Source organism: Pseudomonas sp. NPDC087358 (genome assembly GCF_044900785.1).
Lineage (GTDB): Bacteria > Pseudomonadota > Gammaproteobacteria > Pseudomonadales > Pseudomonadaceae > Aquipseudomonas.
This window is the reverse complement of record NZ_JBJDOA010000003.1, coordinates 100,477-157,270: the sequence shown is the minus strand read 5'-3', so window position 1 is coordinate 157,270 and position 56,794 is coordinate 100,477. Positions and strand designations below refer to the sequence as shown.

The following is a 56,794-nucleotide window of genomic DNA, read 5'->3' as shown; positions in this document are numbered from 1 at the left end:
GCCGGTGCGGTCCGACAACCAGCCCACCGCGAGCCCGGCAAACATGCCGACAAAACCGATGCTCGCCCAGATGTGCGCGGTATAGGCCACGTCGAAATTCAATTCTGTGCGCAGGTACGACGACAGGTAGTTCTGAAAGGGAAAGGTCGAGAAACCCAGAAGGAAATTCATCGTCCACACCGTCAGCACCCAGGGCTGCTTGAGTGCGGCCTTGCCTGCACGCGCGGCCGGATCGGTCCTGTTGCGGGACACCGGCTCGCTGACCAGCAGCTGCGCTCGCTTGAACACCACCAGCACCCCGAGCGCCATGACCACCGTGATCGAGCCGACGATCCACCACACCGTGCGCCACTCTCCCTGCGGCGCGTACAACGGCACCAGCAGGCTGTTGATGAACACTCCATAGCTGGTACCGCTGGACACCAGCCCCATGGCCATGCCGCGATATTTGAAAGCCACCGTGCGGGAAATCACCTCGACCATCGGCACGAACACCGTGGCCGCCGTGCCCGCCAGCACTGTCAGCAACACGCCGATCAAGACAATGTTGTGGGTCAGCGGGATCAGCAGCAAAGCGCTCGCACACACCACACCCGAGCCGAAGATCACCCACCCGCCCCCGACTCGCGGGGTTATCCAGGCGGCAAACAACGCGCAAAGCAAAAATCCGAACTGGCCTGCCGCGGTGATGCTGCCGACGTAGGAAATGTCGAAGCCCAGACTGGCGCGCATGTCCGGCACCAACTGGGCGAACAGGTAGATTCCGAAACCGAAGGTGGCGGCCACCAGGCCGGTCAGCAGCAATACAATCAGTGCATGGATACGCATCGTCAGCGCCCTTTATCGAATGAGAGGGAGTGAACCGGTGTTACACAGGCTGGGCTGCGGCAATCAGTTCTGCGGCCAGCTCCTTGGCCACCAGGAATACGCTGTCATCGTTCTCCAGCGCGCCTGTCAGAAAGGCCCCTTCCAGCAGCAGGAACAACCGCCTCACCAGCCGCTGCGGCTCAGACAGCCCGGCCATCTGTGCAAGCGTGAGCAGATGCTCCTTCACCCCGGCCTTGTGGCGATCCACGGCCAGGCGCACCGGATGCGTGCGATCGGGAAACTCCGCCGCCGAGTTCACATAAGGGCAGCCGCGCAGGCCGCCGTCGGACAGCCACTGGCGATGCAGATCGAACAATGCCAGCAGCTTGTCGGCAGGTAACTCGGCCGCGGCCAGAGACTGCGCCACGGCTGCGTTCCAGCGCTCGTTGCGCTGATCGAGGTAGGCCACGATCAACTCGTCCTTGGAGGCGAAGTGCGCGTAGAGGGTCATTTTCGACACCCCGGCGAATTCCGCCACCGCCGCAATCCCCGTCGCGTTGATGCCGTCGCGAAAAAACAACGCGGAAGCGGCGTCGATCAGGCGTTGATGATTCAGGCTGGAGGCGTGGGTGGTCGACATGATTTGCATCCGGTAGATGAACTGTACTGACCGGTAAGGATAGCCGCTGAAATGGGAAAAGCCAGTACGCGAAGTTTGGCGCGACCGACGGAGGGGTGAAGGGATTTACTGGCAGGGAAAGGCGTTTTTCAGGGCGCTGACCACCAGCACAGACTCGTTGAGGTGCAGGCTCTGCGGGTGCTGCTCAAGGAACTGGACCACGATACGCATCGACTGGATCATCGCAATGCCGCCCTCCGGCACGCAGACCAGCCTGGGCGTGCCGCCAGCTTCGTGGAGAATGTCCAAGGTGTCGATCGTCGCCTGTAACACGCCCACGCAATGGCCTACGCCGACAGGGTTTTTCGCCACCGCCCCGCTCATGCTGCCGATGCCGTCCTGACATTCGAGCAGCAATGCATTGCCGTCGGCCAGGGCGGCGGCGCTCAGGCACATTCCAAGCAGTGCCCAGAGCCGCAGGCGCGGGCTGATCATCAGCGCAGCCACAGTTCCTTCACCGAATGATCCGACGCCTTGCGCACCACAAGGCTTGCTCGCTCACGGGTCGGCAGGATGTTTTCCAGCAGGTTGGGACGGTTGATGTCGCGCCAGATCTTGCGTGCCGCATCCGGGGATTTTTCCGGCGCCAGGTCGGCAAGCTCCCGAAAATAGGCGCCGCGCGCACGGAATGCAGTGCGTTGCAGCATCAGGAAGCGCTCGACATACCAGCGCTCGATATCACCCTCGTCGGCGTCCAGGTAGATCGAGAAATCGAAGAAATCCGAGACGATGCTGCCCGGTTTCTGGCCGTCGTTGCCTTCGGTCTGCAGCACGTTGAGTCCTTCGAAAATCAGGATGTCGGGCTGACTGATCTTGATGAACTTGTCCGGCACGATGTCGTAACTGATGTGCGAATAAACCGGGGCGCTGATGTCCGCGACACCGGCCTTGAGGTCGGAGAGAAACTTGACCATGCGCTTGCGATCGTAGCTTTCCGGGAAGCCCTTGCGGTGCATGATGCCGCCCGCATCGAGCCTGGCATTGGGATGCAGAAAACCGTCGGTGGTCACCAGATCGACCCGCGGATGATCCGGCCAGCGCGCCATCAGCGCCTGCAGCACCCGGGCGAAGGTGCTTTTGCCGACCGCAACGCTGCCGGCAACCGCCACCACGTAAGTCTGTTTTTTCGCCGGCCGACCGAGGAAGGTGTCCTTGATGTTGGCAAGGTTACGCGCCGCGCTGACATGCAGGTTGATCAAACGCGACAGAGGCAGATAGATGTTGACGACATCTTCCAGGGAAATATCTTCGTTCACGCCTCGCAACGCCGCCAGATCTTCTTCGGACAACGTCAGTGGCGTGCTGGCGCGCAGCCCTGCCCACTCCTTGCCGGTCATTACGAGATAGTCATCAGGCGCCATCTATAGCCTTCCAATCCAGGTGTCCATATCGACAATGGTGCGAAGACTATCTTATTGCCCTAAAAACGGGGCAGATTTCTTTGATTTGGCACGCATTATTGGCTGAATTGGCGCAGATCCTGCGCCTTGGCAACGCTCTCAATATTGGCGTGAATCACCGCATACTTCATGACCTGTTGCTTCAGAGGGCTTTGCCGGCGCAACTGTTCAAAATAAATGGAACTCCTCATAGCCATCTGGTGACAAATCGCCATCACTATTGATGCCATCAGAGGCACCTCCCCCATGCGGCTTGAATCATTGGCTATCCGACTCCTTGCAACCCTTGCCGATGGAGTCCCTTGCAGAGTTAACCCACTGGACTTCACCGCTTTGCTCTACCTCAGGGATAAGGGCTATGCCGTCGTGTCGATTCAGGATGGATGCGTGGTCGCCGAACGCACCTGGCAGGGAAAACAATTTGCCAGCGAGCGCGGACTGGGCTCGCCGCGCGTCCATTTGCCGCCTCAGGGCGCCTGCGCATTCACCACGCCAGCGGATCCCGGCAATCTGTAAACGCGCCCCGTTTACCGTGGACTTACCTGAAACAGACGGCCTTGCTGAGATGTTCAGGCCGGTTTCGCGCAGCGGGTTCGCGGGACGAGAATTCGTCGCAGCCATTGCACCACTGCTCGCAAAAGGTCCGAAGCGCAGGCTCGCCAACCTCGTCTGGCAAACGCGCATAACGGGTCGTGATAGATCTGAAAGACAAGACTGAACACACGCGCGAAGGGATTCGGCATGGCGGTGTCATGATCAAGAAAGGGGGATGAGGGAAAAGCGTACTGCGAGGGGAGTTCGTTATGGAGGCAACCCCACCAGCCACACCCCGGCACACAATGTTCCCGCTGTGGCTGCTGCCTTCCGGCTCTGACCAGGTTCACGGGTAATCGTTGCGGGGGGACCGATGGGGTCACCATAACGACGCTCGCCAGTCGGCGAGCCGCGCCATTGTACCGGTCTGACGCGAAGTTACAACCTCTGGTTTCAGAAAAAAATTTGATAGGTCTCAATCACTTGCACAGAGGATCGGCAACGCGGCAAGCTTGCTCCCATGAAAAGCACGGTGATCAGACATGAGCAGCTCTCGCCTCTGCAGCATCAACAACTGCTGGAGATCGAGTTGCTGAGCGAACAAAAGACCCTGGTCGGGGATGCCTATGGCGCGGTCCACACGCTGACCGCCCGGCCGGCCTGCGACATTCAGGGCTACGTGCTGCTGATCGAAGACGTACCGGTAGGGTTTTTCCTGCTCAAGCGCAGGTCATTGCTGCCGCGCTGGGCCGATGGTCCCACGGCGACGCTGCATGCGCTGATGATCGATCGCCGCTATCAGGGCCTGGGGCTGGGCAGGACCTGCGTCGGGATGCTGCCCGGGCTGGTACGGGGTTTCTGGCCGGACATCGAGCAGCTGATGCTGGCGGTGGATCTGGGCAATCTGCCGGCCCGGGCACTTTATCAGTCCCTGGGCTGGCAGGAGTGCGGCGATGCGGATCGCACCAGGACCGGGTTCGAGCGGCGAATGGTGTTGAGCCTGGGGTAAAAACCCAAGGCCGCGTGTCACTGGGTCAAGGCCAGCAGCTGCGTGACCTTGTTGTTGCGCTCACCGTTCATCCAGTGTTCCAGCGCACTGACAGTCATGGGCCGCGCGACCAGATAGCCCTGCACTTCGTGGCAACCCAGCTGGCAGAGAATTTCATAGACCGATTCGGTCTCCGCCCCCTCGGCGACCACGCGATAGCCCAGGCGCCGGGCGAGGTCGACAATCGCTTCGACCAGCCGGCGGTCCTTCTCATTGGTGTCCAGGTTCTGCACCAGCGACTTGTCGAGCTTGACCGTGGTCGCAGGCAACTGGCGCAGGTAAATCCAGTTGCTGTAGCCGGTACCGAAGTCGTCGATGGCGATGTCGATGTTCAGCGCCCGCAGCCGTTCGAGTTGCAGTTGAGTGACATCGGGGTTGTCACAGAGCGCGCTTTCGGTGAACTCCAGTTCAAAGCGGCCGGGGTCCAGGCCACTGATGGACAACTGCTCGAACAGTGCATCGCTGAATTGCGAATTGGCCAGGTCGATGGCCGAAACGTTCATCGCCACCTTGAATGCATAGCCCTGGCGCTGCCAGGTTCTTGCCTGCTCCACCGCATGCCGCAGCACCCACAAGCTCAGCGAACGGATCAAGGCTGTCTTTTCGGCCAGCGGGATGAATTCCGCCGGACTGATCGGCCCCAGCACCGGGTGCTGCCAGCGCAGCAGCGCTTCGACGGTGACGATGCGACCGGTGGCAACCTCCAGCCTGGGCTGGTACATCAGCGATAACTGATCCGGGCTGCGCACTGCGTCGGCCAGTGCAGCCAGGAGCAGGAAGGCGCGCTGCTGGGCAAAGTCCAGATGCGGCTCATACCAGCGCCAGCCAGTGGCTTTGCCGCGGGCTTCGTCGGCAGCGCTGACCACCAGACGAATCCAGTCTTTCTCGTCGCTGCGCCCAAGCCCCAATGGCAGCACGCCAATCCCCAGATCCATCTGGATCGGAATGTTGCGGCACACCAGCGGCCGCTGGAAATGCGCGATCAACTTGCGGAACAACTGCTCGGCCTGCTCCGGGCCGGTGTGGCGGGTAAGCAGCGCGATGCGGGTCGGGCTGACCTTGTACAGTGCGGCATCGGCGGGCAACTGCTGACGACAGCTTTCGATCATGCACCGCACCAGTTCCTGGGCGAAGTTGTAGCCCAAAGCCTTGATGATGCTGTCGAGGAACACCGGGTTGACCATGTCCAGCGCCACCAGCGCATGCTCGTCACGGTCGGTGAGGGCCATGATGTCTTCTTCCAGCCGCAGTCGATTGAACAGCCCGGTCGGGTGGTCGACATAACTGGCCCTGCGCAGGTTGTTAAGGCGCTTCATGACCAGCTGGCCATACATCTCCAGCATCGTGATGTCGCGCGAATGCAGCGCCGTACGCGGCTTGTTGTCGATGATGCATAACGTGCCGAGGGCCAGGCCATCGGCGGTCACCAACGGCACGCCGGCGTAGAAGCGAACGTGTGGCTCGTCGACCACCATCGGGTTGTCGCTGAAACGCGGGTCGAGCGATGCGTCAGGTACCTGGAAGACTTCGTGGGTGAGGATCGAATAGGCGCAGAAGGAAATCTCCCTGGGCGTTTCCCGCTCCTCAAGGCCGGTGCCGGCGCGAAACCATTGCCGGTGTTCGCTGACAATCGAGACCAGCGCGATGGGCGCTTCGAAGTAATGGGCAACCATGTCGACGATGTGATCAAGCACTTCGTCCGCCGCCGAATCCACAAGCCCCATGTGGGTAATGCGCGACAGGCGCGAGGCCTCGTTCAGGGGTATTGGAGCACTATTGGGCATACGCGAATCCCTATGCAGCTGCTTTACGCCAGTAGTATCAAAACGACATTCCTGGGCAAAAATAGCATTGGATCCAGTGCAATGCAGGGCTTCGCAGACCGGCGGTCAGGACCCGCTCGCCGCACCGAAGTTGCAGCGAGCACGTCGGCTCCCCTCAACCGAATGGGTCACTGCACCTGGAGCACTTCATCTGCCTTGCCGCCTGCATCCTGTATGACCAGATGGATGAAGTGCAGCTTGGTAATCACCGCAGGTGGCAGTACGAAGGGATAGAAATCCGGCTGACCCATGGCGCGGGAAAGTTCGTTGAGCATACCGGCCAGTTCGATCCATGCATTGACGAATGCCAGGAACGCCGGTCCGCCGGGGTGCTGCGGATCGTAGAGGGTTTCAAGCTGGAAGGGCTGATAGTCCAGGTCCATGTCACGGGCGCTCATCCCCAGGCTCAGAGCGGTGTCGACGGCATCCATCATGTGCAGATAGTGAGCCCAGGTTTCTGCCCAGTCTTCCCATGGGTGCATGGTGGCGTAGGCACTGACGTAACGCTGTTGCCAGTCTGCGGGCGCGCCGTTCTGGTAGTGATGATCGAGCGCGTCGGCGTAGCTGGCGCGGTCGTCCCCGAACAGATTGCGGAAACCGTCCTGCCAATAGGTGTCTGCGATCAGACGGTCCCAGTAGTAATGCCCTACCTCATGCCGGAAATGGCCCAGCAGCGTCCGGTAAGGTTCATGCATTTGCACGCGAACCTTCTCACGAATGGCGTCGTCAGCTTCTTCCACATTGAGGGTGATCAGGCCATTGGCGTGGCCGGTGGTGGGCAGGTTGCCTTCCAGATCCACGCCGAGAAATTCAAAGGCCAGGCCGCGCTCTTCATCGACACTTTTGGGAATGACCTTGAGCCCCAGTGTGATCAGCTGCGCCACCAGACGCCGCTTGGCGATTTCAAGCTTGCCCCAGCGCTCCGGATTCTCCGGCACCGACAGATCGGGAATGGTTTTGTTGAGGCTACAGGCTACGCAGAACTCCCCGGCATTGAGCGCCGGAAACAGCCAGTTGCAGGCAGCCGGCGTATCGAGGTTGGCGCAGCGGCGGTAGAGCCCTGCGCCAGGATCGTCGCTCAGGCGCCAGGTGTTCAGATCCGGGCCGGGCTCAAGCGCCGCGATCGTGCTCTGTTCCGGCAGATAACCCAGTGCAGCCGAACAGGCCAGGCACTGGCTGTTGCGAAAGAATACCGACTGTCCGCAGTGACACTGCCAGACCTTGCTGTTGCGTTTGCTCTCCCCGGCGAAAGGCGCCGCGATCCGTGAGCTGAGTTGTTCGAAGAACTGGAACATGGTGATCTCCTTGTGTGGCTGCAAGCACTAGATCATCGGCTGTTTCCGGGGTTCAACGGTTTTTTGCGCAGATCACCAGCTGTGTGCAAAACGGGTACAGAACTGGTTTTCCTGAAGAGATTTCAAGATCGTGCCCACGCTGCGCAGGCCCGATCATCATCGGCGTTTTCATGGACTTTTGGGGAATATCTGCAAGACAAACAAACATCTAATTGTAGGAGTGAGCTTGCTCGCGATCAGGTCCGCTTCGACACCACCGTGGTGAATCAAATCCCAATCGCGAGCAAGCTCACTCCTACCGTTGAACGATCTCATGCATCGCCATGCGCTGCATGGACACGATCAAGAACTGCTTACTGCTGTAATAGCACGGCTTGCCGGCGCAGGCGTCATTGAGACCGCCAGTGCCGGCAAGCAGTGCGCCACACCCGTAACCGAGAACAGGCTACTCGAGCGAAGTACCCTGCCCTTGCAGAAACGCCACGAACGCCTCTTCGTCCAGCACCTTCAAGCCCAGCTCATTGGCTTTGGTCAGCTTGGACCCAGCGCCTGGGCCGGCGACCACGGTGTGGGTCTTGGCCGAGACGGAGCCTGAAACCTTGGCGCCGAGGCTTTCGAGTTTTTCCTTGGCGATGTCGCGACTCATCAGCTCCAGCGAGCCGGTCAGCACCCAGGTCTGGCCCGCCAGTGGCAGGCCTTCGACGACCTTCTTCTCGCTCTGCCAGTGCATGCCGAAGTCTTTGAGTTGCTGCTCGATCGCCATGGCACGATCAGCGTTTTCCTGAATATCGAAGAATGCTCTGACAGACTGCGCCTGCTTTTCAGGCAAGGTCTGGCGCATGTCCAGCCAGTCGGCCTTGATCACCCCTTCCAGCGTTGCGAACTTGTCCGCCAGCTTCTGCGCCCCGCCCGGCCCTATGGAGGGGATGTGCAGCTTGTCGAGCATGCCGCCCAGGGTGGCGCTGGCGGCGAATTCGGCGCCCAGATCGCCGGTGTCCTGCAGTTGCATCCGGCATTCGCCGAGCAGCGCGGCGATGACGTTCTGATTGTGCTCGTCTTCGAAGAAACTGTGGATCTCGTGCGCCACCTCCAGACCGATGTCCGGCAGGTAGGTCAGCACTTCCGGCAGGGCCACCGTGACCTTTTCCAGCGAACCCAGCGAACGCGCCAGGACCTTGGCCGTTTCCTCGCCGACATCGGGAATGCCCAGGGCATAGATGAAGCGCGCCAGCGTCGGCGTCTTGCTGTCGTCGATGGCCTTGAGCAGCTTTTTGCTGGAGATGTCGGCAAAGCCTTCAAGGTCGATGATCTGCTCGTACTGGAGCTTGTACAGGTCAGCTGGCGAGCCGATGAGCTTTTCGTCGACCAGTTGCTCGATGGTCTTGTCGCCCAGGCCTTCGATGTCCATGGCGCGGCGCGACACGTAATGGATGATCGCCTGCTTGAGCTGCGCGCCGCAGGCCAGCCGCCCGACGCAGCGATACACCGCGCCTTCGCTGACGGTTTCCTTGCCCTTGCTGCGCTTGATCAACTGCGTGCGTTCGACCTGCGAGCCGCAGACCGGGCAAGTCTGTGGAATCGCGACCTTGCGCGCGTCTTCGGGACGGCGCTCCAGCACCACTTGCACCACTTGCGGAATGACGTCGCCAGCGCGGCGGATGATCACGGTGTCGCCGATCATCAGTCCCAGCCGAGCCACCTCATCCATGTTGTGCAGGGTAGCGTTGGCCACCGTGACACCAGCCACCTTGACCGGCTTGAGGCGCGCCACCGGGGTGACTGCACCGGTGCGACCGACCTGGAATTCCACGTCGAGCAGTTCGGTGAGTTCTTCCATGGCAGGGAACTTGTGAGCGATGGCCCAGCGCGGTTCGCGGGCGCGAAAACCCAGCTCACGCTGCGCGGCAATGCTGTTGACCTTGAACACCACACCGTCGATTTCATACGGCAGCGACAGGCGACGCTCGCCGATGTCGTGGTAGTACGCCAGGCAGTCATCGATGCCGTTTGCCACTTTCAATTCGCGGCTCACGGGCATGCCCCACTCCTTGAGCTGCTTGAGATTGCCGATATGGGTGTCGGCGATGTCATGGGACACCTGACCGATGCCGTAGCAGCAGAATTCCAGCGGGCGATTGGCGGTAATTTTCGAGTCCAGCTGGCGCAGGCTGCCGGCTGCCGCATTGCGCGGGTTGGCGAAGGTCTTGCCGCCGACTTCCAGCTGGCTGGCGTTCAGTCGTTCGAAGCCGGCCTTGGACATGAACACTTCGCCGCGCACTTCCAGGGTTTGCGGCCAGCCCTTGCCGTGCAGCTTGAGTGGAATGTTGCGCACCGTGCGCACGTTGACGCTGATGTCTTCACCCGTGGTGCCATCGCCACGCGTGGCGCCGCGAACCAGCGCGCCGTGCTCATAGAGCAGGCTCACGGCCAGGCCGTCGAGCTTGGGCTCGCAGCTGTATTCCACCTTCGCCGCGCTGCCAAACAGATCGCCGGCCGGCTGATCCAGACCCTCGTTGACCCGGCGATCGAACTCGCGCATGTCGGTTTCTTCAAACGCGTTGCCCAGGCTGAGCATGGGAATTTCGTGACGCACCTGGGTGAACGCCGAAAGCGCCGCGCTGCCGACCCGTTGAGTCGGTGAATCGGGGGTTACCAGATGCGGGTTTTCCGCTTCCAGCGCCTTGAGTTCGTGGAACAGGCGGTCGTACTCGACATCCGGAATGCTCGGTTCGTCGAGGACGTGATAGCGATAGTTGTGCAGGTCCAGCTCGGCTCGCAGTTCCAGGATTCGGGTTTCGGCGGCGTTCATACGATGTTCTCTCGAAAAGCAAAAGAGCAGCCGAGGCTGCTCAATCTATGTTGCGATATAAACCTGTATTGCGTTTATCAACGGCGCTGAGTCAGCGCGCGGCGTTCGAACTCGACGATGCGCTGGCGGTAATGCTCGATGGTCTGCGCGGTCATGACGCTGCGCTGATCGTCCTTGAGTTCACCGTTGAGCTCGTGAGCCAGTTTGCGTGCAGCGGCGACCATGACGTCGAAAGCCTGCTTGGGATGACGCGGGCCTGGCAAACCAAGGAAGAAGCTCACCGCGCGGGTGCTGAAATGGTCGATGTCGTCCAGATCGAACACACCCGGCTTGACCGCGTTGGCCATCGAGAACAGCACTTCACCGTTGCCTGCCATGCTTTCGTGACGATGGAAGATGTCCATCTCGCCGAAACGCAGGCCGCTCTCCAGGATATTCTGCAACAAGGCAGGCCCCTTGAAGCCGCTTTCATCACGGGAAATGACGCTGATGACCAGCACTTCCTCAACCGGGGCCAGATCCTTGTCTTCGGTGATGCGCTGCGCCGGCTTGTCGTCCGGGAAGTCGTCATCGCGGGCGCCGAACAGGCTCGGGCCATCCAGGTCAAGGTTCAGGTCGCCCTGCTGCGGCTCATCCTTGCGCTTGTTGCGTTTGGTTTCACGTTCCGGGCGCTCGCGAGCGGCGCTCATGGTGGGCAGATCGTGCTCATCGAGCTGCGGCTCATGCTGGGTTTCCAGGACACGCGCAGGGCCCAACACCTCGGCGGACGTGGTTTCTTCGTCGTCCGGCAGATTGGAGAAGCTACGGTCCAGCCTGAATTTCAGCTTGCCTTTGCCGCCGCGCATCCGGCGCCAGCCGTCAAAAAGAATACCGGCAATGACAATAATGCCGATGACGATCAGCCACTCTCGCAGACCGATTTCCATGTAATCCAGTGCCTCTAATGAAAATTCTGAAAATTAAGGGCCTAAACCCCTTTAAAACGTGGAGCCAACTCTATGTTCTGAATGGCCTTTTACCCACGCAAAATGAAAAAGTGGACATTAAGCTAGCACGACCAAAGGTAACTTTACACCGTCTGTTACATCTGGCATGTCATCGGCATCTGTACCGCCGCGACCGTTATTTGTGTATCGCACCTGCCCAGCGCCACTTTTCCCGTCAATCTGTTCGACCGCATCGCGGCGCGCTATGCATCCACCAGCGCCATTGCCTCCTCCACATCCACCGCCACGAGGCGCGAACACCCTGGCTCATGCATGGTGACACCCATCAATTGGTCGGCCATTTCCATGGCGATCTTGTTGTGGGTGATGTAGATGAACTGCACGGTTTGCGACATCTCCTTGACCAGCCGGGCATAGCGGCCCACGTTGGCGTCGTCCAGCGGTGCGTCGACTTCGTCGAGCATGCAGAACGGCGCCGGGTTGAGTTTGAAAATGGCGAAAACAAGTGCCAGTGCGGTCAAGGCTTTTTCGCCACCGGACAGCAAATGGATCGTGCTGTTCTTCTTGCCCGGAGGACGCGCCATGATTGTCACCCCTGTATCGAGTAAATCTTCGCCCGTCAGTTCCAAGTAAGCGCTACCGCCACCGAAAACTTTTGGAAAAAGTGCCTGAATTCCGCTGTTTATCTGATCAAAGGTCTCCTTGAAGCGATTGCGGGTTTCCTTGTCGATCTTGCGAATCACGTTTTCCAGGGTGTCCAGCGCCTCCACCAGATCGGCGTCCTGCGCGTCCAGATAGCGCTTGCGCTCGGACTGCTGCTGATACTCGTCGATGGCCGCCAGGTTGATCGCACCCAGGCGCTGAATGCGTGCCGCGATGCGCTCCAGCTCTTCCTCGGCCTCTTTCTCGTTGGCTTGGGGCGTCAATGTCGCCAGTACCCCATTTAGATCGTAGCCGTCTTCGTGCAATTGCTCCTGCAAGGTCTTGCGCCGAACGCTGAGCGATTGCCATTCCAGACGTTGCTGTTCGAGCTGGCCGCGCAGCAGCTGCGATTGCTGCTCGGCCTGGATGCGCCGCTTCTCGGCTTCGCGCAACTGGCGGTCGGCGTCTTCCAGCGCGTTTTTAGCGGTACGCATTTCGTCGTCGACGGCCATGCGTTTTTCCAGCAATTCTTCGAGCTTCATGCGCAGCTCTTCCAGCGGCGCAGCGCCTTCCTCCAGGCCCAGATCCAATTGCTCGCGCTTCTCGGTCAGGCGCTCGGACTGCAACTCCAGACGCTCCAGCGCCTGGCGGGTCGAGTCGTGCTGGGCACGCAGCGAGCTCAACCGCACGGCCAGCTGGTTGGCGTGATCCTTGTGCTGACGCGCCTCCTGACGCACCCGGTCCAGCCGCTCGCGCAGGCTGTCGCGCTGGGCCAGCAGCAATTCCCGCTGCTCGGTGTCCAGCGCCATGCTGTCCAAGGCATCCTGCAAGTGCAGGCGTGATTCGCCAAGGCTTTCGTGCTCGATCGCGCGCTGCTCGCCAAGCTCGATCAGCTCTTCGTCCAGGCGCGTGCGACGCAGGGTCAGTTGCTCGACCTTGGCCTTGGCCGCCGACAGCTGCGCCTTGAGTTCACTCTGCTGACGGGCTTCGTCCTGCAGACGACGGCGCAATTGCTCGCGCTGGTCTTCCTGCACACGCTGCTGCTCGCGCTGGGTGAGCAGCTGCTCATCGAGTGCGGCGAGGGTCGCTTCGCGCTCCTGGCGTTCGGCTTCCAGGCGCTGCAGTTCCTGACCACGGGCCAGCACCCCGCTTTCGGCTTCGCTGGCGCGACGCACACGCAAGAAGTCCCGCCCGACCCAATAGCCATCGCGGCTGATCAGGCTCTGCCCGGCGCCCAGTTGCGCGCGCAGCGACAAGGCATCGTCGAGGGTTTCCACCGGTTTGACCTGCCCCAGCCAACCGGCCAGGTCGACAGCGGTTTCGACCTTGTCCAGCAGACTACCGGGGATGCGCGTGACGTCGGCGCAAGGTGTCACCAGACGCAAATCGCCCTGACTGAAACCGGCCAGATCGAGCCCTGCAAGGTCGTCCACCAGCACCGCATGCAGATCGGCGCCCAGCACGGTTTCTACCGCCAGCTCCCAACCGGCTTCGACGCGCAGGCCTTCAGCCAGCCGCGGACGCTCGTTCAATTGTTGATCGCGCAGCCATTCGGCGGTGCCGGTGCCGGGATCAAGTGCCGCCTGCTGCAAGGCTTCCAGCGAGGCAAGGCGCCCGTTGAGGCGTTGCAGATCGCCCTGGGCCTGCTGCTGGGCCTGTGTGGCCTGCTGCAACGCCACGCGCAGCTGCTCCAGGCCCTCGATCAGTTGCTGTTCTTCGGCGGCCAGTTCCTCAAGGGTCATCTCGCGGGCGGCGAGGTCTTCGCTCAATTCAACAATGGCCGCGTCTTCAGGGTCAGCCGCCAGCAGCTGGCGTTCTTCGCCCAGACGCCGCTGGCGCTCGGCCAGACGCTCCAGGCCGGTCTCCAGCTGCTGGATGCGCGACTGCTGAACTTCGGCCTGACGCCGCGGCTCGGCGGAGGTGAGGTTGAAGGCGTCCCACTTTTCCTGCCAGCCATGCATCGAGGACTCGGCCTCCTCCAGCGACGCCGCAGATTCTTCGGCCGCAGCGAGGGTCATCTCCTGCTCCGGCTCGATCATTTGCAGTTCCTCGCCCAGAGTCGCCAGCAACGTGCGGTCGTGGCCCAGGTGCGATTCGGTTTCCTGCCGCGCGCGTTCGGCCTCGCGTAGATCATCCTGCAGCTGACGCAAGCGTTGCTGACCGTGCTGAATGCTCTGCTCGACCCGGGCGATGTCGCCGCCCACCGAATAGAAGCGCCCCTGGACCAGATTGAAGCGCTCGGACAGATCGTGATGCCCGTCGCGCAAACGCTCGATGGCGGCGTCGGCGCTGCGTTGCTCGGCGACCAGTGCTTCGAAGCCGACTTCCTGATTGCCGATGACCGACTCGCGCTGGCTGACCTGTTCATTCAATGCCTGCCAGCGCAAGGCCGACAGCTGCGCCTTGAGCTGACGCTCCTCGGCTTTGTATTCCTGATACTTCTCGGCGGCCTGGGCCTGACGGTGCAGACGCTCCAGCTGGCGCTCCAGCTCTTCGCGCAGGTCGGTCAGGCGAGCGAGGTTTTCATGGGTGCGGCGAATGCGGTTTTCGGTTTCCCGACGGCGCTCCTTGTACTTGGAGATGCCGGCGGCTTCCTCGATGAAATTGCGCAGATCCTCAGGCTTGGCCTCGATCAGCTTGGAGATCATGCCCTGCTCGATGATCGAATAGCTGCGCGGCCCCAGGCCAGTGCCGAGGAAGATGTCGGTGATGTCGCGACGCCGGCACTTGGTGCCGTTCAGGTAATAGGTGTTCTGGCTGTCACGGGTGACCTTGCGCCGAATGGAGATTTCCGCGTAGCTGGCGTATTCCCCGACCAGGGTCGCGTCGGAGTTGTCGAACACCAGTTCGATGCTCGCCTGGCTCACCGGTTTGCGGCTGGTAGAGCCGTTGAAGATGACGTCGGTCATCGACTCGCCACGCAGGTTCTTGGCCGAGCTTTCGCCCATGACCCAGCGCACCGCGTCGATGATGTTGGATTTTCCGCATCCATTGGGACCGACCACGGCCGCCATGTTGCTGGGGAAGTTCACCGTCGTCGGATCGACGAACGACTTGAAGCCCGCCAGCCTGATGCATTTGAGGCGCATGGATCAGCTGGACGCCAAGGCAGACAGAACCGACTGACAGCTGCGCTCGGCGTAGCGCGTGAGCACGTCGCGAATATGCGTCAGATCGCGGGCGATCACCGCCTCGAGCAACTGGCCGAACAGCGTCAGGTATTCGCTCATCTCGGCCTGGCGTTGCTCCAGGGCCAGATAGTAGAAGCGACTCATGGACGGCTGTAGGTTCTCGACGGTCTCTTCCAGATAGGGATTGTTGGCGAACGGGTAAGCCGCGCGCATCACGTTGAAGCTGTCCTCGACAAAGCTTTTCACATCCTGGCGCTCGCAACTGGCAATCAGACGCTGCTGGATCTGCAGGAATGGCGCCAGCTCCAGTTCCTGCTTCCAGCTCTTGGCCACGGCCAGCCCCAGCAGGATGTACAGCTCGCTCATCAAGGCACACAGGCTCTGGATGTTGTGCGGGGTCAGCACCGACACCTGGGCGCCACGGCGCGGCAAGATGACGATCAGGTGACGGCGCTCGAGGATCAACAGCGCCTCGCGCACCGATCCACGGCTGACGTTGAGCGCGGCCGTGACCTTCTGCTCCTGAATCCGCTCCCCTGGCTTGAGCTCGCCGCGAATGATCCGCTCGGCGAGGTGATGAGCGATTTGCTCAGCGAGGCTGTCCGGTGCCTTGAACGTCATTTCTTTCCTTTAAATCAGTAGCTGCACACAAGCGGCGAAGTGTATCGCACTGGATACCCGTGGCGCAGGGCCATATGTGTGGAACTGGCACGAAATAAGCAAATCTTTGAGCCTTGCCAGTGTGCTTCATTGCAAGGTCATGCCGCCGTTAATCGGCTGGACGGGAGAAAACGTATTTTCCTGACTTAAAGGTCAGATTTTAATTGACCCAATAGTCAGAACTGATAGATTCATCGACATGTTCGATTACAAACTTTCTATTACAAGAAAAACGAGGCACACCCGTGATCCAGTTTTTACTGAACCAAGAGCTAAAAACCGAGCACGCTCTGGACCCCAACATGACGGTGCTCAATTACCTGCGTGAGCATGTGCACAAATCCGGCACCAAGGAAGGCTGCGCCAGTGGCGACTGCGGCGCCTGCACCGTGGTGGTGGGCGAGCTGAACACCGATGCCGATGGCCAGGAGCACCTGAGCTATCGCAGTCTGAACTCATGCCTGACATTCGTAGCATCGCTGCACGGCAAGCAGTTGATCAGCGTCGAGGACCTCAAGCACCAAGGCCAGCTGCACAGCGTGCAAAAGGCCATGGTCGACTGCCATGGCTCACAGTGTGGTTTCTGCACCCCAGGCTTCGTCATGTCGCTGTTCGCGTTGCAGAAGAACAGCGATCAAGCCGCCCCGCCCCAGCAAAAGCATGCCCAGGCCCATGAGGCCCTGGCCGGCAACCTTTGCCGTTGCACCGGTTATCGGCCGATCCTGGCGGCTGCCGAGCAATGCTGCAGCCAGCCCCAGCCCGATCAGTTCGACAGTCACAAGGCCCAGACCATCGCCCGCCTGAAGGCCATCGCACCGAGCGAAACCGCCGAGCTGAACAGCGGTGACAAGCGCTGCCTGGTGCCCATGACCGTGGCCGACCTGGCCGACCTTTACGATGCCTACCCACAGGCGCGGCTGCTGGCCGGTGGCACCGATCTGGCGCTGGAGGTCACTCAGTTTCACCGTCCATTGCCGGTGATGATCTACGTCGGCAACGTCGCGGCCATGAAGAAGATCGAGTACTTCGACGACCGTATCGAAATCGGCGCCGCCACAGCGCTGACCGATTGTTATGGCGCGCTGAGCAGCGAATACCCGGATTTCGGCGAGCTGTTGCACCGTTTTGCGTCACTGCAAATCCGTAACCAGGGCACCCTGGGCGGCAATATCGGCAACGCCTCACCGATCGGCGACTCACCTCCGCTGTTGATCGCCTTGGGTGCGAAGATCGTCCTGCGCAAAGGCGAGAACACCCGCACGCTGGCGCTGGAGGATTACTTCATCGATTACCGCGTGACCGCACGTCAGGAAAGCGAATTCATCGAGAAGATCATCGTGCCCAAGGCCAATACTCGACAGGCGTTCCGCGCCTACAAGGTCTCCAAGCGTCTGGACGACGACATCTCGGCGGTCTGCGCGGCATTTCGCGTACAGGTCGAAAACGGCGCCATTGTCGACGCCCGTGCCGCGTTTGGCGGCATGGCGGCTATCCCCAAACGTGCCGCTGCCTGCGAACAGGCGCTGATCGGTCAGCCCTGGACTTCAGCCACGGTCGAGCGCGCCTGCACGGCGCTGGAGCAGGACTTCACCCCGCTGTCGGATTTCCGCGCCAGCAAGGAATACCGTTTGCTCAGTGCGCAGAACCTGTTGCGCAAATACTTCATCGAGCTGCAAACGCCACACATCCAGACCCGGGTGACCGCATATGTCTAACCATCATCCAGTGAAGTCCCAGGAAGAACTGGCGGCCCTGTTTCAACAGGACCTGACCACCGGCGTCGGCCGCAGCGTCAAGCACGACAGCGCCGACAAGCATGTGTCCGGCGAGGCGATCTACATCGATGACCGGCTGGAGTTTCCCAACCAGCTGCATGTGTATGCGCGCATGTCCGACCGCGCCCACGCCCGCATCATCAGCGTCGACACCTCGCCGTGCTACGCCTTCGAAGGCGTGCGCATCGCCATTACCCATGAAGACATTCCGGGCCTCAAGGACATCGGTCCGCTGCTGCCGGGCGATCCGTTGCTGGCCATCGACAAGGTCGAATTCGTCGGCCAGCCGGTGCTTGCCGTGGCCGCGCGCGACCTGGAGACCGCACGCAAGGCGGCGATGGCGGCGATCATCGAATACGAAGACCTGGAGCCGGTGCTGGATGTGGTCCAGGCCTATCGCAACAAACACTTCGTGCTCGACAGCCACACCCACAAGCGCGGCGATTCAGCGACCGCGCTGGAGTCGGCGCCCAACCGCATCCAGGGCACGCTGCACATTGGCGGGCAGGAACACTTTTATCTGGAGACGCAGATTTCATCGGTCATGCCGACTGAAGACGGCGGCATGATCGTCTACTGCTCCACGCAGAACCCCACCGAAGTGCAGAAGCTGGTCGCCGAAGTGCTCGATGTGTCGATGAACAAGATCGTGGTCGACATGCGCCGCATGGGCGGTGGTTTCGGCGGCAAGGAAACCCAGGCGGCAAGTCCTGCGTGCCTGTGTGCAGTCGTGGCACGGCTCACCGGTCAGCCGACCAAGATGCGCCTGGCGCGGGTCGAAGACATGATGATGACCGGCAAGCGTCACCCCTTCTACGTCGAGTATGACGCAGGCTTCGATGACAACGGCCGCCTGCAGGGCATTGAGCTGGAACTGGCGGGTAACTGCGGTTGCTCGCCAGACTTGTCGGCGTCGATCGTCGACCGCGCCATGTTTCACGCCGACAACTCGTATTACCTGGGCGATGCGACCATCAATGGCCATCGCTGCAAGACCAACACCGCGTCGAACACCGCCTATCGCGGCTTTGGCGGCCCGCAAGGCATGGTCGCCATCGAAGAGGTGATGGATGCCATCGCCCGACATCTGGGCAAGGACCCGCTGGCGGTGCGCAAGGCCAACTACTACGGCAAGACCGAGCGCAACGTCACGCACTACTATCAAGAAGTCGAGCACAACATGCTCGAAGAAATGACCGCCGAGCTGGAAGAGAGCAGCCAGTACGCCGAGCGGCGCAAAGCGATCACCGCTTACAACGCCCACAGCCCGATCCTGAAAAAAGGCCTGGCGCTGACCCCGGTCAAGTTCGGGATTTCCTTCACCGCCAGCTTCCTCAACCAGGCCGGGGCATTGATCCACATCTACACCGACGGCAGCATTCATCTCAATCACGGCGGCACCGAAATGGGCCAGGGTCTGAACATCAAGGTCGCGCAGGTGGTGGCCGAGGTGTTCCAGGTGGATATCGATCGCGTGCAGATCACCGCGACCAACACCGACAAGGTGCCGAACACTTCGCCCACCGCAGCATCCAGCGGCGCGGACCTGAACGGCAAGGCCGCGCAGAACGCGGCCGAAACCATCAAGCAACGGCTGATCGAATTTGCCGCCAGGCACTATAAGTGTGAAGAGTCGCAGGTCGAGTTTCGCAATGGCCATGTGCGCGTCGGCGAGCAGGTGATCAGCTTCGACACCCTGGCGCAGCAGGCGTGGATGGGCCAGGTGTCGCTGTCGAGCACCGGCTACTACAAGACCCCGAAAATCTTCTACGACCGCAGCCAGGCACGCGGTCGACCGTTCTATTACTTTGCCTTCGGCGCGGCGTGCAGCGAAGTGATCGTCGACACCCTGACCGGCGAATACAAGATGCTGCGCACTGACATCCTGCACGACGTTGGTGCCTCGCTGAACCCGGCCATCGACATCGGCCAGGTCGAGGGTGGCTACATTCAGGGCATGGGCTGGCTGACCACCGAGGAACTGGTGTGGAACGCCAAGGGCAAGCTGATGACCAACGGCCCGGCCGGCTACAAGATTCCGGCGGTGGCGGACATGCCGGCGGACCTGCGGGTCAAGCTGGTGGAGAACCGCAAGAACCCTGAAGACACGGTGTTTCACTCCAAGGCCGTGGGTGAACCGCCGTTCATGCTGGGTATCGCCGCCTGGTGCGCGATCAAGGATGCGGTGGCGAGTCTGGGTGATTACCGGCACCAGCCGAACATCGATGCACCGGCCACGCCTGAGCGGGTGTTGTGGGGTTGCGAGCAGATGCGCAAGTTGAAAACGGCGAGTTCAGAAGCGGTTGGTGTTGCCCATGAGCTGAGCGTCTCGCCGGTTTGAACGCCAGCGTGTGGACTGACACCATCGCGAGCAAGCTCACTCCTACAGGTGGAGTGCGGTTGCTGGTAGGAGTGAGCTTGCTCGCGATGCGACCGGTACGGACACAGAAGATTTTTGATCCGCCGCACAGGTGATCAGGAGAAACACATGAACAACTGGATCAGCGCCCTCGCCGAACTGCAAACCCAGGGTCAAGCCTGCGTGCTGGTGACCATCATCGAGGAACGTGGCTCGACGCCGCGCAATGCCGGCTCGAAGATGGTGGTCAGTGCCGAGCGAATTTTCGACACCATCGGTGGCGGTCATCTGGAATACAAGGCCATGGAAATCGCCCGCCAAATGCTTGAAAGCGGCAGCCAGCAGACCCGCCTGGAGCGCTTCAGCCTCGGCGCCAGCCTGGGTCAGTGCTGCGGCGGGGTCAACGTACTGCTGTTCGAGCCCATGGGTCAACCGCAAGCGCAGATCGCCGTGTTTGGTGCCGGCCACGTGGGTCGCGCGTTGGTGCCACTGCTTGCCAGCCTGCCCTGCCGGGTGCGCTGGATCGACTCGCGGGGAGCGGAATTCCCTGCGCACCTGCCCAAAGGCGTGACGAAAATCGTCAATGACGAAGTCGTCGATGAGGTGGATAACCTGCCCGCCGGCAGTTATTGCATCGTCATGACCCACAACCATCAGCTGGACCTGGAGCTGACCGCAGCGATCCTCAAGCGCGGCGACTTTACTTACTTCGGCCTGATCGGTTCGAAAACCAAACGCGCCAAATTCGAACATCGCTTGCGTGATCGCGGCTTCGATGCGCCGCTGGTGCAACGCATGCGCTGCCCCATGGGCCTGAGCGAAGTCAAAGGCAAGCTACCGATCGAGATCGCCGTGTCGATTGCCGGCGAAGTGATCGCGACTTATAACGCCAGTTTTGGTGAGCAAACCGCCACCTCCGAACCCGTTGCCAAGCTGCTGCCGGTGTCGCGCCGCAGCCAGGCCCAATAAATCAAATAGAACGAATCCTGCACATGACCACTGAAAAGAAAGCCTACCGCGCCGCCATCGTCCATAGCATCGCCGACCCTGCCGAGGTCGCCGTCGAGGCGTCCTACGCGTATTTCGAGGACGGTCTGATGATCGTCGAGAACGGCAAGATCACCGCCGTCGGCCACGCCACGGATCTGCTGGGCAGCCTGGCCAGCGATGTCGAAGTGGTGACCTATCAGGACGCACTGATCACCGCCGGCTTCATCGACACCCACATCCATTTGCCGCAGACGGGCATGGTCGGGGCCTATGGCGAGCAGTTGCTGGACTGGCTCAACACCTACGTGTTCCCTTGCGAGAAGCAGTTCGCCGACCCTGCGCACTCGGCCGAAGTGGCTGACATCTTCCTCAAGGAACTGCTGCGCAACGGCACCACCACCGCACTGGTGTTCGGCAGCCGGCACAAGGAATCGGTCGAAGCGCTGTTCAGCGCCGCCGAGAAACTCAATCTGCGCATGATCGCCGGCAAGGTGATGATGGACCGCAATGCCCCGGATTATCTGGTGGACACCGCCGAGTCCAGCTACGTCGACAGCAAGGCGCTGATCGAGCGCTGGCACGGCAAGGGTCGCCTGCATTACGCAGTCACTCCGCGCTTTGCGCCAACCAGCACACCGCAGCAACTGGCCTTGGCTGGCCAACTGCTGAGCGAATACCCGGACCTGTACATGCAGACCCACATCAGCGAAAACCTGAAGGAAGTCGAGTGGGTCAAGGCGCTGTTCCCGGAACGCAAGAACTACCTGGACGTCTACGACCACTTCAAGCTGCTGGGCGAGCGCTCGGTGTTCGCTCACGGCGTGCATCTGTGCGATGAGCAATGTGAGCGCCTGGCGCAAACCGGGTCGGCCATCGCCTTCTGCCCGACCTCCAACCTGTTCCTGGGCAGCGGGCTGTTCAACCTGCCGATGGCCGAGCGACACAAGGTCAATGTGGGTCTTGGCACCGACATTGGCGCTGGCACCAGCTTCTCGATTCTGCAGACGCTGAACGAGGCGTACAAGGTGATGCAACTGCAAGGCGCCAGACTCAGCCCGTTCAAGTCGCTGTACCTGGCGACTTTGGGTGGTGCACGGGCACTGCGCCTGGAAGAGAAGATCGGCAACCTGGATGAAGGCACCGAGGCGGACTTCGTGGTCCTGGACTTCAACGCCACGCCGCTGCTGTCCTACCGCATGAAACAGGCGACCGGCATCGAGGAGCAGCTGTTCGTGCTGATGACGCTGGGCGATGATCGCACGGTCAGCGAGACGTATTCGGCAGGGGTTTTGGTGCACAAGCGCTGAAGCATCCGTGCGGCGTCTCGGGTGATACGCCGCACGCTGGATGACGCCTGCCTGCTTCTGGCCGCAGGCCGTGGGAGCGTGGCTTGTCCCGCGATCTGCCGGGCACCGGCAGTGGAGTCAGCTGACACTGTGCCTCAGACACACCGCATGATGATCGTTCCCACGCTCTGCGTGGGAATGCCTCCCGGGACGCTCCGCGTCCAAAGCCGCCGCAGAGCGTCGAGAAAGGCGTGCCCATGCGGAGCGTGGGAACGATCAAACAAATGGGTTGGCTGACCGACCTGCCATCGCGAGCAAGCTCACTCCTACAGGTTGCAGGTCGTACCACAATCAAACCGAAGTACTGCGCCCCGCCTTCTTCTTGGGCAGCATCAGGTGTGAGAACACGGCGTGCAGATCATCCGAGGCGCTGTCTTCGTCGAGGTTGAGCTTGCTGTCGATGTGATCCATGTGATGCATCATCAGACTGACTGCCAGCGTCGCATCGCGTGCTTCGATGGCGTCGATCAGCTGGGTGTGCTCATCGTATGAACAGTGCGAGCGGTTGCCGCTTTCGTACTGGGCGATGATCAACGAAGTCTGCGACACCAGGCTGCGCTGGAAGCTGATCAACGGCGCATTCCTTGCCGCTTCTGCCAGTTTCAGGTGGAACTCGCCGGACAGACGGATCCCCGCCCCACGGTCACCTCTGGAAAAACTGTCGCGCTCGTCGCTGACCATCTTGCGCAGCTCGTTGAGCTGTTCGGGGCTGGCGTGCTCGACGGCCAGTTCGGTGATGGCCTTCTCGACCATGCGCCGGGCAAAAAACACCTGCCGGGCTTCTTCAACGCTGGGGCTGGCCACCACGGCGCCACGATTGGGACGCAGCAAGACCACACCCTCGTGGGCCAGACGCGACAATGCGCGACGAATGATGGTGCGGCTGACCCCGAAGATCTCACCCAGGGCCTCCTCGCTCAGCTTGGTGCCGGGCGCCAGACGTTGTTCCAGGATCGCCTCGAAAATATGCGCGTAGACGATATCGTCCTGGGTTCCGCTGCGGCCAGCCTTGGCAATGCGCGGCTGTTTCTTGAGGGGTTGCAACTGATCGTTCATGGGCACTCGTGTGAACTGGATCCGGCGCAAGGGCCGTGACCGTGACTGCTGGTGACAAAAGCAATAGCAGATATCGCTGCAAAGTCACAGTAAAAGTAATGGCGCATTGTACACAGTGTGCAAAGTCTGAACAGATTCTTGCGCCATCCGGCGTTATGCACACAATCCTGAAAATACTCATGACAAATCAGAAAACATTATTTGCATTTTTTGTATACAAAAGCATAATTCGCTCGTGCTCGTTTCTGACCTTTCAGTCAACAAATCGGATTGCGGGTCGTCTCGCCTCACGGAGCAGTTACCGGCTCTGAAAAAAACAACAAAAACGTTCCGAGGAATTTCACTGTGGAAAGTCGCAAAACCGAAGCCACGCCGCTGGATGCCACTCCCGTCGAAGCCACCTACGTCAAAAGCATGCCGCCACGCGCCGGGCTGCTCGAGCGCATCTTCAAGTTGAGCCTGCATGGCACAACCGTCAAAACCGAGCTGCTGGCGGGCCTGACGACCTTCATCACCATGGCCTACATCATTTTCGTCAACCCCAACATCATGGCCGATGCCGGCATCGATCATGGCGCCGCCTTCGTCGCCACCTGCATCGCCGCGGCATTGGGTTGCCTGCTGATGGGCCTGTACGCCAACTGGCCCGTGGGCCTGGCGCCGGGCATGGGGCTGAACGCGTTCTTCACTTACACCGTGGTCGGCACCATGGGCTACAGCTGGCAAACGGCGCTGGGGGCGGTGTTCATCTCGGGCGTGATTTTCATGTTCCTGACCCTCTCGCGCATTCGTGAATGGCTGCTCAACAGCATTCCCGTGAGCCTGCGCTACGCGATGGGCGCCGGCGTCGGCTTGTTCCTCGGGCTGATCGGTCTGAAGACCGCTGGCATCGTGGTCGACAGCCCGGCGACGCTGATCAAGCTCGGCTCGTTGCGCGAGCCGGGTCCACTGCTGGCGGCCATCTGCTTTCTGATGATTGCCGTGCTCAGCTACCACCGGGTGTTCGGCGCCATCCTGATCAGCATCATCACCGTGACGCTGGCCGGTTGGGGCCTGGGCCTGGTGCACTACGACGGTATTTTCTCCATGCCGCCGAGCCTGGCGCCGACCTGGATGGCGATGGACATCGCCGGCGTGTTCAACGTCAGCATGATCAGCGTGGTGCTGGCCTTCCTCTTCGTGCACATGTTCGATACCGCCGGCACGCTGATGGGCGTGGCGCAGCGCGCAGGCCTGGTGAATGAAGACGGTCGCATCGAAAACCTGTCCCGCGCCCTGAAGGCCGACAGCGCGTCGAGCGTGTTTGGCGCGATGGTCGGTGTACCGCCTGTGACCAGTTACGTGGAAAGCGCCTCGGGCGTGGCCGCCGGCGGGCGGACCGGATTGACCGCCGTGACGGTTGGCGTGTTGTTCGTCGCGGCGATGTTCTTCGCGCCGTTGGCCGGCATGATCCCGGCGTATGCTACCGCCGGCGCGCTGATCTACGTGGCGATGCTGATGATGGGCGGCATGGCGCACATCGAATGGGACGAAGCCACCGACAGCATCCCGGCCATCGTCACTGCGATCATGATGCCGCTGACCTTCTCGGTCGCCGACGGCATTGCCTTGGGCTTCATCACTTACGTGGTGCTCAAGGCCGGTACCGGTCGGCACAGGGAGATTTCAGTGAGCCTGTGGGCGCTGTGTGCAATCTTCATCGCCAAGTTTGTGTTTCTTTAACGTGATCGCTGCCACTACGGCAGCGAAGTAAGGCCTGTAGGGTCTGGCAAAACCATAAGGAGAGGTATTGATGTCCCTGGAAACCTGGCTGCTGTTCAGCGGCGCTGCACTGGTGGTCATCCTGATCCCAGGCCCGTTGTCGCTGCTGATGATCGGCAACAGCCTCAACTACGGCCTGCTGCGCTCGTACCCGGCATTTCTCGGCGGGGTCTGCGCGTCGATCTGTCTGCTCAGCGCTTCGGCCCTGGGCCTGGGCGCGCTGCTGATGGCGTCGGAGCAAGTGTTCAGCGCACTGAAAATCGTCGGCGGGCTGTATCTGTTTTATCTGGCGTGGCAGAGCTGGAGGCAATCGCGCCAGCCCGCCAGCGCGGCCCAGGTCCCGGCGGCGCAGAGCAATCCGCGGTTTGCCTCGCTGTTCGGGCGTGCATTCGTGCTCGGCGCCAGCAACCCGAAGGACATCCTGTTCTTCGCCGCATTCCTGCCGCAATTTCTCAAGGCCGACCAGCCTTTTGTCGGCCAGCTGATCACCATGATCATCAGCTGGACCCTGCTCGATCTGGCCTGCAAGCTGTTTTACGGCTTGAGTGCCCAGGGCGCGGCCCGTTATCTGCGCAGCGGCAAGGGCCAGAGCTGGTTCAACCGGGTCAGCGCCGGGCTGTTCGGTGCAGCCGGCACAGCGGCTTTGCTCAGCCGCTGATCAGCGCATGGCCGCTGCCGAGCGTGACCGGCAGCGGCCTCGCCGCATCAGAAATCCCCCGCGATCCGCTGCACGAACACCTGCGTCTGAGGCTGAAGGTTACCGCTGGTCTTGATCCCCCCCACCAGCTTGATCAGGCGCCCTTGATCCCGCGCTTCGACCATGACCTTGAGCGCGTTTTCATCGGGACAGGCGAGCAGCCACTCGTCGATCCAGCGATTGGACAGGGTGACCGGGTCGTCGAGATTCTTCACCCGAAACTCGGTATGCGCTCCGGAAAAGAAACGCATCTTGAGCATGTACAGCTGCTCTTGGCCGGGTCGCCGGAACAGCAGGATCGAGCGCACCTGCAACACCGCATCCTGGGCCGAGACCAGGCTATAACCCGCTCGGCTGATCAATGCCGACATGAACTGGCGAACGCTGTTTTTCCCGGCGATCCCCAGATGGCTTCCTGATAGGGCAGTGTCCAGCAGCCGGCTCAGGGCGGGGTCGCCGGTGGTGAAATCCAGACGCTGGAATGGCTGCAGCGAAGGCCCGTAACTGAGCCTGATGCGCGGCGAAAAACTGCCGATGCCTGTCACCGTCGCCCCCTCGAGCATCAACAGCGGATCGTTCAGGTTGACCAGCGGCGCCAGCTGACCGTTCTGCCAGGCATTGAGCGTGGCTCTGAGGTTGATCAGCCGTGAGGCCGTCAGCCCTTCATGCGCGTGGTCGGCGCCGTGGAAGACCTTTTCCGCGAGGATCCGGTTGCTCACCGCAGTCATGCCCGGACGCGCCTGTTCGACAAGGTCTTGAAGCCTGCGCTTGAACAGAGGGCCATGCACCGTCCATTGACCATCCGTATGCGAGGCCATGATGGGTTGATCGAACGGGTTGCGGCGGATGCTTTGGTTAAGGCCGGAGAAACTGTCTTTGGTCATGCTCGGGTTTTTCAGGAAGACGATGCTCGGGTGCTGACTGGCGCCGCGTGGCAGCACGTCGTAGCGCGAGCCGTCCATCAGGATGAACTCGCCGCCCGGCTCGTCCGCCAGGCGGAAGATCGGCGGATGCATCTCGACCTGCTGCAACGCACCGGCGTTTTCGGGCAACGGTCGTGCCCAGCGCTTCCAGCTGTCGCCGGCATTGGCCGGGTGCGGTGCGCTGGCTGGCACATTGGCGGCGCCGGTTTCGGCCTCGGCGGAGCGCGCAGCTGAAGTGTCCGTCTCAGGCGGGTGTTTACGCTTGACCCCGCTGGGGCCGGGTTGAGGCGACGTGTCTGCGGTCGCTGGCGCGCGGCGGTAGGCTTGGGCCCAGTCGGGCACCGCCCGGTGCGTCTGGTAGTGCACGGCGATGTCCAACTCCATGCGCCGCTGGCGATCGGCCGGGAATTCAAATTGATCAAGCAAGCGTCGAGCATGGCGACGGTTGAATGCAGGGTCGGGATTGGCGTTGGCGATCAGTGACTCAGCGATGCTTGAGCCCCCGCCTCCCTTCAACCCGAGGTCGCTGTGATACACCCAGCTGCCGTGCTCGAAACGCACCGGCGGCTCGTAGCCATGGACGGCTGTTTTTCTCAGCCGCAGGGTCTGCTCGCCACTGCGCCGATAGACCGCGTATGCCTGCCCCTCGTGCTCGATCCACAGCTGCCCGTCCTTGAGCAGCGTGCCGATATCGCGGCCTGATTGCGGGCGTGCGCCGATCAACGAGGTGTTCGCTTGATAACCCTCGAACGCGTTAAGCACAGGCCTGCGGGCGACCGATGCCGCTGCGCGCAACGCGCTGCTGCCGCGCCCGGCCTTGGCCAGCAGGCAAATGGTCAACGCGCCGGGCACGATCGATAACGCCACGTCCAGCACACTCATGGCCACTGCACCCGAGGCCACAAGGCCCTCATCGGGCCGGCCAGCGCCGAACGCCTGCGCTGCTTCATGCCCGCTGTTCCAGCCATCCTGCACACTGATCAGCGTGCCGATGCCGGGCAGCACGCCGAGCATTGCCCTGAAATACATCAACAGCCCGTCGTTGCGCTGCCTGTTGCGCTCATCCCTGATGTCCGACGTACTCCGGGCGCCGACCTGGCTCATCCGCTGCAGGGACCGGGCACGCGCCTGCAGCTGCTGGGCGGCGAGTTGCAGATCGAGCGCCGGCACAAAGTCGATAAAACCCTCGAAGCCACGCAGCAGCGCCTGATTGATATAGCTGACGTGACGCGCCGTGTTCGCCACATCCAGCGTGCGCTCGGCCAGGTAATCGATCAATGCAGGGGTGCTGAGCAGTTGGTGGATCAGCCGTGAACGGGCAAGCGCCGGATCGCGGGCTTCGATGACCACCAGATCGGCCGGAGCGCCCGGCAGCCAGATCAGCGTGCGGCCGGTGCGTCGGTCACAGATCAGGCACAGGCCGCTGAGCGTATGGCAGTCCTGCTCGCCGCTGAGCGATACGCCCGGCTTGAATTGCAGCCAGTTCATTTGAAGACCGGCGGCGTCGGTTTCGGCCCGGGTCCGCGCCTGCGCCGCCAACCTGAGCATCTGCACGCCCTCCTCGCTCAACCGCTGACGAACCGATTCGCAGAAGGCCTGCAGCTGGATCTCGCGTTCGTAGGGTTCAAGCAGCAAGTCGGCGGCGCGCTGTTGTTCGGCCGTTTCCATAGGCGGTGGGGCAAACACTTCATTGAGCCGGTCGCGATAGGCCTGGGTCACGTTCAGCTGAGGTATCACAGCGTGCACCCAGGTTGCGCTCAGGCCTGCGACCGGCGGCCGGCTTTGCTCGATGTGGGCAAAGTCGAACCTGCGCGCCATCTGCTCGTCGTCCGCGTCGAAGTTGCGCCGGGCAAGTTCGGTCAGGCTCAATTGCTCGCGCTCAGTGCTGGCCACCCAAGGCGCCGAGTAGCTTCTCACCCGGCCGAACTGCGGGTCGATGTCGTAGTCGCGCCAGACGCTTTCAGGCAGATCGATGACGACGCTATCGGGATCGATATCGGCGCCCAGATCCGTGCTGATTCGCGCAGCCAGGCGTTCGTGAACAAAGTCTTCGAATGTCGCAAGCACTTGGTCCAGGTGCGCTTCAAGCCGGTTGGCGGCGCCATGGTAGGCGATCAGTTGCCGGGCGTATTCATCACGAACGTCCTGGTCTGCCGCGCTCAGCCACCGCGGCATCGGCAGGGCGATTTCCTGCAGGGCCGGGTCAGCCATCTGCTGCGTCGACAGCAGGTCGAGCGGGCGCAAAACATCTGTACTCATGGGTGTTCTCCGACACGGATTGGATAACGCCGGAGTGTCCACATCTTCAGCTTGCGGCCCTACATACATATGTATCGTCGACAGCCGGCCGAATCGAGGACGAAAAAAAGCCCGCAGTGTGGGGCGGGCAAGAGGAACAGGGGCAAAGCAATGAAGCGGATGAAACCGGTGGCCTAGCTACCGCGATAGGTCGAATAGCTGTACGGCGAAATCAGCAGCGGTACGTGGTAATGGTCCTGTCCGGCATCGATGCCGAAACGCAGCACCACCTCGTCGAGAAACGCCTGATCGCCCAGTTTCACGCCCTTGGTGCGGAAATAATCGCCAGCGTGAAACTGCAGTTGATAGACGCCCGAACGGTAATCGTCGCCTTGCAGCAGTGGCGCGTCACAGCGTCCGTCGCTGTTGGTCAGCGCCTCGGCGATTTTCTCCAGATGCTCGCCTTCGACCCGATACAGGGCAACCCGGATGGCGCTGCCGGGGCAGCCGTGCGCAGCGTCCAGCACGTGTGTGGTCAGTCGTCCCATGGCTTGTCAGTGCCTCACTTGATGGTTGGAAGTCGGGCAACGCACCCTTTTAGTGCCGCAAAAGCCGCTGCCAGGATGCGAGCGATGAACGATTAAGACACTTTTAACCGAGATTGTACACAATAAAAACGACTTTTCCGGAAGGCTTGTTTGCCCCTTGCCCCTAACCCCCGATTTAACAGGGATCTCGGAAAGTATTGGGGTTTATCCATCGATCCTGACCACTCAGGCAAGTTTCTTGCAGTGACGTACGGCAGGCAAAAAGCGAAAAAACAGGCTTACAAATCGTGAATAAAGTTGTATACAATCTACCCATCGCAGCGACGGTGCCGCAGATCCTGATCATCCCACGATGCACGATCGATGACGGCCCGCCACAGACAACACGTAGATAAGGAAGATTGCAGTGAGCGCCGACTATCCACGCGACCTGATCGGTTACGGCAGTAACCCGCCCCACCCACACTGGCCAGGCAATGCCCGGATCGCGCTGTCGTTCGTACTCAATTACGAGGAAGGCGGCGAGCGCAACATCCTGCACGGCGACAAGGAATCCGAAGCGTTCCTGTCCGAGATGGTCGCCGCCCAGCCGTTGCAAGGCCAGCGCAACATGAGCATGGAATCGCTCTATGAATACGGCAGCCGTGCCGGCGTGTGGCGCGTGCTCAAGCTGTTCAAGCAATTCGACATTCCACTGACCATCTTCGCCGTGGCCATGGCCGCCCAGCGTCACCCGGACGTGATCCGCGCAATGGTCGAGGCCGGTCACGAGATCTGCAGCCATGGCTACCGCTGGATCGACTACCAGAACATGGACGAGGCCCAGGAGCGCGAGCACATGCTCGAAGCGATCCGTATCCTCACCGAGCTCACCGGCGAGCGTCCGCTGGGCTGGTACACCGGTCGCACCGGCCCCAACACCCGGCGCCTGGTAATGGAAGAAGGCGGTTTCCTCTACGACTGCGACACCTATGACGACGACCTGCCGTACTGGGAGCCGAACAACACCACCGGCAAGCCGCACCTGGTCATTCCCTACACCCTGGACACCAACGACATGCGCTTCACCCAGGTGCAGGGTTTCAACAAGGGCGATGATTTCTTCGATTACCTCAAGGACGCTTTCGACGTGCTGTACGCCGAAGGCGCCGAAGCCCCGAAAATGCTTTCGATCGGCCTGCATTGCCGCCTGATCGGCCGCCCTGCGCGTCTGGCTTCGCTGCAGCGTTTTCTGGAATACGTCAAAGGCCATGAGCAGGTGTGGTTCGCCCGTCGCGTCGAGATTGCCCGTCACTGGCACGACGTACACCCGTTCAAAGGGGACGCCAAATGAGCCGTTTCCAGACCCTGACACCCTCCTCTCTTACCCGCGAAGCCTTCGTCGAAGCCTTCGCGGACATCTACGAGCATTCGCCCTGGGTCGCCGAAAAGGCATACGACCTGGGACAGGGAGCTGACCTCGACGACATCGAGACCCTGCATGCCCGTATGAGCGATATCCTGTTGAGCGCCGATCACGCCACGCAACTGGCACTGATCAACGCTCACCCGGATCTTGCCGGCAAAGCCGCCGTGCAAGGCCAACTGACCGAAGCCAGCACTCATGAACAGGCTGGCGCCGGTATCCACCAATGCACGGCTGAGGAGTTTTCACGCTTCACCGAGCTGAACGACGCCTACAAGGCCAAGTTCGCGTTCCCCTTCATCATGGCGGTAAAAGGCAGCAACCGGCATCAGATCCTCGCGGCATTCGAAACGCGCATTCACAACCCGGCAGACGCCGAGTTCGCCTGCGCGCTGGCCGAGATCAACAAGATCGCGATGTTCCGCTTGCAAACCCTTTGAGCCCTGACCATCCCCACGCCCTTAACTAAAGGCAGACAAAAAGAATGAAAGCTTACGCCGTACCCTTCGAAAAATTCGTCAACCTGGCCGATGCTCGTCTGGGCACCAGGATCCTCTCCGTCACCGATGACTGGTTCGCCGATGCCAACCGCCTGTTCCAGCCGACCCCGGCTGTGTGGAAAGAAGGCGTGTTCGACGACAACGGCAAATGGATGGACGGCTGGGAGTCGCGCCGCAAGCGCTTCGAAGGTTATGACAGCGCAGTGATCCGCCTGGGCGTGGCAGGCTCGATCAAGGGCGTGGACATCGACACCTCGTTCTTCACCGGCAACTACCCGCCGTCGGCATCGCTGCAAGCCTGCTTCCTGGCCTCGGGCGAGCCGGACGAAAACACTGTATGGACTGAAGTGTTGTCGGCCGTGGAGCTCAAGGGCGACAGCCATCACTACCACGAAATCAGCGACAGCAAGGCCTACAGCCACCTGCGCTTCAACATCTACCCGGACGGCGGCGTGGCCCGCTTGCGCGTGTACGGCGTGCCGCATCGTGACTGGTCGGCGGTGGGTGACAACGAACAGATCGACCTGGCCGCAGCCCTCAATGGCGGTCGCGCGCTGGCCTGCTCCGATGAGCATTTCGGGCGCATGAGCAACATCCTCAACCCCGGCCGTGGCGTGAACATGGGCGACGGCTGGGAAACCGCACGTCGCCGCACACCGGGCAATGACTGGGTGATCGTGGCGTTGGGTCATGCCGGCGAAGTGGAGCAGATCGTCGTCGACACCCTGCACTTCAAAGGCAACTACCCGGACAGCTGCTCGATCCAGGGCGCATTCGTCAAAGGCGGCACCGACAGCCAGATCGAAACCCAGAGCCTGTTCTGGCGCGAACTGCTGCCTAGCCAGAAACTGGAAATGCACGCCGAGCACAGCTTCGTCGAGCAGATCAAGGCGCTGGGCCCGATCACCCACATCCGCCTGAACGTGTTCCCCGATGGCGGTGTGAGCCGTCTGCGAGTGTTGGGCAAAGTGGCGAAATAAAGGGGGTGCCGTTCCCGCACGATGCAGGAACGGACAACACAAAAACCTGTAGGAGTGAGCTTGCTCGCGATAGCGTCTAATCAGCCATCACAGGCGTTTCAGACATATGGCAATCGCGAGCAAGCTCACTGCTACAGATGATTCGTCAATCAAGAGAACAGAAGAACCAGCATGCGCAAACTGATTATCGAACCGTTGACCAAAGAAGCCTTCGCCGCTTTCGGTGATGTCATCGAAACCGATGGCAGCGATCATTTCATGATCAACAACGGCTCGACCATGCGCTTCCATCGTCTGGCCGAGGTCGAAACGGCAGCGCCGGACGACAAGGCGATCATCAGTATTTTCCGCGCCGACACGCAGGACATGCCGTTGACCGTGAGCATGCTGGAGCGCCATCCGCTGGGCAGCCAGGCTTTCATTCCGCTGCTCGGCAACCCTTTTCTGGTCGTGGTCGCGCCATTTGGCGATGTACCTGAACCCGAGTTGACCCGCGCCTTCATCACCAATGGCAGGCAGGGTGTTAATTACCATCGCGGCGTCTGGCACCACCCGGTGCTGACGATCGAAAAGCGGGATGACTTCCTGGTGGTTGATCGCAGTGGCAGTGGCAATAACTGCGATGAGCATTTCTTCGAAGAGAGTCAGAAAATGATTCTCGATCCCCAACAATAAAGAGGGTCTGACTGCTCGTTAAGTAGCAGAAGACTAACGGTAAAGACTGTGGCAGCACATCTGATGGAATGGCTGAATCTGGGCGTGCGCTGGATTCACATGATCGTCGGGATCGCCTGGATCGGCGCATCCTTTTACTTCGTCTGGCTGGAGAACAATCTCAACCGTGCCAACCCTCGTGACGGCCTGTCTGGCGACTTGTGGGCGATTCACGGCGGCGGTATCTACCACCTGGAAAAATACAAGCTGGCCCCACCGACCATGCCGGACAACCTGCACTGGTTCAAATGGGAGGCCTACTGGACCTGGATGTCCGGCGTTGCGCTGTTGTGCATCGTGTTCTACTCCAACCCCACGCTTTACCTGCTGGCGCCCGGCAGCGGCCTGAGCGGCGCCGAAGGCATCGCCATCGGCATCGGCTCGCTGATTGCCAGCTGGTTCATCTACGACGTGCTCTGCGACTCGCCACTGGGCAAACGCCCCGGGCTGCTGGGTCTGGTGCTGTTCGTGCTGGTCATCGCCGCCTGCTACGGCTTCACCCAAGTGTTCAGCGGCCGCGGCGCCTACCTACACACCGGCGCGATCCTGGGCACGATCATGGTCGGCAACGTGTTCCGCATCATCATGCCGGCGCAGCGCGCGCTGGTCGCGGCCATCGCCGAGAACCGCACACCGGACCCGTCGTTGCCGGCCAAAGGTCTGCTGCGTTCGCGCCACAACAACTACTTCACCCTGCCGGTGCTGTTCATCATGATCAGCAACCACTTCCCGAGCACTTACGGCAGCCAGTACAACTGGTTGATCCTGGCCGGGATTGCGGTGTGTGCGGTGTTGGTTCGTCACTACTTCAACACCCGCCACAACAGCCACAAGTTCGCCTGGGCCTTGCCGGTCGGCGCACTGGGCATGATCTGCCTGGCCTATGTCACAGGCCCTGCGCAAATGCCACGTGGTCCGGAGGTGGCAAAAATCGAATATCAGCCGCTGCCGGCAACCGCCATTGGCGGTCATCGCGCCGACGAAGCGAAACCTGAAGTGCCACCCGCCCCTGCTGCAGCGCCCGCTCAGGCGAGCACCAATGGCGGCGCGGATTTCGACAAGGTTCACAGCGTGATCCAGGAGCGTTGCGCGGTCTGTCATTCGGCCAAGCCGACCAGCCCGCTGTTCAGCACCGCGCCCGCCGGGATCATGTTCGACACCCCGCAACAGATCCAGCAACTGGCGCCGCGCATTCAGGCCCAGGCCGTGACCGCGCAGATCATGCCGCTGGGCAATATCACCCAGATGACCCAGCAGGAACGTGATCTGTTGGGCCAGTGGATCGATAAGGGGGCGCAGACCAACTGATGTAATCGATCCCGCAGGAGTGAGCTTGCTCGCGATCTCGCGACAGCGGTGTGTCAATCGGCACCCAGGACATGGTCCAGATTGCTATCGCGAGCAAGCTCACTCCTGCAGGGGCTTGCGTTTAGCTGATGTAAAAGTTCCACCGCCCAGCCGCAACGGGCGTACTCAAAAATAAGAACAAATGAGGTGTTGCATGTCCGAGTCAACTCACGCGCGCATCCCTGCTGCGCCACCACGACAGCCCCTGCCACTGATGCAACTGCTTTTGGTGGGCCTGCAACACGTCCTGTTGATGTATGGGGGCGCCGTCGCGGTGCCGCTGATCATCGGCCAGGCCGCCGGCCTTTCTCGCGAAGAAATCGCTTTTCTGATCAACGCTGACCTGCTGGTCGCCGGCATCGCCACGGTGGTGCAGTCACTGGGCATCGGTCCGCTGGGCATTCGCATGCCGATCATGATGGGTGCCAGCTTTGCTGCAGTCGGCAGCATGGTGGCGATGGCCGGCATGCCTGGAGTGGGCCTGCCGGGGATCTTCGGCGCGACCATCGCCGCCGGGTTCTTCGGCATGCTGGTGGCCCCCTTCATGTCCAAGATCGTGCGCTTCTTCCCGCCGTTGGTGACCGGTACCGTCATCACTTCGATCGGCCTGTCGCTGTTTCCGGTGGCAGTGAACTGGGCCGGGGGCGGCAGCAAGGCGGTCAGCTTCGGTGACCCCGTGTACCTGGGCGTAGCCGCGCTGGTGCTGTTGACCATCCTGCTGATCAACCGCTTCATGCACGGCTTCTGGGTGAACATCTCGGTGCTGATCGGCATGGGACTGGGCTACATCCTTTCCGGCTTCATCGGCATGGTCGACCTCAGTGGCCTGGGCCAGGCCGACTGGATCAAGGTGGTCACGCCCCTGCACTTTGGCATGCCGCAATTCAGCCTCGCGCCGATCCTCTCGATGTGCCTGGTGGTGGTGATTATCTTCGTCGAGTCCACCGGGATGTTCCTGGCGCTGGGCAAGATCACCGACCGTGAAGTCACCCCGGGCATGCTGCGCCGCGGGCTGCTGTGCGATGCCGCCGCCTCGTTCCTGGCAGGTTTCCTCAACACCTTCACTCACTCCTCGTTCGCCCAGAACATCGGCCTGGTGCAGATGACCGGCGTGCGTTGCCGTTCGGTGACCATCGTCGCCGGCGGGTTTCTGATCCTGCTCAGTCTGCTGCCCAAGGCTGCCTACCTGGTCGCGTCTATTCCACCGGCGGTGCTGGGCGGCGCGGCGATTGCCATGTTCGGCATGGTGGCCGCTACCGGCATCAAGATCCTTCAGGAAGCTGACATCTCCGACCGGCGCAATCAGTTGCTGGTCGCGGTCAGTATCGGCATGGGCCTGATCCCGGTGGTGCGGCCGGAGTTCTTCAGCCAGCTGCCGCACTGGATGGGCCCGATCACCCACAGCGGCATTGCCATGGCGACCTTGAGTGCCGTGGCGTTGAACCTGCTGTTCAACGTCCTTGGCGGGGCCGAGCGTGCGGCCATGGCAGGGCCGCTGCACTCGCACTGAGTCCGGCGACGGTCGCTCTGCCCTGTTTTCGTCTGCAGTGCTCTTTCACAGAGCACTTGAGGACCGCTGCGCGAGTCAGTATCCTCCGCCGCCGCTCGGCGGCAGCCGAAAAAGCAGGGGTCAGACGGCCGTCGTAATATTCTGACTAAGCGGACAGCTTACTCGCCGGCCGCCGCATCATCGAAAGGCAACGAAAAACCCTCGAATCGACTGTTTTCACAACAGCCGGCGAGACTTTTCGTCTTTTTTTCAGAGTCTTGGCTCAGCTTTTGCTATCAACACAAAGCTGACCATTTGGACAACTTAGCCAGCAACACACAAGGCGCCGGAACAGAGCGCCAAACATCAGAAAACGACGATTTTCCACCCAAGGGAGTATTTGCATGAACCGTACACTTTCCAGCCTGATGGCCGCAGGCAGCCTGCTTGCCGCCACCCCGGCCATGTCGGGCGACCTGCTGCAATGGCAGAGCAACAGCCTGACGTATCTTTACGGCACCAATTTCGAAGTGAATCCGCAGACGCAACAGACCTTTACCTTCGAACACGCTGATGGCTGGAAGTACGGCGACAACTTTCTGTTTGTCGACAACATCTTCTATAACGGCAAGAAAGATGCTGGCGTGGGCAACAACACGCTTTACGGCGAGTTCTCCCCGCGTTTGTCGATGGGCAAGATCTTTGACCAGAAGTTTGAACTCGGACCGATCAAGGACGTACTGCTCGCCGGTACGTACGAGTTTGGTGAAGGCGATGTGGAGTCGTACCTGATCGGTCCGGGTTTTGACCTGAACATCCCAGGGTTCGATTACTTCCAGCTGAACTTCTATAAGCGCTACAACGACGGCCACCGTGCCGGCTACGGCGCCTGGCAGATCACGCCGGTATGGTCGTACACCATTCCCGTGGGCAAATCGGACATCCTGATCGACGGCTTCATGGACTGGGTAGTGGACAATAAACAGTCCAACACCAAAGGTGACTACCACTCCAACCTGCACTTCAACCCGCAGATCAAATATGACCTGGGTAAAGCATTGAACCTGCCGGACCGTCAACTGTACGTGGGTATCGAGTACGACTACTGGACCAACAAGTACGGCATCAATGACACCCGCTACTTCGACACTGACCAGAACACCGCGAGCCTGTTGGTCAAAGTGTTCTTCTGATGCGTTGGCGGCGCGGGTTGCCAATCGGACCCACGCCGCCGTTGCCTTTCAGCGCCGCCGTTGCATGAGTTCCTGCCGTTGCCGGTCTCGACTGACCAGCCCCACACCCGCCAGGGGCACTGCACAGCCGACCAGCATCAGGCTCCAGACGATGTATTCCATACCGAACAACAACAAAGCCCCGCCGACCATGAAAGTCGCAAGGCTTGGCACTCCCAGCGCGCAGATCAGCAAGGCGTGGGTACCCAGTTTTCTTCTGAACGGCACGCCGGTGCCGAACACACAGACCATCCATAAGTAAAGCCAGGCAACGATGGTCAGCAGGTAAGCACTCAGGTGCAGCAAATCGCCCGACATCCCGTATCCATGCATGGGTGTATCTCCCTTTCTCTATTCCATGATGATGATTTGGCTGGTCAATCCCGTGGTGCGCCGTGGGAAATTTTACACCCGCGCTGTAACAAATGGATGCCAGTAGTCGAGAGTTGGCCGTGAGCCGCCGCGTTTCATGACCTTTTCATTTTCATACGACCCATTTTTGACGGCCCTGCGCAGACTATAGGCCACCGTCAACCTGAGGCAGATGAGTACTTGAACCTCTCTGTCCCCCACCTCGGTATAACTCGTGAATAAACTTCCACAGATCACACTCGCGTTCTGGGTCATGAAAATCTGTGCGACTACCTTGGGTGAAACCGCCGGCGATCTGCTGTCGATGACCCTGGATGTCGGCTACCTGGTGAGTTCGCTGATTCTGATCAGCGTGTTCGTGGTCACGCTGATCACCCAACTGGCGTCCAGACGCTACAACCCGGCGCTGTACTGGCTGGTGATTCTCTCGACCAGTACCGCTGGCACAACGATATCCGATTTCATGGATCGCACGCTGGGCCTGGGCTATGCGACGGGTTCGGCGATCCTGATAGCGATCCTGCTGTCGATCTTCTCGGTCTGGTACCTGAGTGAAAAGTCGCTGTCGGTGAACCGCGTGACCACGCTCAAGGCTGAGTTGTTCTACTGGTTCGCGATCCTGTTTTCCAACACGCTGGGCACGGCGCTGGGAGACTTCCTGGCGGACGACTCGGGGTTGGGTTTCATGGGCGGCGCGCTGCTGATCGGTTCGGCCATCGCCGTGGTCGTCCTGCTGCACTACACCACGCGCTTGTCTTCGGTCGCACTGTTCTGGATCGCCTTCGTGCTGACCCGGCCATTCGGCGCAACCCTGGGCGATGTATTGACCAAGCCACACGAGAAAGGCGGTCTGGACTTCGGCACCGTAGGATCGTCCATGGTATTGCTGGGGATCCTGGTGCTGCTGGTGGCGGCGGCAATGTTCTATCACCGCAAGCCCACCAGGACCTATGAGCAGATCGACGACAGAGAAGCTGCGTAGCCGTGCGGCTTACCGACACGGGCGAATCTTGCGCACGCCGCCGCTGGCAGGGCGTGCTGCTCTCAGGGTGTGACGGGCGCGCCAATGGCGGCGTTCACGCCCGGTGTAGCTGCCGGAGCTTCAGGGCTGTGCTTCCCATGGCAACGGCTTGCCCGCCCGCACTCTGGCGTTGAGTGAACGCAGCAGATCGAGGGGATCACGATCTTGCATCGCGTGACTTTGCTCATCGACCCAACTCATGACCTGCTGCCTGTCGAGCGTCGGCCGGCGATGAAGAATCTCCACCAGCTGGCGCTCGCAGTGCTGGGCGTAGGCGACCACGCTGGAAAACAAAGGGCTGTTCATTGTCCCGACACCTCGCCATCGAATAACCCGTTCAGGCCTTGAAAAGACGCCAGATTTTTCCCGCTCCCATTACCACCAGCAACACAATAGCACCGGCAATCACCCCCGCTACAGCATTGAGCAGGGTCGGCACGACCAGCGCCAGGCCTCCGGCCGCAGAGGCAGTGGCGGCGGTGATGTTTTCGATGGCGTGGTGCAGCACAGGCAAGCCGTGGGTGAGGATGCCGCCGCCGACCAGGAACATCGCTGCAGTGCCAATCACCGAAAGGCTTTTCATCATGTAGGGTGCGGCACTCAACACGCCGCGGCCCAGCCCGCGCTGCATCCGCCGCAGGCTGCCATCGCCCTTGAGCTCGCTGAGGTACAGACCGCCATCATCGAGCTTGACGATGACCCCGACCAGCCCATACACGCCGATGGTCATGACAATCGCAATGCCCGACAACACGATGACCTGCTGGGTCAGGGAGGCCGCAGCCACTGTGCCTAGGGTAATGGCGATGATTTCGGCCGAGAGGATGAAGTCGGTACGCACCGCGCCCTTGATCTTGTCTTTCTCGAAGGCGACCAGGTCGGTCGCCGGGTCTGCCACCGCTTCGCTCAGACTGGCGTGATCGGCCTGGTCTTGTTCAGCGCTGTGCAGGTACTTGTGCGCCAGTTTTTCAAAGCCCTCGAAACACAGATAAGCGCCACCGAGCATCAGCAACGGCGTCACCGCCCACGGGATGAAAGCGCTGATGGCCAATGCCGCCGGGACCAGGATCAATTTGTTGATGAACGAGCCCTTGGCCACCGCCCACACCACCGGCAGCTCGCGCTCGGCGCGCACACCGGAGACCTGTTGGGCGTTGAGCGCCAGATCATCGCCCAGCACGCCGGCGGTTTTCTTGGCCGCCATCTTGGTCATCAGCGCGACGTCATCGAGCACCGTTGCGATGTCGTCGATCAGCACCAACAAACTGCTTCCTGCCATCAGCGATCGTCCTTCCAGATAAAAGTAGCGCCGAGCATAGCCCGAGCCGCTGTCCCAGTCTGCCCTTGCAGCAATCTTGAGCCTGCCGCGAGGCCGGTGCTAACATTCGCCACCGCCGAGCAGGCAAGGAAATTCCGCTTTATGAGCAGCATCCGCGAGCGCAACAAAGAACTGATCCTGCGCGCAGCCAGTGAAGAATTCGCCGACAAAGGATTCGCCGCCAGCAAGACCAGCGACATCGCCGCCAAGGCAGGTGTGCCCAAGCCTAACGTCTACTACTACTTCAAATCCAAGGAAAACCTCTACCGCGAGGTGCTCGAAAGCATCATCGAGCCGATCATGCAGGCCTCGACGCCGTTCAATCGTGAAGGTGTACCGGCCCAGGTCCTGAGCGCCTACATCCGCTCCAAGATCCGCATCTCGCGCGACCTGCCGTTTGCGTCCAAGGTATTTGCCAGCGAGATCATGCACGGCGCGCCGCATCTGACGCCCGAGCAGGTAGAACAGCTCAACGGGCAGGCCAGACACAATATCGACTGCATCCAGGGCTGGATTGACGAAGGCCTTATTGCGCCGATCGACCCCCATCATCTGATGTTCAGCATCTGGGCCGCGACGCAGACCTACGCCGACTTCGACTGGCAGATATCGACCGTCACCGGCAAGACCAGGCTGGATGACGCCGACTACGAGGCCGCTGCCCAAACCATCATTCGCCTGGTGCTCAAGGGGTGCGAGCCTGACCGCTGAGCGTTATGCCGGCTTGCCTGTCTCCAGCGCCTTGTCGACGCCGTCGAGCAACTGGCCAAAACTCCAGGGCTTGCGGATAAACGTCACCGGGTGCTGAACGCCGGAGCTTTCCGGCGTTTCGTGGCCCGACATGATCAGGATCGGAATCTGCGGCCATTTGTTGCCTGACAGGTTGGCAAGGTCGGCACCGTTCAAGGTGCCCGGCATCAGGATATCGGTCAGCAGCAGCGACACGCCGTCAGCGTTGTCATCCAGATACTTCGCCGCCGCGTCGGCGCTTTCCAGCGAGTAGGTGGAAAAACCTTCGTCTGCAAGAATCTCGCACACGAAATCGCGAATGATCGACTCGTCTTCCACGACCAGAATCAGTTTTTTTTGCTGCTCTTTTTCCGCCATTTGCGCTGCATCCACAATAATTCTTCCCATTGCCTGCCCGGCCGGCCCTGTCCTGGACTCGGGTTGTTGTCCGTACTGTGAACGGCGCAGGCGCTGGAAATTCCATTTGGAAATGACATTTGGTCGAAACGGTTGTAACAGAGTGCCGGGAACGACCCCGATTGATCATCGAGGCGCAATGAAATGGCATTGCAGGAGCCAGCTTGCGCCGCTGCATCGGGCTGATCGGTGTGGGCCTGAATTCAATCGCGAGCACGCTCACTTCTATCGTTTGGCGGATGCTGCACTTTGTGACGGGCATAAAAAAACCCGCCGAAGCGGGTTTGTGCAAGACCGTCCAACTCCTTGTCGGTAGCCATTCATGGCAGCGGTCGATCGTCCCTGATCCTGCAGCGGTCCGTTGCTGCAGTTGATGGATCCAATTTACCGTCAATCCGGGATCCAACATAGAGCCAAACGCTTCACTTCGTGTAAGCCTTTGGCTATACCTGTAAAAAATATGACGCCATTTTTTGGGCGCACCTAGGCTGTTTCTGACATATCCGACGGCTAGCGCATAAATGCCCCACAACAGTCTCAGGTTTGTCTCGCGCAAGCCGAGACGCTGTATGACGCAGATACCCCAGCTTTGAAGCCATCGCGGCAAGACCTCGTCAGGCAAACCGCGTTTCAGACGGTTTGCCGCGACAACAAGAACAATGAACGGAGTGACGGTTATGACTATGCGCAATCTTTCGATCAGCCGGCGTTTGTGGCTGATCCTCATCGTCGCTGTGTTGATGTTGTTCACGCTGGCCGCGGCCATGCTCAAGCAAATCCATGACGACCTGTACGATGGCAAGGCGCAGAAAACCATGCACGTGGTGCAGACCGCCAGCGGCCTGCTCGACTATTACCATGGTCTGGAAAGCGCAGGTTCGCTGACCCGCGAACAGGCTCAGCAGCAGGCCATGGATGCCATTCGCGGCCTGCGCTACAACCAGACCGACTACTTCTGGATCAACGACCTGCGCCCGGTCATGATCATGCACCCGGCCAACCCCAAGCTGGTCGGTCAGGACCTTTCGGGCATCAAGGACCCTGACGGCTTTCAGGTCTTCAATGAAATGGTCACCGTGGCCAAAGCCAAAGGCGCCGGCATGGTCAACTATCGCTGGCCAAAACCTGGCGCCAGCGATGCCGTGGAGAAAACCTCTTACATCTCCTTGTTCACCCCATGGGGCTGGATCATCGGCTCCGGCGTGTACGTCGACGACGTGCAGGCCGAATTCCAGCAGCAGGTGATCAAGGCGCTGTCGATCAGCGTCGGGATCATTGTGCTCATGGCATTGCTGCTGACGCTGATCGGCCGCAGCATCGCCGGCCCGCTGAAAACCACGGTCGAGGCCATGGCCAACATCGCCAGCGGCGAGAGCGATCTGACCCGCAGCCTGGAAACCCACGGCAACGACGAAATCACCCAACTGGCCCGGCATTTCAACGCGTTTACCGCCAAGCTGCGCCAGGTCGTCACCGAACTGCAGCTGTCGGCCGTCGGTCTTGGCCAGGCCTCCAGCGAGCTGGGCAGCAACGCTGTGCAGGCGCAGGAACGCAGCCAGCAGCAATCGATGCAGATGGAGCAGGTCGCAACCGCCGTCAACGAGGTCACCTACGGCGTGCAGGATGTGGCGAAAAATGCCGAGCATGCCGCCAGCGAGATGCGTAACGCGCAATCCCAGGCGCAGCAGGGTCAGGCCAACATCGACAGCAGCCTGAAACAGATCGATCACCTGTCCGGCACTATCGATCAGGCCGTGGAAGTGATTCGCACCCTGGCCCGCGAGAGCACGCAGATCGGCGGTGTCCTGGAGGTGATCAGCTCCATTGCCGAGCAGACCAACCTGCTGGCGCTGAACGCAGCCATTGAAGCGGCGCGGGCCGGTGATCAGGGTCGCGGGTTTGCCGTGGTGGCCGACGAAGTGCGGCTGCTGGCTCAGCGTACGCAGAAGTCGACTGCCGAGATCCAGGCGATGATCGAGCGCCTGCAAACGCATTCCGACGCTGCGGTGAAAGTCATCGGTGACAGCAGCCGCTCTTCGCAACTGACCATCGAACAGGCCAACCTGGCGGGCCAGAGTCTGACATCGATCAGCCAGGCGCTTCACAACCTCAATGGCCTTAACGCCTCCATCGCCAGCGCCACGCTGGAGCAATCCCATGTGGTCGAAGACATCAACCAGAACGTTACCCAGGCCGCCCAACTGTCGCAGAGCACGGCGGTGGCTGCCGAGCAGTCCAGCGCTGCCAGTGCACAGCTCAAAGGCTTGAGCGAGCAGTTGAACGGGTTGTTGAGGCAGTTTCGGGTGTGATCCAGGCGCCATAACCCTGAAGGAGCCGGCTTGCTGACGAATGCGATGGGTCAATCAACCTGTTCGTCGCAGACCCAATGCGTTCGCCAGCAAGCCGGCTCCCACCGCCTTCGGCCAGAATCAACAGCCGGTGCGCGACACCAAACCAATGGACCAGCCACAAGGTGTCTGACTGACCCTTGCAGTTGGTCGCGCTCCCCTCGGCAGCTTGCTCATCATTAACGAGTGAGCCATTATGTATACAATAACTAATAATATTGAATACATATATGCCAGCACTCATACCTGCCCCCTCCTCTCACTGCCCTGACTGGGCCGAAGCGCTGCTCAACGGCTTCAGCCAGGTGCTGCTGCAGCGCAACCCCCTGTGCGGCCTGTTCTGCCTGCTGGCAATCCTGATCAGCGCGCCCTCCTCGCTGGGTGGCGCCTTGCTCGGGGCTGTGGCCGGTCTGTTGACGGCGCAGCGGCGCGGCTATGCCAAGGCTGAGCGGCAGTCCGGGGTGTACAGCTATAACGGCGTCCTGCTGGGATTGCTGATCTGCTATCGCTTCGAGTGGTCCCCGCTGTTGCCGCCGCTGATCATCGCCTGCGGGGGACTGAGCGCCATGCTGATGCGTGCCTGGCTGCAACGCACCCCCAGGGCTTCATGCCTGAAGGCCTACACCGCACCGTTCGTGCTGTTCAGCTGGGTGCTGCTGCTGTTCGCCGATCCACTGCCCGGCATGCGCGTCGCCGACGGCGACCTGATCCAGGCATTGCCGCTGGGGCTGGGACAGGTGTTCCTGCTGGACCATCCGTTGGCAGGCGTGCTGATTGGTGTCGGCCTGGTGCTCGCTAACCGTACGGCGGCCATGTGGGCCGCAGTGGGCTGCGCCAGTGGTGTCGCGTTCGCCCTGTGGCAGCAGGAGAATAATCTGGCGCTGCTTGGCCTGTCCGGCTACAACCCGGCATTGGCCGCGCTGGCGTTCAGTCACGCGCGCTACAAACCTTGGCTGCCAGGCATCGCTATTGTTCTGGCGATCGTTCTGCAACCCGGTTTCGCCGGGCTGGGCCTGGCGACGCTGACCGCGCCGTTCATTCTGGCGTGTTGGCTGGTGCAGGCCGGCGGTCGCCTTTTGCAGCAATCGATCAACGATCAGCGGTTGCGCTCCTGAGCGGTTTGTCACAGGCTCAGCCGACCCTGCAATCGGAACTGCACCATGGACAGCAACACGGGCTGGCGCGAACAGCTACGCATCATCGTTTTTCAGACAGACACCAAGGCCGGTCGGCGCTTCGACAAGATCCTGCTGCTGATCATTCTCTGCAGCCTGCTGATCGTCATCATCGACAGCATCGAGGCCGTGCACCGCCAATACGCTGACCTGTTCGCCTACATCGAATGGGGTTTCACCGTCGTCTTTGCCGTCGAATACATCCTGCGCCTGTACTGCTCGCCCAAACCCCTGAAGTACGCATTCAGCTTCTACGGCCTGATCGACCTGCTGGCCATCGTCCCGGGCATCCTGGCGATCTATTACAGCGACGCCCAGTACCTGCTGATCGTTCGCGTGGTGCGGATGCTGCGGATCTTCCGCGTGCTCAAGCTCAGCCCATACCTCAAGCAGGCCAACTACTTGCTGGCAGCGCTGCGCGGCAGCAAACAGAAGATCATTGTGTTTCTGCTGACCGTATCGACGCTGGTGACGGTGTTCGGCACCTTGATGTATGTCATCGAGGGCCCGGACCATGGCTTCACCAGCATTCCCAAGGGCATCTACTGGGCGATCGTCACCCTGACCACCGTAGGCTTTGGCGACATCGTGCCGAAGACGCCGGTAGGGCAGATTCTGTCCTCGCTGGTGATGATTACCGGTTACTCGATCATCGCTGTGCCCACCGGGATTTTCACCGCTGAACTGGCCAACGCCATGCGCGGCGACCAGTTGCAACATGACTGCCCGGTATGCGCCAAGAACAGCCATGAGCAGAGTGCGGCGTTCTGCTCGCGCTGTGGCAACGCGTTGTTCCCCAGGGTCGACTCGGTCTCAGTGACCGAGCCCGTGGAAAAGGCATAACCACATGATCTTTTAATCTATGGCCAGCTGAAGGTTTTCGTTATAGTCGCGGCCATTAGCCATCCGTTTTTTACATAAGAGCGTCTGCCCAAAGCACGCCCTCACACGACAAAGGACTTCGCAGTGAACAAACTCTTCGCCGCCTCCCTGCTGGCCGCAGGTCTTGCCTTCGGCAGCGCCGCACATGCCGCGCCGACCCTGCTCAACGTCTCCTATGACGTGATGCGCGACTTCTACAAGGACTACAACGCCGCGTTCCAGAAACACTGGGAAGCCGAGCACAAGGAAAACGTCGCGGTGCAGATGTCGTTCGGCGGCTCGAGCAAACAGGCGCGCTCGGTCATCGATGGCCTGCCGGCGGACGTCATCACCATGAACATGGCCACCGACATCAACGCCCTGGCCGATAATGGCAAACTGGTGCCGGATAACTGGGTCACCCGCCTGCCGAACAACAGCGCGCCGTTCACCTCGGCCACTGTATTCATCGTGCGCAAGGGCAACCCCAAGGCGCTGAAAGACTGGAACGATCTGGTCAAAGATGGCGTGGAAGTGATCGTGCCCAACCCGAAAACCTCGGGCAACGGCCGCTACACCTACCTCTCGGCCTGGGGCTATACCCTGAAGAACGGCGGCGACGAGGCCGCCGCGAAGAAGTTTGTCGGCGAGCTGTTCAAGCACGTGCCGGTACTCGACACCGGCGGTCGTGGCGCCACCACCACCTTCATGACCAACCAGATTGGCGATGTGCTGATCACCTTCGAAAACGAAGCCGAAATGATCGCTCGCGAATTCGGCCGTGACCAGTTCGAAGTGGTCTACCCAAGCGTTTCCGCCGAAGCCGAGCCGCCCGTCAGTGTGGTCGACAAAGTGGTCGACAAGAAAGGCTCCCGCGCACTGGCCGAGGACTATCTGAAGTACCTGTGGTCCCCTGAAGGCCAGGAAATCGCTGCCAACAACTACCTGCGTCCACGCGACCCGGCGGTGTTGGCCAAGTACACCGACCGCTTCCCGAAAGTCGATTTCCTGTCGGTGGAAAAAACCTTCGGCGACTGGCGCACCGTGCAAAAGACCCACTTCAATGATGGCGGTGTGTTCGACCAGATCTATCCGGCCAAATAAGCGGACTGGGTCAGACAAAAAAACGGCGACCTGAAGAGGTCGCCGTTTTTTGTTTGGGCCTGATAGCCCGATATTCCAGGCTTGATCAGCGATCCCCAGCAAGCCCCTGCCCCGCCTGCGGCAGAAGCACAATCCTGCAGATCAGCTCAATTCCCGAACTGTTTGCTCAACCCCGGTGGTACGCCGCTGGCATCGGTTGGCTGCCATGGGCCGGCTGGCGAGGTGGCCCAGGTCCAGCCGTTGTTCCAGCGGTAGTAGGTGCGTTGGCGGTAGAAGGTGTTGGGCACGTTGTCCAGCACATGCACGCCCAGACGCGCGTCCCAGTGGCTGTTGCCTCCTGGTGGCGGGGCGAAATGGGCAGAGGTTTTCGGGCCTGAGGGGATCGGCGTCGAGGGCGGGGTGTGCGGTGTGGTGCGCGGCGTCCCGGGTTGCGGGGTCGGTGACGGTCCGGGCATGGTCGAAATCGGCTCGGAACTCTGCGGACCGGGGTGCTGGACCGCACAGGCGGCGCTCAAGGCCACCACCGAACTCAACAAGGCAAATCGTACGACGCGATACATAGAGGTTCTCTACCTGTTGCTTGATCGGGCTACTGATCGGGGCTGTCGATGGTCAAGGCCTGGCGGGCGGTCACGCTGCTGGGCAACGGTTGACTGCGACCGATCCACTCACCGGAGGTGGGCTGGCCTGCGCGGGACACCCGGGCAACCAGTTGGACTTCGGCAAAGTTGGACAGTTTCAGTTGCGGCATCATTGCGTCGGCGTCGGTCAGCTCCACTTCCACCGGCAGATCCGCCACGGTCACGCGCTTGACTGCCAGGGGCGCCGGCGGACCGGACACAGCGCGAGCGAAGACAAACACCGTGTCACCGGGCTGGACTTTGCTTTTCAGCTCCTCGGACAGGCTCACCTGAACCTTCAGACGGGCGCCCTGAACCACGGGCAACGGCGCGTCCTGCAGGCTGGCGCCACTTTGCACCAGCTTGTCGCTGGCCCGGGCAATGCCGCCCTCCAGTGCCGAGCGTGATGGATCGTTCGGCGGCAGCACGTTGAGCAGTCGCTTCCAATAGTCCACCGCCTCCTGGTAACGCTGTCCTTCAAAGGCGTTGATGCCCTTGAGCCCCAGGCTGGTGACCTCTTTGGGGTCGAGCTTGAGCGCTTCGTCGGACAGCGCCTGAACCTGCTCGGTCCAGGCCTTGTTGCTGGCGAAATACAACGCCTGCGCCCACTGCCCCAGCAGTTCCGGCTGGCGACCGGCCAACGCCACCGCGCGTCCGAACATGTTCGCCGCATCGGCCGGACGGTCCTGGGCCATGTAAGTCCGCGCGAGGAAATAAATGCTCTCGGCCGAATCGGGCTGCGCCTTCACCGCGCGCTCCAGACGATCGGTCATCTGCGCCAGCGAACCGGGCGGCTGGGCGAATTCGCGAGTCAGCTCGACCTTGTCACTGGCGCCAAAGTGCAGATACAGCACCAGGCCCATTACCGGCACCAGCACCGCCACCAGCAGGGGCAGCGGCTTGCCCAGGCGCGAAACGCGCGTCGCCGCAGCCCCTTCGGTATCGGCCAGCAGCTCTCGGGCAGCTTCTGCGCGGCCACTGGCCATTTGCGTGGCAGACAACACGCCTGCGGCCTGCTGCTCCTGCAGTTCTGCCAGGCGCTCCTCAAACAGCGCGACGTTCAGGGCGGTGCGGTCTTCTTCGGTCTGGGGGCGACGCCCGCGCAGCAAAGGAATCAGCAGGAAACTCAGGGCCACCAGCAACAGCAGGCCGGCCGCTAGCCAGAAATCGATCATTCGTGGTTTTTATCCAACAGGTGGGCGAGGCGCTGACGCTCCTCGTCGGAAAGCACATCGGCGTCTTCACTGCGCTGGCCGCGGCGACGCACGACAATCACCCCGATCAGCAGCACGCCGCCAAGCAGCAGGCCGGCAGGGCCGAACCAGAGCAGCCAGGTGTGGGCGTTGAGTTCAGGCTTGTAGCGCACGAACTCGCCGTAACGATCGACCATGAAGTCGATGATCTGCTGATTGCTCTGGCCTTCGCCGAGCATGCGGTAGATCTCTTTGCGCAGGTCGGCGGCAATCGGCGCGTTGGAGTCGGCGATGTCCTGATTCTGGCACTTGGGGCAGCGCAACTCGCGGGTCAGCTCGGTATAGCGAGCGCGCTCGGCTTCATCCTTGAAGGTGTACGCATCGATAGCCGCCTGGGCGTTGCCGACGCTACCCGACATCAACACGGCAGCAGCGAACATACCCCGCATCACTTGTAGAAGTGAGCTTGCTCGCGATAAGGCCTTTGCAGGATTCATTGCCCGCCCTCATCCACCAGGCCCTGATACAGACCGGCAAGTTTTTCCCGCCACACCGTCTCGTCGATCACGCCGACGTGCTTGTAGCGAATGATGCCCTTGCGATCGATCAGAAAGGTTTCCGGTGCGCCGTACACACCCAGGTTCAGTCCCAGGCTGCCGGTCTCATCGTTGATGTTGAGCCGGTACGGATCATGGAAATCCTTGAGCCACTTCAAGGCGTCGGCGTTGACGTCCTTGTAGTTGACGCCGTAGATCACCACCCCCTGCTGTGCGAGTTGGGTCAGCACCGGATGCTCGACCCGACAGGCGATGCACCAGGTGCCCCAGACATTCACCAGCGCCGGTTTGCCCAGCAGGTCGGCGCGGGTCAGCGGCTTGCCGTCCTGGACCGCGGGCAGGGAAAACTCGGGGAAAGGCTTGTCGATCAGCGCCGACGGCAACTCCGAGGGGTCCAGGTACAGGCCTCTGTAGAGAAATACCGCCATGCCCAGAAACAGCGCCAATGGAATCAACAACACCCAACGCTTCATACCGCCGCTCCCGACAGGCCCAGTGCATCACGAACCTTCGTCCTGACCTTGACCCGATAGCGCTGATCCAGCGCCGCCAGCAAACCGCCCAGCGCAGTGATCAGCCCACCGAACCAGATCCAGCGCACGAACGGTTTGACATGCACGCGCACCGCCCAGGCGCCGTTGTCCAGCGGCTCGCCCAACGCCACGTACAGGTCGCGAGTGAACCCGGCATCGATACCGGCTTCGGTCATCATCGAACGCTGCACGGTGTACAGGCGCTTTTCCGGGTACAACACAGTGATCTGCTTGCCGTCTTCCAGCACCCGGATGGTGCCTTCATCGGAGGTGAAGTTCGGCCCCTGAATATGCTTGGCACCGTCAAAGACGAACATGTATCCGCCCAGTTCCACCGATTCGCCAGGGGCCAGGCGCAGGTCACGCTCGGCGCTGTTCTGGCTCGACAGCACCACACCGAGCGCGACCACGGCGATGCCGATGTGCGCCAGCTGCATGCCCCAGTAACTGCGGGTCAGCGAACGGGCGCCCTTGAGCAGACCCTTGTGCCGGGTCTTGTCCAGCAGGTCACGCACACCGGCCAGCAGCACCCAGGCCGCCAGCATGAAGGTGGCCAGCACCGCCCAATGGAAATCGGCCATGGCGAACCCGGCCACCACGGCCAGTACCGCACTGCCGACCAGCACCGGAGCGAGCATGCTCAGCAGCCACTTGACCGGCGTGTTCTTCCAGCGCACCAGCACGCCGACCGCCATCACCGCCATCAACAGGCCCATCAGCGGCACGAACAAGGCATTGAAATAGGGCGGCCCGACCGACATCTTCGCCCCGCTCAAGGCGTCGAGCACCAGGGGGTAGAGGGTGCCGAGCAGGATCATGGAAGCGGCAACCACCAGCACCAGGTTATTACCCAGCAGCAGGGTTTCGCGCGACCACAGGCCAAAGCCGACATGGCTTTTCACCACCGGGGCGCGGATGGCGAACAGGGTCAGCGAACCACCCACCACCATCAGCAGGAAAATCAGGATGAACACGCCACGCGCCGGGTCGGAGGCAAAGGCGTGGACCGAGGTCAGCACCCCGGAACGCACCAGGAAGGTACCCAGCAGGCTCAGGGAAAATGCAGCGATGGCCAGCAGCACGGTCCAGCTTTTGAATACGCCGCGCTTTTCCGTGACCGCCAGCGAATGAATCAAGGCGGTGCCCACCAGCCACGGCATGAAGGATGCGTTTTCCACCGGGTCCCAGAACCACCAGCCGCCCCAGCCCAGCTCGTAGTAGGCCCACCATGAACCCAAGGTGATACCGACCCCCAGAAACGCCCAGGCGACGATGGTCCAGGGCCGTGACCAGCGCGCCCAGGCCGCGTCGAGACGACCGCCGAGCAGGGCCGCGATGGCGAAGGAGAACGCGACGGAAAAACCGACGTAGCCCATGTACAGCATCGGCGGATGAACGATCAGGCCGATGTCCTGCAACAATGGATTGAGGTCGCGGCCATCCTGCGGAATCTGCGGCAGCAGGCGGCTGAACGGATTGGAGGTGAGGATCAGGAACAACAGAAAGCCGACGCTGATCATGCCCATGACCGCCAGCACGCGCGCCAGCATGACCTGCGGCAGTTGCCGGGAGAACACCGACACGGCGAAGGTCCAGCCGCCGAGGATCAACGCCCACAACAGCAGCGAGCCTTCGTGGGCGCCCCACACGGCGCTGAATTTGTAGTACCAGGGCAAGGCGCTGTTGGAGTTCTCGGCAATGTAGGTCACCGAAAAGTCATCGATCATGAACGAGTAGGTCAGGCAGCCGAAGGCGAACAGCAGGAACGCGAACTGCCCCCAGGCAGCCGGCTGCGCCAGGCCCATCCACAGCCGATCGCCACGCCAGGCGCCGATCAGTGGCACCACGGCCTGCACGACGGCAAAACACAGGGCCAGGATCATGGCCAGATGGCCGAGTTCGGGAATCATGGCTTACCCCTGCTTGACTGGCATGGAAGACGCACCGGGCGTTGGCTGGCCGCTGTCTTTCAAGGCTTTGGTGACTTCCGGTGGCATGTACTTCTCATCGTGCTTGGCCAGCACTTCATCGGCGACCACCACACCATCGCCATTGAGCTTGCCCAGGGCCACGATGCCCTGCCCCTCGCGGAACAGATCGGGCAGGATGCCGCGGTAGGTGATGGTCACCGATTTGTTGAAATCGGTGACCACGAAGCTCACATCCAGCGAGTCGCCGGAACGCTGCAGCGAGCCTTTTTCAACCATGCCGCCTGCGCGAATGCGTGTGTCACGGGGCGCTTCGCCGCTGGCAATCTGGGTCGGGGTGTAGAACAGATTGATGTTCTCTTTCAGGGCGCTGAGGGCCAGGCTTACGGCGATACCGACCCCGGCCAGAATCGCCACGATGATCAACAGTCGCTTTTTTCGCAGCGGATTCACGTGTTGCTCTCCCGGCGCAAACGGCGCGCCTCTTGTTGCAGGTAACGCCGACGCGCCAACAGCGGTGACGCGACGTTGATTGCCAGTACCGTCAGGCAGATGCCATAGGCCGTCCAGACGTACAGCGCGTGTTTGCCCATAGCCAGAAAGTCGGCGAAGGAATCGAAGCTCATCGACCGTCTCCACTGCGCGGCGGTTGTTTACTCGAAAGCGGCCCCAGGCTCTTCATGACCTCATCCTTGACCCAGCTTGCGCGCGCCTCGCGCTTGAGCACTTCCAGGCGCATGCGCACCAGCAATACCGCAGCAAAGAAGCAATAGAAGCCCAGCACGGTGAACAGCAGCGGCAGCCACATTTCGGCCGGCATTGCCGGTTTTTCGGTGAAGCTGAAGGTTGCGCCCTGATGCAGGGTGTTCCACCACTGCACCGAATATTTGATGATCGGGATGTTGATCACGCCAACGATCGCCAGCACCGCACAGGCCTTGGCGGCACTGTCACGATTACTGATGGCGTTGCCCAGCGCAATCAGACCGAAGTACAGAAACAGCAGGATCAACATGGACGTCAGTCGGGCATCCCACACCCACCATGAGCCCCAGGTCGGCTTGCCCCAGATCGCGCCGGTGACCAGCGCCACGGCGGTCATCCACGCACCAATGGGCGCAGCGCACTGCAGCGCGACGTCGGCCATCTTCATCTTCCACACCAGGCCCACCACGCCGCACACCGCCAGCATCACGTAGCATGACTGCGCCAGCATGGCGGCGGGCACATGGATATAGATGATGCGAAAACTGTTGCCTTGCTGGTAATCCGGCGGCGCGAACGCCAGGCCCCAGACCACGCCGATGCCGATCAGCAACGCCGCGGCGATGCTCAGCCAGGGCAGCAGGCGACCGCTGATCCCGTAGAACCACTTCGGCGAGCCCAGTTTATGGAACCAGGCCCAACTGATCCCGGTTTTAGCCTTGGCGCTTGTGTTCATCATGTTGCCTTTTCATCACGGTGCTTTTCATGTTCAGGCGCGTCTATTGGGTGAAGCGTCCTGATCTTGCTCGTCTCGCGGACCTGACGCCGAGCGCCAGAAAAGCTGTCCAATCGGTCAAGACCCGATTATTCGCCAACGCTGATTTTCAAGCCAGCGGCAATTGCAAAGGGTGTCAGGGTTATCGCCAGTGCGGTCAGACTGCCAAGCCAAAGCAGATAGCCGGTCGCAGGCATGCCTTCAAGTGCTGCCTGCAAGGCGCCGCTGCCCAGAATCAATACCGGGATATACAGCGGCAGGATCAATAACGCCAGTAACAAACCGCCGCGCTTGAGGCCTACGGTCAATGCCGCGCCCACCGCGCCGAGCAGGCTCAAGACCGGCGTACCGAGCAACAGTGACAACAGCAGAACCGGCAGGCATGCCCCTGGCAGCCCCAGCATCAGCGCCAATAACGGTGCCAGCAGCACCAGTGCCAGGCCGGAAAACGCCCAATGCGCCAGCACTTTGGCCAGCACCAGCAGCGCCAGAGGGTGCGACGAAAGCACCCACTGTTCAAGTGAGCCGTCTTCGAAGTCGCTGCGAAACAATCCATCCAGTGACAGCAGCACCGACAACAACGCCGCCACCCAGACCAGCCCCGGTGACAACTGCCGGAGCATTTGCGACTCAGGCCCGACCGCCAGCGGAAACAGGGCGATGACGATGGCGAAGAACACCAGCGGGTTGAGCAATTCGGCGGGACGGCGAAACAGCAGACGGGCCTCGCGGGCGATCAGCAGGGTAAACACATGACTCATACGGCCCACTGCCCCAGGTCCAGATCGCGGTAACCGGCCGGTGTGCGGCTCAGTGTGTGGTGAGTGGTCAGCATCACCGCACCCCCCTTTTCGCAGTGCTGCGCCAAGTGCTCTTCGAGCTGCGCCACGCCCTGCTTGTCCAGCGCGGTGAACGGCTCGTCGAGCATCCACAGTGCCGGTCCCGGCAGGTGCAGGCGGGCCAGTGCCACGCGGCGCTTCTGCCCGGCCGACAAGGTATGGCACGGCACGTCTTCGAAACCGCGCAGTCCAACCGCTTCGAGGGCCCGCCAGATATCCTCGGGCGCGACGCTGTGATGCAAGGCGCAGAGCCAGATGAGGTTTTCCACCGGCGTGAGCAGCTCCTTGATCCCGGCCGCGTGACCGATCCACAACAGGTTCTGCGCCAGCTCGCCGCGTTGCTGCGTCAACGGCTTGCCGTCGAACAGAACCGCGCCCGCGGTGGGCTGCATCAGGCCGCTCAACAGGCGCAGCAGACTGGTCTTGCCGCTGCCATTGGGGCCGCTGACCTGCACCATGTCCCCTGCTGCCAGCCGCAGGTCGAGATGCTCGAACAGCAGCCGCCAGTCTCGCTCGCAGGCAAGCGCCACAGCTTCAAGAACAGGGAGCGACATGTGGACCTTCTTTTCGGATAGCAGGGGCGCACGGGGTTCAAGTCAGGGTCACGACGGCCGTTATACTGATGCAGCTCAACGGTAGCCCGCCGATGACCTCGGCGCAGGATTATACATAGATAGGCGCAGTTGCCGTTTTATCGCGTGACTGGAAACGTTCAGCCACCTGCCTTGCAGGGCACCTACAGCGCACATTCAGCGAGTCAGGATCAGATGACAGGCGATATACCCACTATTTCTCCAGTAGCGGCTGCCACCGCTTTGTTGCGTGCCGGTGTTGCACCGGGGGAAGTGCTCAAGCTGATGGAGCCGCGTGAAGGGCTGCTGAATTCGGGGCAAGTGGCCAATGCCGAGGTGGTCAGCCTCAAGCAGCTGGGCCAGGATTTTCAGCTGCTGCTCAGACTGACCATGGACAATGGCCGCCAGACCACCCTGCCGGTCAGCAGCTCGCTGCCGTTGACCCCCGGCACCAACGTCAACGTCGCTCAAGGCTCGGCCGACACCCTGACCATCAGTGTGCTGGATTTGCAGAAAGCCATCACCAACAGCCTGACCAGTATCGACACCCGCCAGCTTCCGGCCGGCACATTGCTGCAGGGCAAGGTGCTGACCACTCAAGTCATGGCCGAGAACGTCGCGCAACTGACCGGCCAATCCAGTGGCAGTGCAGGCACTCAGCCGACCTCATACCGCTCCATCGTGGTGTTGCTCAACACTGCCCTGGCCGGCAGCAGCCTGACCGTCGACAGCCCGCAACCTCTGCGGGTTGGCAGCCTGCTTAGCGCGCAGGTGCAGAACAGCCAGGCCCTGAGTTTCGTCGCCATGCCCAATCGACTCGACGAGCTGGCGCTGGCTCAGCAACTGTCGACTCAGCAAAGCCGTCAGGGCTCGCTGCAGAGCCTGCTGACGGCGCTGCAGAACCTGCCGCCGCGGACGCAGGGCAGCGACGACAACCTGACGCCCTCGCTGCGTGCCAGCATCGATCAGCTGTTCGCCGACCTGCCGGACCTGCAACAGATGACCACCCCCAAGGGCGTAGCGCTGGCCTTGAACGCCAGCGGGCTGTTCATGGAGTCGCGCCTGCTGGCGGGGCAAAATCCGACGCTGGTACCGGACATGAAGGCCAATCTGTTGCGCATCATCGCGCAGATTCTTCCCGGCCTGCCGGACAACGTCAGCTACAACGCCGCGGCGGCGGCCAACACCCTGGCGCGGGCGATGCCCAGCGTGATTCGCAATGCCTTGGGGACGCTGGGGCTGGTGGCGGCGCCGAGTCAGCCGATCAACTTCCCATTACCGGCCCGGACCTTGGGCAGCCCGATTGACAAGGACGACCTGGAGACGCTGCTGAAGCTGGCGGCAGGCGCTATGTCGCGGTTGCAAAGTCACCAACTCGGTGGGCTGGAACAGACGCGCACCACCGCCGAGGGCACGCAGGTCACCACCTGGCAGCTGGAGATCCCCATGCGCAACGCCCACGATATCGTGCCGCTGCAGGTCAAGGTCCAGCGTGAAGACACACCGCAGCGCGACGAAAACCCCGAAGCCGCCGCCCAGGAGAACAAGGAGAAGGAAAAACTCTGGCGGGTGGAGCTGGCGTTCGATCTGGAGCCGCTGGGCCCGCTGCAGGTTCAGGCACAACTGATCGCCGGTAGCCTCTCCAGCCAGATGTGGGCCGAACGCGAAGGCAGCGCCGAGTTGATCGCGGGCGAGCTGGACAACCTGCGTGCCCGACTGGTTGCCTGCGGCCTGAATGTGAAGGAGCTGGCGTGTAATCGCGGGGTACCGACCCAAGGGCCCAGAACCGTGCTGGAACAACGCTGGATCGACGAGAACGCCTGATGAGCAGAGCCGAGCAAACCCCACGCCAGGCCATTGCCCTGAGCTACGATGGCCAGCAGGCCCCGACCCTCACCGCCAAGGGCGATGACGCCCTGGCCGAAGCGATCCTGGCGATCGCCCGGGAATACAAAGTCCCGATCTATGAAAACGCAGAGCTGGTAAAAATGCTCGCTCGCATGGAACTGGGTGACAGCATCCCGCAGGAGCTGTACCTGACCATCGCCGAAATCATCGCATTCGCCTGGCATTTGAAAGGCAAGTTTCCGGTGGGATTCGATCCCGATCCTGAGCCGGTTGAGCGGGATATCACACCCCGTTGAGCGCCGCAGCATCGTGATCGTTCAACCCTGCGCGTGGTAACGGTCCGTACATCGACCTCTGTGAAGGCGGCTTGCTGCGAACGCGGTGGATCAGTCGCCATTGTCATCGCAGACACTGCGCATTAACAGGAAACCTGAGTATTGATCGTTCCCACGCTCCCCGTGGTAACGCCGCCCCGGACGCTCCGCGTCCACTCTGCGGGCGATGGCTGACGCGGAGCGTCATGAGATGCATTCCCACGCGGAGCGTGGGAACGATCAGATAATAAGAACCCTGCGCGTGAACAAAAACCTCTCTAGGAGTCGGCTTGCTGGCGAACGCGGTGGGTCAGTCGCTATCGTCATCGCAGGCACTGCGCATTAACAGGAAACCTGAGTGTTGATCGTTCCCACGCTCCGCGTGGTAACGCCGCCCAGGACGCTCCGCGTCCACTCTGCGGGCGATGGC

At 61.2% G+C, this 56,794-nt stretch carries 51 protein-coding genes and 1 other RNA gene (1 of these 52 cut by a window edge); 23 read left to right on the top strand and 29 right to left on the bottom strand.

All coding sequences use genetic code 11. From position 1 onward, the window contains the following. The 5 genes from ACI2KS_RS07575 to ACI2KS_RS07555 all read right to left on the bottom strand — a co-directional run. Positions 1–828 carry the 5' portion of a nitrate/nitrite transporter gene (locus ACI2KS_RS07575; protein ID WP_404618728.1) on the bottom strand. The gene continues 450 nt to the left of window position 1, outside the view, so only the first 828 of its 1,278 coding nucleotides appear in the window; it begins with the start codon at positions 826–828; its stop codon lies beyond the left edge, outside the window. A gap of 40 nt (positions 829–868) precedes the next feature. After that, complete coding sequence (locus tag ACI2KS_RS07570) at positions 869–1,447, bottom strand: TetR/AcrR family transcriptional regulator (RefSeq protein WP_404618726.1); 579 nt, start codon at positions 1,445–1,447, stop codon at positions 869–871. 105 nt (positions 1,448–1,552) lie between these two features. Then, positions 1,553–1,921: a Rap1a/Tai family immunity protein gene (locus ACI2KS_RS07565; protein ID WP_404618724.1), complete on the bottom strand. Its 369-nt coding sequence runs from the start codon at positions 1,919–1,921 to the stop codon at positions 1,553–1,555. Next, the gene (gene coaA / locus ACI2KS_RS07560) at positions 1,921–2,847 is read right to left on the bottom strand and encodes a type I pantothenate kinase (protein WP_404618722.1); all 927 of its coding nucleotides are present in this window, start codon (positions 2,845–2,847) and stop codon (positions 1,921–1,923) included. The genes ACI2KS_RS07565 and coaA overlap by 1 nt, the downstream gene beginning before the upstream one ends. A 95-nt stretch (positions 2,848–2,942) precedes the next feature. Beyond that, entirely contained in the window at positions 2,943–3,116 is a 174-nt protein-coding gene (locus ACI2KS_RS07555) for a hypothetical protein (protein WP_404618720.1), read from the bottom strand. Between the two features lie 16 nt (positions 3,117–3,132). On the opposite strand from ACI2KS_RS07555, the gene ACI2KS_RS07550 reads away from it, so the two are divergent. Continuing rightward, positions 3,133–3,402, top strand: coding sequence for a hypothetical protein (locus ACI2KS_RS07550; RefSeq protein ID WP_404618718.1), 270 nt, complete (start codon positions 3,133–3,135; stop codon positions 3,400–3,402). Positions 3,403–3,699: 297 nt separating this feature from the next. Here the strand turns inward: ACI2KS_RS07550 and ffs are convergent. Further along, positions 3,700–3,796, bottom strand: an RNA gene (gene ffs / locus ACI2KS_RS07545) — signal recognition particle sRNA small type. Between the two features lie 144 nt (positions 3,797–3,940). Between ffs and ACI2KS_RS07540 the strand changes: the two genes are divergently transcribed. Beyond that, on the top strand, positions 3,941–4,429 hold the full coding sequence (locus ACI2KS_RS07540) for a GNAT family N-acetyltransferase (RefSeq protein ID WP_404618716.1): 489 nt from the start codon (positions 3,941–3,943) through the stop codon (positions 4,427–4,429). 17 nt (positions 4,430–4,446) lie between these two features. On the opposite strand, the gene ACI2KS_RS07535 is transcribed toward ACI2KS_RS07540, so the two are convergent. The 6 genes from ACI2KS_RS07535 to ACI2KS_RS07510 form a co-directional block, all read right to left on the bottom strand. After that, positions 4,447–6,252, bottom strand: a complete 1,806-nt coding sequence (locus ACI2KS_RS07535; protein ID WP_404618714.1) for a putative bifunctional diguanylate cyclase/phosphodiesterase — start codon at positions 6,250–6,252, stop codon at positions 4,447–4,449. Positions 6,253–6,419: 167 nt separating this feature from the next. After that, complete coding sequence (locus ACI2KS_RS07530) at positions 6,420–7,586, bottom strand: putative zinc-binding metallopeptidase (RefSeq protein WP_404618712.1); 1,167 nt, start codon at positions 7,584–7,586, stop codon at positions 6,420–6,422. A 445-nt stretch (positions 7,587–8,031) separates the two neighbouring features. After that, positions 8,032–10,395 (bottom strand): NAD-dependent DNA ligase LigA, encoded by a 2,364-nt coding sequence (gene ligA / locus ACI2KS_RS07525; protein ID WP_404618710.1) that lies wholly within the window; start codon positions 10,393–10,395, stop codon positions 8,032–8,034. 77 nt (positions 10,396–10,472) lie between these two features. After that, positions 10,473–11,321: a cell division protein ZipA gene (gene zipA / locus ACI2KS_RS07520; protein WP_404618708.1), complete on the bottom strand. Its 849-nt coding sequence runs from the start codon at positions 11,319–11,321 to the stop codon at positions 10,473–10,475. A gap of 263 nt (positions 11,322–11,584) precedes the next feature. Beyond that, positions 11,585–15,073 carry a chromosome segregation protein SMC gene (gene smc, locus ACI2KS_RS07515; RefSeq protein WP_404618706.1) on the bottom strand — a complete coding sequence of 1,163 codons (3,489 nt, stop codon included), beginning with the start codon at positions 15,071–15,073 and terminating at the stop codon, positions 11,585–11,587. 3 nt (positions 15,074–15,076) lie between these two features. Then, positions 15,077–15,736, bottom strand: a complete 660-nt coding sequence (locus ACI2KS_RS07510) for a GntR family transcriptional regulator (RefSeq protein WP_404618704.1) — start codon at positions 15,734–15,736, stop codon at positions 15,077–15,079. A 284-nt stretch (positions 15,737–16,020) separates the two neighbouring features. On the opposite strand from ACI2KS_RS07510, the gene xdhA reads away from it, so the two are divergent. The 4 genes from xdhA (at position 16,021) to guaD (ending at position 22,206) form a co-directional block, all read left to right on the top strand. Further along, positions 16,021–17,490, top strand: a complete 1,470-nt coding sequence (gene xdhA / locus ACI2KS_RS07505) for a xanthine dehydrogenase small subunit (protein WP_404618703.1) — start codon at positions 16,021–16,023, stop codon at positions 17,488–17,490. Beyond that, entirely contained in the window at positions 17,483–19,891 is a 2,409-nt protein-coding gene (gene xdhB, locus ACI2KS_RS07500) for a xanthine dehydrogenase molybdopterin binding subunit (RefSeq protein ID WP_404618701.1), read from the top strand. Before xdhA ends, xdhB begins: the two co-directional genes overlap by 8 nt. Positions 19,892–20,038: 147 nt before the next feature. Continuing rightward, a complete protein-coding gene (gene xdhC, locus ACI2KS_RS07495) occupies positions 20,039–20,878 on the top strand; it encodes a xanthine dehydrogenase accessory protein XdhC (protein ID WP_404618699.1) in 840 nt (279 codons plus the stop codon). A gap of 23 nt (positions 20,879–20,901) precedes the next feature. Further along, entirely contained in the window at positions 20,902–22,206 is a 1,305-nt protein-coding gene (guaD, locus tag ACI2KS_RS07490; protein WP_404618698.1) for a guanine deaminase, read from the top strand. 330 nt (positions 22,207–22,536) lie between these two features. Here the strand turns inward: guaD and ACI2KS_RS07485 are convergent, their stop codons facing one another. Continuing rightward, positions 22,537–23,301: a GntR family transcriptional regulator gene (locus tag ACI2KS_RS07485; protein ID WP_404618696.1), complete on the bottom strand. Its 765-nt coding sequence runs from the start codon at positions 23,299–23,301 to the stop codon at positions 22,537–22,539. A gap of 414 nt (positions 23,302–23,715) precedes the next feature. Between ACI2KS_RS07485 and ACI2KS_RS07480 the strand changes: the two genes are divergently transcribed. Both ACI2KS_RS07480 and ACI2KS_RS07475 read left to right on the top strand, forming a co-directional pair. Then, entirely contained in the window at positions 23,716–25,023 is a 1,308-nt protein-coding gene (locus tag ACI2KS_RS07480; protein WP_404619473.1) for an NCS2 family permease, read from the top strand. Between the two features lie 70 nt (positions 25,024–25,093). Continuing rightward, positions 25,094–25,720, top strand: a complete 627-nt coding sequence (locus ACI2KS_RS07475; RefSeq protein WP_404618694.1) for a LysE family translocator — start codon at positions 25,094–25,096, stop codon at positions 25,718–25,720. Between the two features lie 47 nt (positions 25,721–25,767). Here ACI2KS_RS07475 and ACI2KS_RS07470 read toward each other — a convergent pair whose 3' ends face one another. Both ACI2KS_RS07470 and uraH read right to left on the bottom strand, forming a co-directional pair. Continuing rightward, the gene (locus ACI2KS_RS07470; RefSeq protein WP_404618692.1) at positions 25,768–28,941 is read right to left on the bottom strand and encodes a dermonecrotic toxin domain-containing protein; all 3,174 of its coding nucleotides are present in this window, start codon (positions 28,939–28,941) and stop codon (positions 25,768–25,770) included. A gap of 173 nt (positions 28,942–29,114) precedes the next feature. Next, complete coding sequence (uraH, locus tag ACI2KS_RS07465) at positions 29,115–29,468, bottom strand: hydroxyisourate hydrolase (RefSeq protein WP_404618690.1); 354 nt, start codon at positions 29,466–29,468, stop codon at positions 29,115–29,117. A gap of 406 nt (positions 29,469–29,874) precedes the next feature. On the opposite strand from uraH, the gene puuE reads away from it, so the two are divergent. The 7 genes from puuE to ACI2KS_RS07430 all read left to right on the top strand — a co-directional run bounded on the left by puuE (position 29,875) and on the right by ACI2KS_RS07430 (position 37,096). Continuing rightward, a complete protein-coding gene (gene puuE / locus ACI2KS_RS07460; protein WP_404618688.1) occupies positions 29,875–30,801 on the top strand; it encodes an allantoinase PuuE in 927 nt (308 codons plus the stop codon). Further along, the gene (gene uraD / locus ACI2KS_RS07455) at positions 30,798–31,313 is read left to right on the top strand and encodes a 2-oxo-4-hydroxy-4-carboxy-5-ureidoimidazoline decarboxylase (protein WP_404618686.1); all 516 of its coding nucleotides are present in this window, start codon (positions 30,798–30,800) and stop codon (positions 31,311–31,313) included. The genes puuE and uraD overlap by 4 nt, the downstream gene beginning before the upstream one ends. A 44-nt stretch (positions 31,314–31,357) precedes the next feature. After that, entirely contained in the window at positions 31,358–32,353 is a 996-nt protein-coding gene (gene alc / locus ACI2KS_RS07450) for an allantoicase (protein WP_404618684.1), read from the top strand. A gap of 171 nt (positions 32,354–32,524) precedes the next feature. Then, positions 32,525–33,028: an ureidoglycolate lyase gene (locus ACI2KS_RS07445; RefSeq protein WP_404618682.1), complete on the top strand. Its 504-nt coding sequence runs from the start codon at positions 32,525–32,527 to the stop codon at positions 33,026–33,028. 48 nt (positions 33,029–33,076) lie between these two features. Beyond that, positions 33,077–34,375 carry a urate hydroxylase PuuD gene (locus ACI2KS_RS07440; RefSeq protein WP_404618680.1) on the top strand — a complete coding sequence of 433 codons (1,299 nt, stop codon included), beginning with the start codon at positions 33,077–33,079 and terminating at the stop codon, positions 34,373–34,375. 193 nt (positions 34,376–34,568) lie between these two features. After that, on the top strand, positions 34,569–35,924 hold the full coding sequence (locus ACI2KS_RS07435; RefSeq protein WP_404618678.1) for a nucleobase:cation symporter-2 family protein: 1,356 nt from the start codon (positions 34,569–34,571) through the stop codon (positions 35,922–35,924). Positions 35,925–36,307: 383 nt separating this feature from the next. Continuing rightward, positions 36,308–37,096: a hypothetical protein gene (locus tag ACI2KS_RS07430; protein WP_404618676.1), complete on the top strand. Its 789-nt coding sequence runs from the start codon at positions 36,308–36,310 to the stop codon at positions 37,094–37,096. Between the two features lie 48 nt (positions 37,097–37,144). On the opposite strand, the gene ACI2KS_RS07425 is transcribed toward ACI2KS_RS07430, so the two are convergent. After that, a complete protein-coding gene (locus tag ACI2KS_RS07425; protein ID WP_404618674.1) occupies positions 37,145–37,453 on the bottom strand; it encodes a hypothetical protein in 309 nt (102 codons plus the stop codon). A gap of 268 nt (positions 37,454–37,721) precedes the next feature. Between ACI2KS_RS07425 and ACI2KS_RS07420 the strand changes: the two genes are divergently transcribed. Continuing rightward, positions 37,722–38,489, top strand: a complete 768-nt coding sequence (locus ACI2KS_RS07420; RefSeq protein WP_404618672.1) for a hypothetical protein — start codon at positions 37,722–37,724, stop codon at positions 38,487–38,489. Between the two features lie 120 nt (positions 38,490–38,609). Here the strand turns inward: ACI2KS_RS07420 and ACI2KS_RS07415 are convergent, their stop codons facing one another. Beyond that, positions 38,610–38,834, bottom strand: coding sequence for a hypothetical protein (locus ACI2KS_RS07415; protein ID WP_404618671.1), 225 nt, complete (start codon positions 38,832–38,834; stop codon positions 38,610–38,612). A 31-nt stretch (positions 38,835–38,865) separates the two neighbouring features. After that, complete coding sequence (locus ACI2KS_RS07410) at positions 38,866–39,807, bottom strand: DUF808 domain-containing protein (protein ID WP_404618669.1); 942 nt, start codon at positions 39,805–39,807, stop codon at positions 38,866–38,868. Positions 39,808–39,948: 141 nt separating this feature from the next. On the opposite strand from ACI2KS_RS07410, the gene ACI2KS_RS07405 reads away from it, so the two are divergent. After that, positions 39,949–40,557 carry a TetR/AcrR family transcriptional regulator gene (locus ACI2KS_RS07405; RefSeq protein WP_404618667.1) on the top strand — a complete coding sequence of 203 codons (609 nt, stop codon included), beginning with the start codon at positions 39,949–39,951 and terminating at the stop codon, positions 40,555–40,557. Between the two features lie 3 nt (positions 40,558–40,560). Here the strand turns inward: ACI2KS_RS07405 and ACI2KS_RS07400 are convergent, their stop codons facing one another. Further along, the gene (locus ACI2KS_RS07400; RefSeq protein WP_404618666.1) at positions 40,561–40,983 is read right to left on the bottom strand and encodes a response regulator; all 423 of its coding nucleotides are present in this window, start codon (positions 40,981–40,983) and stop codon (positions 40,561–40,563) included. 686 nt (positions 40,984–41,669) lie between these two features. Between ACI2KS_RS07400 and ACI2KS_RS07395 the strand changes: the two genes are divergently transcribed. From ACI2KS_RS07395 to ACI2KS_RS07380, 4 genes are all read left to right on the top strand, one after another. Then, positions 41,670–43,301, top strand: coding sequence for a methyl-accepting chemotaxis protein (locus ACI2KS_RS07395; protein ID WP_404618664.1), 1,632 nt, complete (start codon positions 41,670–41,672; stop codon positions 43,299–43,301). A 269-nt stretch (positions 43,302–43,570) separates the two neighbouring features. Next, on the top strand, positions 43,571–44,455 hold the full coding sequence (locus ACI2KS_RS07390) for an urea transporter (protein WP_404618662.1): 885 nt from the start codon (positions 43,571–43,573) through the stop codon (positions 44,453–44,455). A 45-nt stretch (positions 44,456–44,500) separates the two neighbouring features. Beyond that, positions 44,501–45,358, top strand: coding sequence for an ion transporter (locus ACI2KS_RS07385; protein WP_404618660.1), 858 nt, complete (start codon positions 44,501–44,503; stop codon positions 45,356–45,358). A gap of 123 nt (positions 45,359–45,481) precedes the next feature. After that, positions 45,482–46,480: a sulfate ABC transporter substrate-binding protein gene (locus tag ACI2KS_RS07380; RefSeq protein ID WP_404618658.1), complete on the top strand. Its 999-nt coding sequence runs from the start codon at positions 45,482–45,484 to the stop codon at positions 46,478–46,480. Between the two features lie 146 nt (positions 46,481–46,626). Here the strand turns inward: ACI2KS_RS07380 and ACI2KS_RS07375 are convergent, their stop codons facing one another. The 10 genes from ACI2KS_RS07375 to ccmA all read right to left on the bottom strand — a co-directional run bounded on the left by ACI2KS_RS07375 (position 46,627) and on the right by ccmA (position 54,184). Continuing rightward, complete coding sequence (locus ACI2KS_RS07375) at positions 46,627–47,040, bottom strand: hypothetical protein (protein ID WP_404618656.1); 414 nt, start codon at positions 47,038–47,040, stop codon at positions 46,627–46,629. A gap of 29 nt (positions 47,041–47,069) precedes the next feature. After that, positions 47,070–48,275, bottom strand: a complete 1,206-nt coding sequence (ccmI, locus tag ACI2KS_RS07370) for a c-type cytochrome biogenesis protein CcmI (RefSeq protein ID WP_404618654.1) — start codon at positions 48,273–48,275, stop codon at positions 47,070–47,072. Further along, on the bottom strand, positions 48,272–48,742 hold the full coding sequence (locus tag ACI2KS_RS07365) for a cytochrome c-type biogenesis protein (protein ID WP_404619471.1): 471 nt from the start codon (positions 48,740–48,742) through the stop codon (positions 48,272–48,274). Before ACI2KS_RS07365 ends, ccmI begins: the two co-directional genes overlap by 4 nt. A 44-nt stretch (positions 48,743–48,786) precedes the next feature. Next, positions 48,787–49,323, bottom strand: a complete 537-nt coding sequence (locus ACI2KS_RS07360) for a DsbE family thiol:disulfide interchange protein (RefSeq protein ID WP_404618652.1) — start codon at positions 49,321–49,323, stop codon at positions 48,787–48,789. Next, the gene (locus tag ACI2KS_RS07355) at positions 49,320–51,293 is read right to left on the bottom strand and encodes a heme lyase CcmF/NrfE family subunit (RefSeq protein ID WP_404618650.1); all 1,974 of its coding nucleotides are present in this window, start codon (positions 51,291–51,293) and stop codon (positions 49,320–49,322) included. The genes ACI2KS_RS07360 and ACI2KS_RS07355 overlap by 4 nt, the downstream gene beginning before the upstream one ends. A 3-nt stretch (positions 51,294–51,296) precedes the next feature. After that, positions 51,297–51,764, bottom strand: a complete 468-nt coding sequence (ccmE, locus tag ACI2KS_RS07350; RefSeq protein ID WP_404618648.1) for a cytochrome c maturation protein CcmE — start codon at positions 51,762–51,764, stop codon at positions 51,297–51,299. Then, positions 51,761–51,937, bottom strand: a complete 177-nt coding sequence (ccmD, locus tag ACI2KS_RS07345) for a heme exporter protein CcmD (protein ID WP_404618646.1) — start codon at positions 51,935–51,937, stop codon at positions 51,761–51,763. The genes ccmE and ccmD overlap by 4 nt, the downstream gene beginning before the upstream one ends. Further along, on the bottom strand, positions 51,934–52,752 hold the full coding sequence (locus tag ACI2KS_RS07340) for a heme ABC transporter permease (protein ID WP_404619469.1): 819 nt from the start codon (positions 52,750–52,752) through the stop codon (positions 51,934–51,936). The genes ccmD and ACI2KS_RS07340 overlap by 4 nt, the downstream gene beginning before the upstream one ends. Before the next feature lie 128 nt (positions 52,753–52,880). After that, positions 52,881–53,552, bottom strand: a complete 672-nt coding sequence (ccmB, locus tag ACI2KS_RS07335) for a heme exporter protein CcmB (protein ID WP_404618645.1) — start codon at positions 53,550–53,552, stop codon at positions 52,881–52,883. Next, positions 53,549–54,184 carry a cytochrome c biogenesis heme-transporting ATPase CcmA gene (gene ccmA / locus ACI2KS_RS07330; RefSeq protein ID WP_404618643.1) on the bottom strand — a complete coding sequence of 212 codons (636 nt, stop codon included), beginning with the start codon at positions 54,182–54,184 and terminating at the stop codon, positions 53,549–53,551. Before ccmA ends, ccmB begins: the two co-directional genes overlap by 4 nt. 213 nt (positions 54,185–54,397) lie before the next feature. Here ccmA and ACI2KS_RS07325 point away from each other — a divergent pair, with 213 nt between their 5' ends. Both ACI2KS_RS07325 and ACI2KS_RS07320 read left to right on the top strand, forming a co-directional pair. Then, positions 54,398–56,026: a flagellar hook-length control protein FliK gene (locus ACI2KS_RS07325; protein ID WP_404618641.1), complete on the top strand. Its 1,629-nt coding sequence runs from the start codon at positions 54,398–54,400 to the stop codon at positions 56,024–56,026. Further along, the gene (locus ACI2KS_RS07320) at positions 56,026–56,346 is read left to right on the top strand and encodes an EscU/YscU/HrcU family type III secretion system export apparatus switch protein (RefSeq protein ID WP_404618639.1); all 321 of its coding nucleotides are present in this window, start codon (positions 56,026–56,028) and stop codon (positions 56,344–56,346) included. The genes ACI2KS_RS07325 and ACI2KS_RS07320 overlap by 1 nt, the downstream gene beginning before the upstream one ends. Positions 56,347–56,794: the final 448 nt, after the last annotated feature.

What these genes read in the sequence shown, in the direction of transcription:
- guaD (WP_404618698.1), top strand. Translation starts at nt 20,902, where the DNA reads ATGACCACTGAAAAGAAAGCCTACCGCGCCGCCATCGTCCATAGCATC.
- uraH (WP_404618690.1), bottom strand. Translation starts at nt 29,468, where the DNA reads ATGGGACGACTGACCACACACGTGCTGGACGCTGCGCACGGCTGCCCC.
- ACI2KS_RS07425 (WP_404618674.1), bottom strand. Translation starts at nt 37,453, where the DNA reads ATGTCGGGCGATTTGCTGCACCTGAGTGCTTACCTGCTGACCATCGTT.
- xdhB (WP_404618701.1), top strand. Translation starts at nt 17,483, where the DNA reads ATGTCTAACCATCATCCAGTGAAGTCCCAGGAAGAACTGGCGGCCCTG.
- ACI2KS_RS07365 (WP_404619471.1), bottom strand. Translation starts at nt 48,742, where the DNA reads ATGCGGGGTATGTTCGCTGCTGCCGTGTTGATGTCGGGTAGCGTCGGC.
- ACI2KS_RS07410 (WP_404618669.1), bottom strand. Translation starts at nt 39,807, where the DNA reads ATGGCAGGAAGCAGTTTGTTGGTGCTGATCGACGACATCGCAACGGTG.
- ACI2KS_RS07390 (WP_404618662.1), top strand. Translation starts at nt 43,571, where the DNA reads ATGCCAGCACTCATACCTGCCCCCTCCTCTCACTGCCCTGACTGGGCC.
- ACI2KS_RS07470 (WP_404618692.1), bottom strand. Translation starts at nt 28,941, where the DNA reads ATGAGTACAGATGTTTTGCGCCCGCTCGACCTGCTGTCGACGCAGCAG.
- ACI2KS_RS07530 (WP_404618712.1), bottom strand. Translation starts at nt 7,586, where the DNA reads ATGTTCCAGTTCTTCGAACAACTCAGCTCACGGATCGCGGCGCCTTTC.
- ACI2KS_RS07415 (WP_404618671.1), bottom strand. Translation starts at nt 38,834, where the DNA reads ATGAACAGCCCTTTGTTTTCCAGCGTGGTCGCCTACGCCCAGCACTGC.
- xdhC (WP_404618699.1), top strand. Translation starts at nt 20,039, where the DNA reads ATGAACAACTGGATCAGCGCCCTCGCCGAACTGCAAACCCAGGGTCAA.
- ccmB (WP_404618645.1), bottom strand. Translation starts at nt 53,552, where the DNA reads ATGAGTCATGTGTTTACCCTGCTGATCGCCCGCGAGGCCCGTCTGCTG.
- ACI2KS_RS07485 (WP_404618696.1), bottom strand. Translation starts at nt 23,301, where the DNA reads ATGAACGATCAGTTGCAACCCCTCAAGAAACAGCCGCGCATTGCCAAG.
- ACI2KS_RS07540 (WP_404618716.1), top strand. Translation starts at nt 3,941, where the DNA reads ATGAAAAGCACGGTGATCAGACATGAGCAGCTCTCGCCTCTGCAGCAT.
- ACI2KS_RS07480 (WP_404619473.1), top strand. Translation starts at nt 23,716, where the DNA reads ATGCCGCCACGCGCCGGGCTGCTCGAGCGCATCTTCAAGTTGAGCCTG.
- zipA (WP_404618708.1), bottom strand. Translation starts at nt 11,321, where the DNA reads ATGGAAATCGGTCTGCGAGAGTGGCTGATCGTCATCGGCATTATTGTC.
- ACI2KS_RS07565 (WP_404618724.1), bottom strand. Translation starts at nt 1,921, where the DNA reads ATGATCAGCCCGCGCCTGCGGCTCTGGGCACTGCTTGGAATGTGCCTG.
- ACI2KS_RS07320 (WP_404618639.1), top strand. Translation starts at nt 56,026, where the DNA reads ATGAGCAGAGCCGAGCAAACCCCACGCCAGGCCATTGCCCTGAGCTAC.
- ACI2KS_RS07395 (WP_404618664.1), top strand. Translation starts at nt 41,670, where the DNA reads ATGACTATGCGCAATCTTTCGATCAGCCGGCGTTTGTGGCTGATCCTC.
- uraD (WP_404618686.1), top strand. Translation starts at nt 30,798, where the DNA reads ATGAGCCGTTTCCAGACCCTGACACCCTCCTCTCTTACCCGCGAAGCC.
- ccmA (WP_404618643.1), bottom strand. Translation starts at nt 54,184, where the DNA reads ATGTCGCTCCCTGTTCTTGAAGCTGTGGCGCTTGCCTGCGAGCGAGAC.
- smc (WP_404618706.1), bottom strand. Translation starts at nt 15,073, where the DNA reads ATGCGCCTCAAATGCATCAGGCTGGCGGGCTTCAAGTCGTTCGTCGAT.
- ACI2KS_RS07325 (WP_404618641.1), top strand. Translation starts at nt 54,398, where the DNA reads ATGACAGGCGATATACCCACTATTTCTCCAGTAGCGGCTGCCACCGCT.
- ACI2KS_RS07355 (WP_404618650.1), bottom strand. Translation starts at nt 51,293, where the DNA reads ATGATTCCCGAACTCGGCCATCTGGCCATGATCCTGGCCCTGTGTTTT.
- ACI2KS_RS07550 (WP_404618718.1), top strand. Translation starts at nt 3,133, where the DNA reads ATGCGGCTTGAATCATTGGCTATCCGACTCCTTGCAACCCTTGCCGAT.
- ccmI (WP_404618654.1), bottom strand. Translation starts at nt 48,275, where the DNA reads ATGATCGATTTCTGGCTAGCGGCCGGCCTGCTGTTGCTGGTGGCCCTG.
- alc (WP_404618684.1), top strand. Translation starts at nt 31,358, where the DNA reads ATGAAAGCTTACGCCGTACCCTTCGAAAAATTCGTCAACCTGGCCGAT.
- ACI2KS_RS07385 (WP_404618660.1), top strand. Translation starts at nt 44,501, where the DNA reads ATGGACAGCAACACGGGCTGGCGCGAACAGCTACGCATCATCGTTTTT.
- ACI2KS_RS07375 (WP_404618656.1), bottom strand. Translation starts at nt 47,040, where the DNA reads ATGTATCGCGTCGTACGATTTGCCTTGTTGAGTTCGGTGGTGGCCTTG.
- ACI2KS_RS07555 (WP_404618720.1), bottom strand. Translation starts at nt 3,116, where the DNA reads ATGGCATCAATAGTGATGGCGATTTGTCACCAGATGGCTATGAGGAGT.
- ligA (WP_404618710.1), bottom strand. Translation starts at nt 10,395, where the DNA reads ATGAACGCCGCCGAAACCCGAATCCTGGAACTGCGAGCCGAGCTGGAC.
- ACI2KS_RS07430 (WP_404618676.1), top strand. Translation starts at nt 36,308, where the DNA reads ATGAACCGTACACTTTCCAGCCTGATGGCCGCAGGCAGCCTGCTTGCC.
- ACI2KS_RS07400 (WP_404618666.1), bottom strand. Translation starts at nt 40,983, where the DNA reads ATGGGAAGAATTATTGTGGATGCAGCGCAAATGGCGGAAAAAGAGCAG.
- ACI2KS_RS07435 (WP_404618678.1), top strand. Translation starts at nt 34,569, where the DNA reads ATGTCCGAGTCAACTCACGCGCGCATCCCTGCTGCGCCACCACGACAG.
- ACI2KS_RS07475 (WP_404618694.1), top strand. Translation starts at nt 25,094, where the DNA reads ATGTCCCTGGAAACCTGGCTGCTGTTCAGCGGCGCTGCACTGGTGGTC.
- coaA (WP_404618722.1), bottom strand. Translation starts at nt 2,847, where the DNA reads ATGGCGCCTGATGACTATCTCGTAATGACCGGCAAGGAGTGGGCAGGG.
- ccmD (WP_404618646.1), bottom strand. Translation starts at nt 51,937, where the DNA reads ATGAGCTTCGATTCCTTCGCCGACTTTCTGGCTATGGGCAAACACGCG.
- ACI2KS_RS07570 (WP_404618726.1), bottom strand. Translation starts at nt 1,447, where the DNA reads ATGTCGACCACCCACGCCTCCAGCCTGAATCATCAACGCCTGATCGAC.
- ACI2KS_RS07445 (WP_404618682.1), top strand. Translation starts at nt 32,525, where the DNA reads ATGCGCAAACTGATTATCGAACCGTTGACCAAAGAAGCCTTCGCCGCT.
- ACI2KS_RS07340 (WP_404619469.1), bottom strand. Translation starts at nt 52,752, where the DNA reads ATGAACACAAGCGCCAAGGCTAAAACCGGGATCAGTTGGGCCTGGTTC.
- ACI2KS_RS07535 (WP_404618714.1), bottom strand. Translation starts at nt 6,252, where the DNA reads ATGCCCAATAGTGCTCCAATACCCCTGAACGAGGCCTCGCGCCTGTCG.
- ACI2KS_RS07510 (WP_404618704.1), bottom strand. Translation starts at nt 15,736, where the DNA reads ATGACGTTCAAGGCACCGGACAGCCTCGCTGAGCAAATCGCTCATCAC.
- ACI2KS_RS07405 (WP_404618667.1), top strand. Translation starts at nt 39,949, where the DNA reads ATGAGCAGCATCCGCGAGCGCAACAAAGAACTGATCCTGCGCGCAGCC.
- ACI2KS_RS07360 (WP_404618652.1), bottom strand. Translation starts at nt 49,323, where the DNA reads ATGAAGCGTTGGGTGTTGTTGATTCCATTGGCGCTGTTTCTGGGCATG.